Origin of the sequence: Amycolatopsis sp. ATCC 39116, from assembly GCF_000231075.2 — a bacterium.
Taxonomy (GTDB): domain Bacteria; phylum Actinomycetota; class Actinomycetes; order Mycobacteriales; family Pseudonocardiaceae; genus Amycolatopsis_E; species Amycolatopsis_E tucumanensis.
The window spans coordinates 1-55401 of sequence record NZ_AFWY03000053.1 but is presented as its reverse complement, the minus strand read 5'-3'; the positions used below and the strand labels follow the sequence as shown (position 1 = coordinate 55401).

At 72.5% G+C, this 55401-nt stretch carries 58 protein-coding genes; 35 read left to right on the top strand and 23 right to left on the bottom strand.

What is annotated here, in order from left to right; all coding sequences use genetic code 11:
- Positions 1 to 400: 400 nt before the first annotated feature.
- Positions 401 to 889 carry a hypothetical protein gene (locus AMY39116_RS0334560; RefSeq protein WP_020422165.1) on the top strand — a complete coding sequence of 163 codons (489 nt, stop codon included), beginning with the start codon at positions 401 to 403 and terminating at the stop codon, positions 887 to 889.
- A 30-nt stretch (positions 890 to 919) separates the two neighbouring features.
- Here the strand turns inward: AMY39116_RS0334560 and AMY39116_RS0334555 are convergent, their stop codons facing one another.
- From AMY39116_RS0334555 to AMY39116_RS44100, 7 genes are all read right to left on the bottom strand, one after another.
- Complete coding sequence (locus AMY39116_RS0334555) at positions 920 to 2149, bottom strand: styrene monooxygenase/indole monooxygenase family protein (protein WP_020422164.1); 1230 nt, start codon at positions 2147 to 2149, stop codon at positions 920 to 922.
- The gene (locus tag AMY39116_RS0334550; RefSeq protein ID WP_020422163.1) at positions 2142 to 2756 is read right to left on the bottom strand and encodes an ATP/GTP-binding protein; all 615 of its coding nucleotides are present in this window, start codon (positions 2754 to 2756) and stop codon (positions 2142 to 2144) included. The genes AMY39116_RS0334555 and AMY39116_RS0334550 overlap by 8 nt, the downstream gene beginning before the upstream one ends.
- Positions 2731 to 3111, bottom strand: a complete 381-nt coding sequence (locus tag AMY39116_RS0334545; protein WP_020422162.1) for a DUF742 domain-containing protein — start codon at positions 3109 to 3111, stop codon at positions 2731 to 2733. Before AMY39116_RS0334545 ends, AMY39116_RS0334550 begins: the two co-directional genes overlap by 26 nt.
- A gap of 26 nt (positions 3112 to 3137) precedes the next feature.
- Complete coding sequence (locus AMY39116_RS0334540) at positions 3138 to 3569, bottom strand: roadblock/LC7 domain-containing protein (protein WP_020422161.1); 432 nt, start codon at positions 3567 to 3569, stop codon at positions 3138 to 3140.
- Positions 3566 to 4789, bottom strand: a complete 1224-nt coding sequence (locus AMY39116_RS0334535; protein ID WP_020422160.1) for a sensor histidine kinase KdpD — start codon at positions 4787 to 4789, stop codon at positions 3566 to 3568. Before AMY39116_RS0334535 ends, AMY39116_RS0334540 begins: the two co-directional genes overlap by 4 nt.
- Before the next feature lie 203 nt (positions 4790 to 4992).
- On the bottom strand, positions 4993 to 5739 hold the full coding sequence (locus AMY39116_RS0334530; RefSeq protein ID WP_020422159.1) for a collagen binding domain-containing protein: 747 nt from the start codon (positions 5737 to 5739) through the stop codon (positions 4993 to 4995).
- Positions 5736 to 8270, bottom strand: coding sequence for an MFS transporter (locus AMY39116_RS44100; RefSeq protein WP_020422158.1), 2535 nt, complete (start codon positions 8268 to 8270; stop codon positions 5736 to 5738). The genes AMY39116_RS0334530 and AMY39116_RS44100 overlap by 4 nt, the downstream gene beginning before the upstream one ends.
- A gap of 196 nt (positions 8271 to 8466) precedes the next feature.
- Between AMY39116_RS44100 and AMY39116_RS0334520 the strand changes: the two genes are divergently transcribed.
- Complete coding sequence (locus tag AMY39116_RS0334520) at positions 8467 to 9342, top strand: 4-hydroxyphenyl-beta-ketoacyl-CoA hydrolase (protein WP_020422157.1); 876 nt, start codon at positions 8467 to 8469, stop codon at positions 9340 to 9342.
- On the top strand, positions 9339 to 10865 hold the full coding sequence (locus tag AMY39116_RS0334515; protein ID WP_020422156.1) for an AMP-binding protein: 1527 nt from the start codon (positions 9339 to 9341) through the stop codon (positions 10863 to 10865). Before AMY39116_RS0334520 ends, AMY39116_RS0334515 begins: the two co-directional genes overlap by 4 nt.
- 4 nt (positions 10866 to 10869) lie before the next feature.
- Here AMY39116_RS0334515 and AMY39116_RS0334510 read toward each other — a convergent pair whose 3' ends face one another.
- Positions 10870 to 11427: a carboxymuconolactone decarboxylase family protein gene (locus tag AMY39116_RS0334510; RefSeq protein ID WP_020422155.1), complete on the bottom strand. Its 558-nt coding sequence runs from the start codon at positions 11425 to 11427 to the stop codon at positions 10870 to 10872.
- Between the two features lie 76 nt (positions 11428 to 11503).
- Here AMY39116_RS0334510 and AMY39116_RS0334505 point away from each other — a divergent pair, with 76 nt between their 5' ends.
- The 5 genes from AMY39116_RS0334505 to AMY39116_RS0334485 all read left to right on the top strand — a co-directional run bounded on the left by AMY39116_RS0334505 (position 11504) and on the right by AMY39116_RS0334485 (position 14960).
- The gene (locus AMY39116_RS0334505) at positions 11504 to 11842 is read left to right on the top strand and encodes a helix-turn-helix domain-containing protein (protein ID WP_027936481.1); all 339 of its coding nucleotides are present in this window, start codon (positions 11504 to 11506) and stop codon (positions 11840 to 11842) included.
- An 87-nt stretch (positions 11843 to 11929) separates the two neighbouring features.
- Positions 11930 to 12976, top strand: coding sequence for an aromatic ring-hydroxylating dioxygenase subunit alpha (locus tag AMY39116_RS0334500; RefSeq protein ID WP_020422153.1), 1047 nt, complete (start codon positions 11930 to 11932; stop codon positions 12974 to 12976).
- Complete coding sequence (locus AMY39116_RS0334495; RefSeq protein WP_020422152.1) at positions 12973 to 13191, top strand: hypothetical protein; 219 nt, start codon at positions 12973 to 12975, stop codon at positions 13189 to 13191. Before AMY39116_RS0334500 ends, AMY39116_RS0334495 begins: the two co-directional genes overlap by 4 nt.
- Entirely contained in the window at positions 13188 to 14150 is a 963-nt protein-coding gene (locus tag AMY39116_RS0334490) for a PDR/VanB family oxidoreductase (RefSeq protein ID WP_020422151.1), read from the top strand. Before AMY39116_RS0334495 ends, AMY39116_RS0334490 begins: the two co-directional genes overlap by 4 nt.
- A gap of 24 nt (positions 14151 to 14174) precedes the next feature.
- A complete protein-coding gene (locus AMY39116_RS0334485; protein ID WP_020422150.1) occupies positions 14175 to 14960 on the top strand; it encodes an IclR family transcriptional regulator in 786 nt (261 codons plus the stop codon).
- Positions 14961 to 15308: 348 nt separating this feature from the next.
- Here the strand turns inward: AMY39116_RS0334485 and AMY39116_RS0334480 are convergent, their stop codons facing one another.
- Positions 15309 to 15932 carry an alpha/beta hydrolase gene (locus tag AMY39116_RS0334480; protein ID WP_020422149.1) on the bottom strand — a complete coding sequence of 208 codons (624 nt, stop codon included), beginning with the start codon at positions 15930 to 15932 and terminating at the stop codon, positions 15309 to 15311.
- Positions 15933 to 15984: 52 nt separating this feature from the next.
- Here AMY39116_RS0334480 and AMY39116_RS0334475 point away from each other — a divergent pair, with 52 nt between their 5' ends.
- Positions 15985 to 16782, top strand: coding sequence for an isocitrate lyase/phosphoenolpyruvate mutase family protein (locus AMY39116_RS0334475; RefSeq protein WP_020422148.1), 798 nt, complete (start codon positions 15985 to 15987; stop codon positions 16780 to 16782).
- Here AMY39116_RS0334475 and AMY39116_RS0334470 read toward each other — a convergent pair.
- The gene (locus AMY39116_RS0334470) at positions 16721 to 17926 is read right to left on the bottom strand and encodes an MFS transporter (protein WP_020422147.1); all 1206 of its coding nucleotides are present in this window, start codon (positions 17924 to 17926) and stop codon (positions 16721 to 16723) included. The genes AMY39116_RS0334475 and AMY39116_RS0334470 overlap by 62 nt on opposite strands.
- Before the next feature lie 70 nt (positions 17927 to 17996).
- On the opposite strand from AMY39116_RS0334470, the gene AMY39116_RS0334465 reads away from it, so the two are divergent.
- The 3 genes from AMY39116_RS0334465 to AMY39116_RS47950 are packed head-to-tail and all read left to right on the top strand — an operon-like array spanning position 17997 to position 20184.
- Positions 17997 to 18890 carry a LysR family transcriptional regulator gene (locus tag AMY39116_RS0334465; RefSeq protein ID WP_020422146.1) on the top strand — a complete coding sequence of 298 codons (894 nt, stop codon included), beginning with the start codon at positions 17997 to 17999 and terminating at the stop codon, positions 18888 to 18890.
- Between the two features lie 41 nt (positions 18891 to 18931).
- Positions 18932 to 20017: an IS630 family transposase gene (locus AMY39116_RS0334460; protein ID WP_027936040.1), complete on the top strand. Its 1086-nt coding sequence runs from the start codon at positions 18932 to 18934 to the stop codon at positions 20015 to 20017.
- Positions 20018 to 20049: 32 nt separating this feature from the next.
- Positions 20050 to 20184, top strand: a complete 135-nt coding sequence (locus AMY39116_RS47950) for a hypothetical protein (RefSeq protein ID WP_020422145.1) — start codon at positions 20050 to 20052, stop codon at positions 20182 to 20184.
- Here the strand turns inward: AMY39116_RS47950 and AMY39116_RS0334450 are convergent.
- Positions 20181 to 20555, bottom strand: a complete 375-nt coding sequence (locus AMY39116_RS0334450) for a hypothetical protein (protein WP_020422144.1) — start codon at positions 20553 to 20555, stop codon at positions 20181 to 20183. The genes AMY39116_RS47950 and AMY39116_RS0334450 overlap by 4 nt on opposite strands.
- 56 nt (positions 20556 to 20611) lie before the next feature.
- On the opposite strand from AMY39116_RS0334450, the gene AMY39116_RS0334445 reads away from it, so the two are divergent.
- The gene (locus AMY39116_RS0334445; protein ID WP_020422143.1) at positions 20612 to 21064 is read left to right on the top strand and encodes a MarR family winged helix-turn-helix transcriptional regulator; all 453 of its coding nucleotides are present in this window, start codon (positions 20612 to 20614) and stop codon (positions 21062 to 21064) included.
- 9 nt (positions 21065 to 21073) lie between these two features.
- Here AMY39116_RS0334445 and AMY39116_RS0334440 read toward each other — a convergent pair whose 3' ends face one another.
- From AMY39116_RS0334440 to AMY39116_RS0334430, 3 genes are read right to left on the bottom strand one after another with little or no spacing between them, the layout of a single operon-like run.
- A complete protein-coding gene (locus tag AMY39116_RS0334440) occupies positions 21074 to 21349 on the bottom strand; it encodes a hypothetical protein (protein WP_020422142.1) in 276 nt (91 codons plus the stop codon).
- A gap of 57 nt (positions 21350 to 21406) precedes the next feature.
- A complete protein-coding gene (locus AMY39116_RS0334435) occupies positions 21407 to 22675 on the bottom strand; it encodes an amidohydrolase (protein ID WP_020422141.1) in 1269 nt (422 codons plus the stop codon).
- Positions 22676 to 22685: 10 nt separating this feature from the next.
- A complete protein-coding gene (locus tag AMY39116_RS0334430; protein ID WP_020422140.1) occupies positions 22686 to 24230 on the bottom strand; it encodes an AbgT family transporter in 1545 nt (514 codons plus the stop codon).
- Between the two features lie 176 nt (positions 24231 to 24406).
- Here AMY39116_RS0334430 and AMY39116_RS47685 point away from each other — a divergent pair, with 176 nt between their 5' ends.
- Positions 24407 to 25369 carry a putative quinol monooxygenase gene (locus AMY39116_RS47685; protein WP_020422139.1) on the top strand — a complete coding sequence of 321 codons (963 nt, stop codon included), beginning with the start codon at positions 24407 to 24409 and terminating at the stop codon, positions 25367 to 25369.
- Positions 25370 to 25495: 126 nt separating this feature from the next.
- Here AMY39116_RS47685 and AMY39116_RS0334420 read toward each other — a convergent pair whose 3' ends face one another.
- From AMY39116_RS0334420 to AMY39116_RS0334405, 4 genes are read right to left on the bottom strand one after another with little or no spacing between them, the layout of a single operon-like run.
- Entirely contained in the window at positions 25496 to 27430 is a 1935-nt protein-coding gene (locus AMY39116_RS0334420; protein WP_020422138.1) for an aconitate hydratase, read from the bottom strand.
- Positions 27431 to 27432: 2 nt separating this feature from the next.
- Positions 27433 to 28737: an NAD(P)/FAD-dependent oxidoreductase gene (locus tag AMY39116_RS0334415; protein ID WP_020422137.1), complete on the bottom strand. Its 1305-nt coding sequence runs from the start codon at positions 28735 to 28737 to the stop codon at positions 27433 to 27435.
- Positions 28730 to 28960: a hypothetical protein gene (locus AMY39116_RS0334410; RefSeq protein WP_020422136.1), complete on the bottom strand. Its 231-nt coding sequence runs from the start codon at positions 28958 to 28960 to the stop codon at positions 28730 to 28732. The genes AMY39116_RS0334415 and AMY39116_RS0334410 overlap by 8 nt, the downstream gene beginning before the upstream one ends.
- Positions 28961 to 28978: 18 nt before the next feature.
- Positions 28979 to 29539 (bottom strand): hypothetical protein, encoded by a 561-nt coding sequence (locus AMY39116_RS0334405; protein WP_020422135.1) that lies wholly within the window; start codon positions 29537 to 29539, stop codon positions 28979 to 28981.
- A gap of 73 nt (positions 29540 to 29612) precedes the next feature.
- On the opposite strand from AMY39116_RS0334405, the gene AMY39116_RS0334400 reads away from it, so the two are divergent.
- Together AMY39116_RS0334400 and AMY39116_RS0334395 are read left to right on the top strand one after the other, a co-directional pair.
- The gene (locus AMY39116_RS0334400) at positions 29613 to 29828 is read left to right on the top strand and encodes a hypothetical protein (RefSeq protein WP_020422134.1); all 216 of its coding nucleotides are present in this window, start codon (positions 29613 to 29615) and stop codon (positions 29826 to 29828) included.
- 101 nt (positions 29829 to 29929) lie between these two features.
- Entirely contained in the window at positions 29930 to 30421 is a 492-nt protein-coding gene (locus AMY39116_RS0334395) for a glutathione peroxidase (protein ID WP_020422133.1), read from the top strand.
- A gap of 72 nt (positions 30422 to 30493) precedes the next feature.
- Here AMY39116_RS0334395 and AMY39116_RS0334390 read toward each other — a convergent pair whose 3' ends face one another.
- Positions 30494 to 31033 (bottom strand): MarR family winged helix-turn-helix transcriptional regulator, encoded by a 540-nt coding sequence (locus AMY39116_RS0334390; RefSeq protein WP_020422132.1) that lies wholly within the window; start codon positions 31031 to 31033, stop codon positions 30494 to 30496.
- A gap of 135 nt (positions 31034 to 31168) precedes the next feature.
- Here AMY39116_RS0334390 and AMY39116_RS0334385 point away from each other — a divergent pair, with 135 nt between their 5' ends.
- The 5 genes from AMY39116_RS0334385 to AMY39116_RS0334365 all read left to right on the top strand — a co-directional run bounded on the left by AMY39116_RS0334385 (position 31169) and on the right by AMY39116_RS0334365 (position 36838).
- Complete coding sequence (locus tag AMY39116_RS0334385) at positions 31169 to 32131, top strand: MBL fold metallo-hydrolase (RefSeq protein WP_017983127.1); 963 nt, start codon at positions 31169 to 31171, stop codon at positions 32129 to 32131.
- A 3-nt stretch (positions 32132 to 32134) separates the two neighbouring features.
- Positions 32135 to 33742 (top strand): FAD-dependent monooxygenase, encoded by a 1608-nt coding sequence (locus AMY39116_RS0334380; RefSeq protein WP_039791919.1) that lies wholly within the window; start codon positions 32135 to 32137, stop codon positions 33740 to 33742.
- An 11-nt stretch (positions 33743 to 33753) separates the two neighbouring features.
- On the top strand, positions 33754 to 34605 hold the full coding sequence (locus AMY39116_RS0334375; RefSeq protein ID WP_020422130.1) for an SDR family oxidoreductase: 852 nt from the start codon (positions 33754 to 33756) through the stop codon (positions 34603 to 34605).
- A 110-nt stretch (positions 34606 to 34715) separates the two neighbouring features.
- On the top strand, positions 34716 to 34991 hold the full coding sequence (locus tag AMY39116_RS0334370) for a helix-turn-helix domain-containing protein (protein WP_020422129.1): 276 nt from the start codon (positions 34716 to 34718) through the stop codon (positions 34989 to 34991).
- Positions 34988 to 36838: a Na+/H+ antiporter gene (locus tag AMY39116_RS0334365; RefSeq protein WP_020422128.1), complete on the top strand. Its 1851-nt coding sequence runs from the start codon at positions 34988 to 34990 to the stop codon at positions 36836 to 36838. Before AMY39116_RS0334370 ends, AMY39116_RS0334365 begins: the two co-directional genes overlap by 4 nt.
- 31 nt (positions 36839 to 36869) lie before the next feature.
- On the opposite strand, the gene AMY39116_RS0334360 is transcribed toward AMY39116_RS0334365, so the two are convergent.
- The gene (locus tag AMY39116_RS0334360) at positions 36870 to 38330 is read right to left on the bottom strand and encodes a benzaldehyde dehydrogenase (RefSeq protein ID WP_020422127.1); all 1461 of its coding nucleotides are present in this window, start codon (positions 38328 to 38330) and stop codon (positions 36870 to 36872) included.
- Between the two features lie 108 nt (positions 38331 to 38438).
- Between AMY39116_RS0334360 and AMY39116_RS0334355 the strand changes: the two genes are divergently transcribed.
- Positions 38439 to 39509, top strand: a complete 1071-nt coding sequence (locus AMY39116_RS0334355; protein WP_020422126.1) for a low specificity L-threonine aldolase — start codon at positions 38439 to 38441, stop codon at positions 39507 to 39509.
- Positions 39510 to 39547: 38 nt separating this feature from the next.
- On the opposite strand, the gene AMY39116_RS0334350 is transcribed toward AMY39116_RS0334355, so the two are convergent.
- The 3 genes from AMY39116_RS0334350 to AMY39116_RS0334340 all read right to left on the bottom strand — a co-directional run bounded on the left by AMY39116_RS0334350 (position 39548) and on the right by AMY39116_RS0334340 (position 40683).
- Positions 39548 to 39805, bottom strand: coding sequence for a hypothetical protein (locus tag AMY39116_RS0334350; protein WP_020422125.1), 258 nt, complete (start codon positions 39803 to 39805; stop codon positions 39548 to 39550).
- 114 nt (positions 39806 to 39919) lie between these two features.
- Entirely contained in the window at positions 39920 to 40114 is a 195-nt protein-coding gene (locus tag AMY39116_RS0334345; protein WP_020422124.1) for a hypothetical protein, read from the bottom strand.
- Positions 40090 to 40683 (bottom strand): winged helix-turn-helix transcriptional regulator, encoded by a 594-nt coding sequence (locus AMY39116_RS0334340; RefSeq protein WP_020422123.1) that lies wholly within the window; start codon positions 40681 to 40683, stop codon positions 40090 to 40092. Before AMY39116_RS0334340 ends, AMY39116_RS0334345 begins: the two co-directional genes overlap by 25 nt.
- Before the next feature lie 84 nt (positions 40684 to 40767).
- Here AMY39116_RS0334340 and AMY39116_RS0334335 point away from each other — a divergent pair, with 84 nt between their 5' ends.
- The 13 genes from AMY39116_RS0334335 (at position 40768) to ruvX (ending at position 55377) form a co-directional block, all read left to right on the top strand.
- Entirely contained in the window at positions 40768 to 41268 is a 501-nt protein-coding gene (locus AMY39116_RS0334335; protein ID WP_020422122.1) for a pyridoxamine 5'-phosphate oxidase family protein, read from the top strand.
- A 1-nt stretch (position 41269) separates the two neighbouring features.
- Positions 41270 to 41917, top strand: a complete 648-nt coding sequence (locus AMY39116_RS0334330) for an alpha/beta fold hydrolase (protein WP_020422121.1) — start codon at positions 41270 to 41272, stop codon at positions 41915 to 41917.
- 31 nt (positions 41918 to 41948) lie between these two features.
- Positions 41949 to 43394, top strand: coding sequence for an Rv2578c family radical SAM protein (locus tag AMY39116_RS0334325; RefSeq protein ID WP_020422120.1), 1446 nt, complete (start codon positions 41949 to 41951; stop codon positions 43392 to 43394).
- Between the two features lie 105 nt (positions 43395 to 43499).
- The gene (aspS, locus tag AMY39116_RS0334320; RefSeq protein WP_020422119.1) at positions 43500 to 45269 is read left to right on the top strand and encodes an aspartate--tRNA ligase; all 1770 of its coding nucleotides are present in this window, start codon (positions 43500 to 43502) and stop codon (positions 45267 to 45269) included.
- Between the two features lie 5 nt (positions 45270 to 45274).
- Positions 45275 to 46228, top strand: a complete 954-nt coding sequence (locus AMY39116_RS0334315) for a DUF389 domain-containing protein (protein ID WP_020422118.1) — start codon at positions 45275 to 45277, stop codon at positions 46226 to 46228.
- 32 nt (positions 46229 to 46260) lie between these two features.
- Positions 46261 to 47457: a hypothetical protein gene (locus AMY39116_RS0334310; protein WP_027936478.1), complete on the top strand. Its 1197-nt coding sequence runs from the start codon at positions 46261 to 46263 to the stop codon at positions 47455 to 47457.
- Between the two features lie 843 nt (positions 47458 to 48300).
- Positions 48301 to 49098: a GDSL-type esterase/lipase family protein gene (locus tag AMY39116_RS0334305; protein WP_020422116.1), complete on the top strand. Its 798-nt coding sequence runs from the start codon at positions 48301 to 48303 to the stop codon at positions 49096 to 49098.
- A 34-nt stretch (positions 49099 to 49132) separates the two neighbouring features.
- On the top strand, positions 49133 to 50497 hold the full coding sequence (locus AMY39116_RS0334300) for a replication-associated recombination protein A (RefSeq protein WP_020422115.1): 1365 nt from the start codon (positions 49133 to 49135) through the stop codon (positions 50495 to 50497).
- A gap of 26 nt (positions 50498 to 50523) precedes the next feature.
- Positions 50524 to 51396: an NAD(P)-dependent oxidoreductase gene (locus tag AMY39116_RS0334295; protein ID WP_020422114.1), complete on the top strand. Its 873-nt coding sequence runs from the start codon at positions 50524 to 50526 to the stop codon at positions 51394 to 51396.
- 56 nt (positions 51397 to 51452) lie between these two features.
- A complete protein-coding gene (locus AMY39116_RS0334290; RefSeq protein ID WP_020422113.1) occupies positions 51453 to 51851 on the top strand; it encodes a DUF948 domain-containing protein in 399 nt (132 codons plus the stop codon).
- Entirely contained in the window at positions 51848 to 52147 is a 300-nt protein-coding gene (locus AMY39116_RS0334285) for a hypothetical protein (RefSeq protein ID WP_020422112.1), read from the top strand. The genes AMY39116_RS0334290 and AMY39116_RS0334285 overlap by 4 nt, the downstream gene beginning before the upstream one ends.
- A gap of 81 nt (positions 52148 to 52228) precedes the next feature.
- The gene (gene alaS, locus AMY39116_RS0334280) at positions 52229 to 54889 is read left to right on the top strand and encodes an alanine--tRNA ligase (RefSeq protein ID WP_020422111.1); all 2661 of its coding nucleotides are present in this window, start codon (positions 52229 to 52231) and stop codon (positions 54887 to 54889) included.
- On the top strand, positions 54886 to 55377 hold the full coding sequence (ruvX, locus tag AMY39116_RS0334275) for a Holliday junction resolvase RuvX (RefSeq protein WP_017983106.1): 492 nt from the start codon (positions 54886 to 54888) through the stop codon (positions 55375 to 55377). Before alaS ends, ruvX begins: the two co-directional genes overlap by 4 nt.
- Positions 55378 to 55401: the final 24 nt, after the last annotated feature.

Below are 55401 nucleotides of genomic sequence, written 5' to 3'. Positions count from 1 at the left end.
GGCTGGTGGGGCCGCGCGATGGTGGCTGCGGGCGCAAGGTGCCCGGGGCCGGTGGCCCGGCCGGGTGCGAACCGGGCGCCGCCGCCCATGGACCTCCGGCGCGCGGGGCCAGGCGGGCCGTGCGAACCGCAGCGGTGCCGCCGCCCATGGGCTCCGGCCCCGTCCAGCGGGGCCGTCCGGACCGCAGCCGTGCGCCGCCCGTGGATCCCCGGCGCGCGGGGCCAGGTGGGCCGTCCGAACCGCAGCGGTGCCGTCGCTCACGGGCCTCCGGCCCGGCCGGCGGGCGCGCCGGGCGCGGTGTCCGTTCCGAGACCGAACCCGGACAACCTCCACCCCACCGGGCACGTCTCTTGAGGCACCAGCGCTGGGAACCCCATCCCCTCCCGGCAGGAGGTCACCGATGACCCTCACCCCACGGCGGCTGTTCGCGGTCTGCGCCGCCGCCTTGCTCGCGCTCTCGGGCGCCGTCGTCGCGGCGGCGCCGGCCGGTGCGCAACCGGGTGTCGCCACCATGACGAACATCCGCACCGGCCTCAACACCGGCTTCGACCGGGTCGTGCTGGACATGACGGGCCCCGCGCCCCAGGCGTCCTACGAGTGGGTCGACGAGCTGATCGCCGACGGCTCCGGCGACATCGTGTGGCTCACCGGCGAGCACTTCGTCGCCGTCAGCACCACGCCCGCCCGCGCCCACGACGACAACGGCAACCGCACCTACCCGGGTCCCGACAAGTTCCGCACCCACAACCTCCGCAACGTCATGGCCGTCGCGGTGACCGGGGACTACGAAGGCTACGTGTCGATCGGCCTCGGCACACGCTACAAGTCCTGGGTGCGGGTGTTCACGCTCACCGCACCGACCCGCGTCGTCATCGACGTGGGCCACTGACACGAGCGCCGGGCGGCCCCGGCCGCCCGGTCACACCGAAGCCAGGTACTCCTCCGTCTTGGCCGGGTCCAGCAGCCAGTGCTGGAAGTCCGTGGGGTTGTTGAAGCCGTTCACGAACCGCTTCGCCACGGCCGGGTTCGTCTGGGCCGCCCCGAGGATCTGCTGCACGTGCGGCGGTGGCGGCTGCAGCATCGCGTTGGTGAACATCGTGACCCACTGGGCGTGCTCCCAGTACCGGTCGAACGCCCGCTGCATCCACTCCCGGTCGAAGGGCCGGTCCCCGTTCTCCAGGATGCTGCCCAGGTACGACTCGGCGCATTTGGCCGCGTTGTTCGCGCCCTGACCGGTGATCGGGTCGTTCGCCACCACCACGTCCGCCATGCCGAGCACGAACCCGCCGGACGGCAGCTCGCCCACCGGGCGCCGCACGACCGGCGGGTACCCGCCGACCAGCACCGCCTTGCCGTCGGTCAGCTCGGCGTTCTTCGCCCGCTCGTACTCCCACGGGATGTACTGCCGGAACAGCTCCAGGTGCCGCCGCAGCTGCTCCTCCGCCGGAGGCCGGTCGGCGAACGCGTCGAACGGCCCGCCCGGAATGCCGGACACGTAGAAGATGTCGCACGGCCCGGACAGCGTGTAGCCCGGGATGTTGATCAGCTCGCCGACACCCGGGATGATGTTCATCCACACGTCGGTGGTGCCCGGCCGCTCCGGACGCGACTCCTGACCGTGCACATAGGACACCGAAAGCCGGCGCTGCGGCTTCGTGTAAGGGGATCGCGATGGGTCGCGGTCGAACAGCTGCACCAGCTCGCCCTTGCCCGCCGCGACGATCACCAGCTCGTAGAGCCGCGCCAGCCCGTTCAGGTCGGCCGTGGTGACGCCGTGGATCACGACGTTGCCGCCGCGCTCCTCGAACAACTCGAGCCACGCCGCCATCTTCACCCGCTGGTCGATGGACTGCGCCGGTCCGCCGTCCCACGAGGCGATCCAGTTCAGCGCGCGCTGCCCGTCCGGCCCGGCCATCGAAAACCCCTGCCCCGCGACACGGGGAGCGACGTCGTCCCACAGGTTCAGCCCGTGCTTGCGCTCGATGGCGAGCGCGTCGGCGAACATGCACTGGGTCGAGGTGACCCACCCGGCGCGGATCTCGTCCGGCGTGCGCGCGGACATCACGGTCACGTCGTAGCCGTGCTCCTGCAGGCTCAGCGCGAGCTGCAGGCCCGACTGACCCGAACCGACGATCAGGATCTTACGCATGGGCGCGGATCCGGCCCCCCTCCGAGACTTCGGCCAGTGACAGCGTGTAGGACACCAGTTCCTGCAGGGTCTCCAGCACCGACGCCTTGTCGCGGGCGTCGCAGGTGACCAGCGGGACGTCCGGGCTCAGCGCCAGCGCCTCCCGCACCTCGTCGACGTCGTGCGCGAGCTCCCCGTCGAACCGGTTGATCGCGACGATGAACGGCAGGTCCGAGTCGTTCTCGAAGTAGTTGATCGCGGCGAACGACTGGTCCAGCCGCCGGGTGTCGACCAGCACGATCGCGCCGAGCGCGCCACGCGAGAGGTCGTCCCACAGGAACCAGAACCGCGCCTGTCCCGGCGTGCCGAACAGGTACAGCATCAGGTCGTCGTACAGCGAGATCCGGCCGAAGTCCATCGCGACGGTCGTGGTGGTCTTGGCGCCGTCCGGCGGCAGGTCGTCGACACCCTCGCCGGCCTCGGTCATCCACGCCTCGGTGTTCAGCGGCGGCACCTCGGACACGGACCCGACCAGCGTCGTCTTGCCCACCCCGAACCCGCCCGCGATCACGATCTTCGCCGAGATCGTCAGCAGGCCCGGATCAGACGGGGAGCTGCTTGAGTCCATTGAGGATCCTCTCGAGCATGTTCCGGTCGTGGGAGTAGGCGTGGGCGGTCGGGTGGATGAACACCGCCCCCTGCGCGGCCAGGTCGCTGACCAGCACGCGGACCACCCCGAGCGGGATGGTCAGCAGCGAGGACAGCTCGGCGATCGAGACCTGGGAGCGGGCCCGTTCGTAGAGGGCCCGCGACTCCGGCATGAGCTTCTCCGCCAGGGCCGGGTCGTACTGGGGCACCGAGATGAGCGTTTCGACCAGCAGCTGGTGCCGTGCCCTGGTGCGGCCGCCGGTCAGGGTGTACGGCCGGATCCGCTTGCTGCGCGGCTTGACCGCCCGCTCGTCCGGCCCGGTGTCCTGGGACATCGCGAATCACATCCTGTCGGGAGTGCTCAGGCCTGGGGCCGGCGGCCGGTGAGCACGCGGCGCAGGTCCGCGCGCATCTCGGGGGTCAGCGCGTGGCCGGCGCTGGAGACGAACTGCGTCATCTCGTAGGCGACGACCTTCATGTCGCAGTCGGAGGTGGTCAGCACCGCCAGCCCGGCGTGCGCGTCGATGCCCATGAACAGGAAGTACCCGTGGGTGAGCCGGATGATGATCTGCTCGCAGGTGCCCTTGTGGAACAGCGCCGCGCTGTTGCGCGCCAGGCTGAGCAGCCCGCTGGCGATAGCGGCGAGCTGCTCGCGCTCCTCGGTCGACATGTCGTCGGAGGCGGTGAGCGGGAACCCGTCCGAGGACATGATCAGCGCGTGCGACACGCCGTGGACCTTGCGGACGAAGTCGTTGATCAGCCAGGTGAAGTCCTGGCCGGTGTCGGCGGTCACTGCTGCTGCTCCCCGGATTCGTCGGTGCCCTGCTTCTCGCGCGCCGCACGTTCGCCGTCGGTGAAGGCGCCGAGATCGGCGAGCAGTTTCTCGTGCCCGGCGGCGCGGTCCTCGGCGGGGGTCGGCTCCACCGCGGACTGCGCCGCGGGTGCCTGCCCCTGGGGGTTCTTCAGGCTGTGCGAGACGCGGCGCGGCAGACCGCTGGCGGTGGTGCCGCCGACCATCGACCCCGGCTGGGGGCGGCGGGCGGGCGCCGGCCTCGGCGGCGCCGGCTCCCGCTTGGGCAGCCCGGAGCGGTGGCGGGGCTGGGCGGGCGCCTCGGCCACCGCGGTGCCGCGCGGCGCCTGCGGGAACACCACCGTCTGCGTGCCGGACCAGTTGGCCTCCGGCAGATCGGCGACGAGACCCGCGGGCAGCAGCACCGACGCGGTGGTGCCGTGCGGGACGCGGCGGTCGAGCCGGGTGCGCATGCCGTGGCGGGCGGACAGCCGCCGCACGACCGCCAGGCCCATGTGCCGCACCGAGGAGTCGTCGAGCACCGGCTCGCCGGAGAGCCGGTCATTGAGTTCCTGCAGCCGGTCCGGCGGCAGGCCGATGCCCTCGTCCTCGATCCGCACCAGCACGCTGCCCGCTTCGGTCAGGTGGGCGCTGACCCGCACCGGGGTGTTCGGCGGCGAGGACTTCGTCGCGTTGTCCAGCAGTTCGGCGATCAGCCGGCTGAGGTCCTCGCTCGCGAAGCCGACCACGCCCAGCGACACGATCCGCCCGATGTTGACGCGGGCGTACTGGTCGATCGACGACATCGCGCCGCGCACCACGTCGACCAGCGAGGTCGTCTCGGTCGCGGTGTCGGTGGCGTCGCGGCCGGCCAGCACGCGGAGGTTCTCCGCGTTGCGGCGCAGCCGGGTCGCCAGGTGGTCCAGCCGGTACAGCTCGCCGAGCCGCTCGGTGTCCTCCTCCCTGGCCTCCATCTCCTCCAGCTGGGAGAGCAGGGAGTCGACCAGGTTGAGGTCGCGCAGCGCCACGTTCGCGCAGAGCGCGGCGAGCGCCTCTTCGTTGGCCCGCTCGCGCTCCGCCTGGGACGGGGACTGCACGATCACCGGCGGCCGCGGCGGTGGCGGCTGCGCGGGTGGGGGGCCGAAGAGCTGCGAGGCCGCTTCCCTCGAGCGGTCCAGCAGCGCGCGTGAGCGGTTGAGCAGTTCTCGAGCCCGCGTCGCCATGTCGTCCTAACTGCCTGGGTTCGTCACGTGCGGCGGCTCAACCGTCGCGGGGACCCCTTCCCCCGCGTGTGGCCGAACCCGCGCCGGTGAACGCTATGCAACCACTCCGACCCCGCCCGTGTCCACCACTCTCCGCGATCTTGACGCACCGTGCCCGGGTGGTCGACGGAAGGTGGTTCGCCTTGTCCCGCCGGGGGAAACGCTCAGGTGAGCCGCACGTCCAGCCGGGTCTCGCCGCCGCCGACGCGCGCCGCTTTCCTTACTGGTGCGTAACTCGTAGCGACGACGGTGTAGGTGCCGGGTTCGAGGTCGTGGAAGGCGTAGTGCCCGTCCTCGCCTGCGAACGTGCGCCGGGCGAGGACGCCCGATTCGTCCAGCAGGCTCACCGTGATCCGCGGCCACGGCCGCGGCAGGTCGCGCACGTTGACCGTGCCGTGGATGACCGCGGCCTCCGCCAGCTCCAGGTCCTGCCGCACGCTCGCGTCGGTCATGTGCACCGCCACCGCGGACGGCCGGTACCCCGGCGCGTTCACGGCGAGCGTGTAGGTCCCGGCGGGCAGGGCGCCGAAGGAGTATTCGCCGCCCTGGCCGGAGATGTAGGACCCGACGACCTCGCCGCGGGCGTCGGCCAGCGTCACGGTCGCGTCCGCGATCGGCGCCCCGGTCGCCGCGGAGCGGACCACGCCGCCCAGCCCGGTCGCGCTGTCCAGCACGAGGTCCAGGACGGCCGCGGCGTCGCCGACGGTCAGGGTGACCGCCTCCGGCCGGTACGCCGGCGCCGAGGCGATCAGGACGTGGACGCCGCGGCCGGGCGCGGGCAGCCGGTAGCCGCCGTCCGGGCCGGTGGCGCCGCGCGCGATCTGCTGCCCGCCGGAGTCGACGAGCGTGACCGCCGCGCCGGGCACGGGTGCGTCCCGGGTGTCGCGCACCCGTCCGGTCACCTCGCTCATGAGCGGGCCTGCTCGGGACGGCCGGCGTGCAGGTCGACGTCGACGGTCGCCGATTCGCCGCCGCTCAGGTCCACCTGCCGCACCACGGGCTCGAACAGGCTGGTCACCACGGTGTAGTCGCCGGGCGCGAGGTCGTCCACCGTGTAGCCGCCGTGCTCGTCCGTCACCGCGGCCGCGGCGAGTTCGCCCGCGGCGGTGCTGACGGTGACGCGTGCGCCGGGCACCGGGCGGCCGTCCGGCCCGGTGACGGTGCCGCGCAGCGCCCCGGCGGCCTGGACCAGCAGGTCGGCCACGGCCGGTTCGGTGCCGGTCACCACGACGGTCGCCGCTGCCGGGCGGTGGCCGTCCAGGTGCGCGGTCACCGTGATCTCCCCGGCGGGCAGGCCGGCGAGCTGGAACGTGCCGTCGTCGAGGGTGCGTGTCTGCCCGACCACCTGGCCGCCGCCGTCGGTGGCGACCACCGCGGTGTCGCCGGCTCCGGCGCCGCCGGGGGCGCGGCGCACGATCCCGGTCACGGTCCCGCCGCCGGACACGACGAAGTCGCGCACGGCGCCGGAGCCGTTGAGGGCGACCGCGGCCGCCTCCGGCTGGAACCCCGGCGCGGTGACGATCAGCGTGTAGGTGCCGGGGCGCAGGCCGGACACCGCGTAGCCGCCGTCCGCGCCGGCCCTGGTGCGGCCTGCCTGCCTGCCGTCCGCGCCGGTCACGGTCACCACGCCGCCGGCGAGCGCGTTGCCGCCCGCGGTGCGCAGACGGCCGGCGATGCGGCCGGGGCCGGTGGCGACGGTGTCCTGCTCGCTCACGTCGACCAGGTCGCCCACCGCGGCGGCGAGCTCGGAGCCGACGGTCTCGTGCGGCTGCCCCGGCGCGGGCTTGCGGGCCGGGCCGGTGAACCAGGACGCGAGCGCGGCGACCACGGAGGCGATGATCGCGAACCAGAACGCCGCGGTCAATCCGTCGGCGAACGGCCCGGAGATCAGCTGCGGGAAGAAGCTGCGGCCGGTCAGGTAGGCGGCCTGGTCCGGCGGCAGGGTGTGCAGGACGCCGCCGAGGAGCTGCTCGATCGGGTTGTAGCCGAGGAACGCGGCGAACAGCACGCCGACCGGCGGCAGCGACGCGATCTGGTTCGCGTCGGCGGCGGGCACGCCGTTGGCGGTCAGGCCCTGCGCCATCGCCGACGGCAGGTGGTCGGCGAGCCCGGCGATCATCAGGCTGAAGAAGAAGCCGATGGACAGCACCATCGCCGAGTTCTGGAAGGTCGCGGTCATCCCGGCGCCCGCGCCGCGCGCGTTGTTCGGCAGGCTGTTCATCACCTCGGCCCGGTTGGGCGAGGTGAACAGGCCCATGCCGAGCCCGTTGAGGAGCAGGATCGCGGCGAAGGCCCAGTAGCCGAAGTCGACCGGCAGGACTTCCAGCAGGACGAAGCTGAGAGCGGTGATCAGCATGCCGCCGGTGGACAGCAGCCGCCCGCCGATGCGGTCGGAGATGATGCCGGACACCGGCGCGGAGACGAGGAAGCCGATCGTCAGCGGCAGCATGTAGATGCCGGCCCACAGCGGGGTCTTCTCGAAGCTGTAGCCGTGCTGCGGCAGCCAGATGCCCTGCAGCCAGATGATCAGCACGAACTGCAGGCCGCCGCGGCCCAGCGAGGCGAGCAGGTTCGCCAGGTTGCCGAAGGTGAACGCGCGGATCTTGAACAGTCCGAGGTTGAACAGCGGGTTCGCGACCCTGGTCTCGATGACGCAGAAGACGACCAGGACCACGACGCCGCCGATGAGGCAGGACAGCACGAACGGGCTGGTCCACCCCATGGTGTGCCCGCCGTAGGGCTGGATGCCGTAGGTGATGCCGACGAGCACGGCGATGAGGCCGACCGCGAAGGTCAGGTTGCCCCACCAGTCCATCTTCGCGCGGTGGCGCTCGCTGGTGTCCTTGAGCTTGAGGTAGGCCCAGATCGTGCCGAAGACGCCGAACGGGACGGAGACGAGGAAGACCAGCCGCCACTCGACCGGGCCGAGCAGGCCGCCGATCACCAGCCCGAGGAAGGACCCGGCGATCGCGGCGACGCCGTTGATGCCCAGCGCCATGCCGCGCTGCCGCCTGGGGAAGGCGTCGGTGAGGATCGCGCTGGAGTTGGCCATCAGGAACGCGCCGCCGATGCCCTGGACGATGCGCCAGGCGATCATCCAGATCGCCGCCGCGCCGCCGTTCATCCACGTGATCGCCAGGAAGATGGACGACACCGCGAAGACGGCGAACCCCAGGTTGTACATGCGGACGCGGCCGTACATGTCGCCCAGCCGCCCGAAACCGACCACCAGCACCGCGGTGACGACGAGGAAGCCCATCATCATCCACAGCAGGTAGCTGGTGTTCGACGGCTCCAGCGGGTTGATGTCGATGCCGCGGAAGATGTCCGGCAGCGCGATGAGCACGATCGAGGAGTTGATCGTGGCCATGAGCATGCCCAGTGTCGTGTTGGACAGCGCGATCCACTTGTAGCGGGGACCGAGCGCAGGCTGCACTTCCATCACTCCAACCAGCGAAAATTAGTTGACCTATGCTAACTGATTTCGCCGGATCGGATGACCAAGCTCTCACGGTGTGAGCGGTGATCCGGATCGCATTCCGCTGCGAAATTCCGGAGGATGTGCAACGAAGCGGACACTTCCGGCGAGCAGAAGCGGCGTTGACAGCGCCGGATGCATATCAGTAGACCTGACAACCATGGATCCCAGTCAGCTCGAGGCGATCGACGTGCACGTCCACGTCGAGACCGACGACCACGGGCACCTGTCCCTGCCCGACGACTTCGTCGAGGCGTCCTCGGCCTACTTCGGCGCCGACGCCCGGCGCCCCACCATCGACGAGATCGCGGCCTACTACCGCGAGCGCCGCATCGGGGCGGTGCTGTTCACCGTCGACATCGAGGCGTTCACCGGGCACCCCGCGCTGTCCAACGAGGAGATCGCCGAGGCGGCGGCCAAGCACCCGGACGTGCTCATCCCGTTCGCCAGCATCGACCCGGCCAAGGGCAGGGCGGGCGCCCGGCAGCTGGAGCGGCTGATCGCCGACCACGGCGTGCGCGGCCTGAAGTTCCACCCGAGCCTGCAGGACTTCGCGCCCAACGACCGCAGCGCGTACCCGCTGCTGGAGATCGCGCAGGAGCACGGCCTGCCCGCGCTGTTCCACACCGGCCAGACCGGCATCGGCGCGAACATGCGCGGCGGCGGGGGAGTGCGGCTCGGCCTGTCCAACCCGATGCTGCTCGACGACGTGGCCATCGACTTCCCGGACCTGACGATCATCATGGCCCACCCGTCGTTCCCGTGGCAGGACGAGGCGCTCGCGGTGGCCACGCACAAGCCGAACGTCTACATCGACCTCTCCGGCTGGTCGCCCAAGTACTTCCCGCCGCAGCTGGTCCGCTACGCCAACACCCTGCTGCAGGACAAGGTGCTGTTCGGCTCGGACTACCCGCTCATCACGCCGGACCGCTGGATGGCCGACTTCGCGCGGCTCGACATGAAGGACCACGTGCGCCCGAAGATCCTCAAGGACAACGCCGTCCGCGTGCTCGGCCTGGCGCAGGAGCGGGGATGATCCACCGCAGCCCGCTGCCGGACGTCGAGATCCCGGACGTCACGCTCACCGAGTTCGTGATCGGCGGCGCGGCCCGGTTCGGCGACGCGACCGCGCTCGTCGACGGCCGCACCGGCGAAAGCCTGACCTACGCCGAACTGCGGTCGGCGGTCACGGCCGGGGCGGCGGGCCTCGCGGCGCACGGCGTCGGCCCCGGGGACGTCGTCGCGCTGATGAGCCACAACCAGCCGTCGTTCGTGGTCGCCCTGCACGCGGCGATCGCGGCCGGGGCCGCGGTCACCCCGATCAACCCGGCGCTGACGTCGGGCGAGATCGCCAAGCAGCTGCGGCTGGCCGGCGCGCGCCTGCTGATCGCCGCGGAACCCGTGGTGGACAAGGCGCTGGAGGTCGCGGGCGAGGTGTTCGTGCTGGGTGAGCACCCGCGTGCCCGCTCGTTCACGTCGCTGTTCACGGACGGGCCCGCGCCGGAGCTGGACCTGGACCCGGCCACGAGCGTCGCGGTCCTGCCGTTCTCCAGCGGCACCACCGGGATCCCGAAGGGCGTGCGGCTGACGCACCGCAACCTCGTGGCGAACCTGGCGCAGACGCGGGCCGGGTGGCGGATCGGCCCGGACGACGTGCAGGCCGCCGTGCTGCCGTTCTTCCACATCTACGGCTTCACGATCATCCTCAACTCCGGGCTGCTCGGCGGCGCGAAAGTGGTGACGCTGCCGCGGTTCGAGCTGGACGAGTACCTGCGGACGCTGGCCGCGCACCGGGTGACGCGCGCCTACTTCGCGCCGCCGATGGTGCTGGCGCTGGCCACCGCCCCGCACGTGGAGGACCACGACCTGTCCAGCCTGCGGTTCGCGCTGTGCGGGGCCGCGCCGCTGGATGTGGAGGTGACCGAGCGCGCGGAACGGCGGCTGGGCTGCCTGATCCGGCAGGGCTACGGCATGACCGAGGCCAGCCCCGGCACGCACCAGGTGTTCGACGACGACTTCGCGGAGACCCCGCCGGGCAGCGTGGGACGGCTGTCGCCGAACACCGAGGCGCGGATCGTGGCGCCCGGCACGGACTCGGACGTCGCCCCCGGCGAGACCGGCGAGCTGCTGATCCGGGGCCCGCAGGTGATGGACGGCTACCTGGACGACCCGGCCGCCACCGCCGCGACCATCACCGGCGGCTGGCTGCACACCGGCGACCTGGTGCGCGTCGACGACGACGGCGTGTTCTGGGTCGTCGACCGGCTCAAGGAGCTGATCAAGTACAAGGGCTACCAGGTGGCGCCCGCCGAGCTGGAGGCCGTGCTGCTGACCCACCCGGCCGTGCTGGACGCCGCGGTGGTCGGCGTGCCGCACACCGAGGGCGGCGAGGCGCCGAAGGCGTTCGTGGTCACCGGGGACACCGTCGGCGCGGACGAGCTGATGGCGTTCGTGGCCGAGCGCGTCGCGCCGTACAAGAAGGTGCGCGAGGTCGAGTTCGTCGAGCGGATCCCGAAGTCCCCGACGGGCAAGATCCTCCGGCGGCTGCTCCGGACTTGACGGCTCAGGGCTTGATCTGATCCGGGAAGCGCGCCGCCCAGGGTTCGGGTGACAGGGCGAGGGCGTTGGCGAGCCCGCTGATCGTCCGGTACCAGCCGGCCAGCACCAGGAACTCCAGCAGCTGGGTGTCGGGCAGGTGCGCGGCCAGCTCGGCCCACCTGACCGGCGAAACCGTCGCGGTGTCGTGCAGGTCGTCCACCGCCCCCACGAGCGCCCGCTGCCGCGGTGACCAGACCGGGGCATCGGCGCCGTCGTGCACCGTCGCGGCCAGCTCGTCCGCCGTGAGCTCGGGGAACACCACCGCGTGCACGCCCCACTCGTACTCGCACCCGGAGCGCGCGCAGGCCCGGGCGATGACCAGTTCCCGGTCGGCGGCGGGGAGTTCCCCGTGGGCGAGCAGGCCGGCGCCGAGCACCCGCATCCGCGACGCGAGCTCGGGGTGCCGGTGCAGCACGCGGAAGAGCACCAGCGGATCGTGCGCGACGTGCGGCGCCATCCAGCGCCGCAGCGCGTCCTCGATGTCCGGCGGATAGGGCGGGGTCAGTGGCGCGATCCGGGTCACGGGACCTCCTGCGAGTACTGCTTCGATTTTCGAACCACTATGCTGCTTCGAGAATCGAAGCGCAAGGAGTGAGCCAATGGCGGACCAGTCCGTTCCCCGGCCGGGAAACCCAGTCCGCGGCTCGTCCACCGGACGACCCGTGATGGCGGCGCTCGACCTGCTCGGGCGGCGCTGGACGCTGCGCGTGATCTGGGAGCTCCACCGGGCGCCCGCCGGCTTCCGCGAGCTCCAGCGGCGCTGCGACCGGATGTCCTCCAGCGTCCTGACCACCCGGCTGGCCGAGCTGACCGACGTCGCCCTCGTCGAGGAGGGCGCCGACGGCTACCGGCTGACCCGGCTCGGCCGCGAACTCGTCGAATCGCTCCTGCCGCTGGACACCTGGGCCCGCCGGTGGGAGAAATCGCTCCGCCGGTGAGCTTTCACCTGCTGAAAACACGGCTGGTCCCGGCCCGGTCCCGGCAGCGAAAGTGTGGTCGTCGCATCTACACCGAAGGAGCTGCAGATGACTGCGTTCGTGCGCGACCAGTGGTACGTCGCCGCCTACGGGAGCGAGGTCGGGCGGGAGCTGCTGGCGAGGACGATCCTGGGCGAGCCCATCGTCTTCTACCGCACCGAAGCCGGGGAAGTCGTCGCGCTGGCCGACCGCTGCGTGCACCGCCGCTACCCGCTGTCGGAGAGCCGCCTGGACGGGGACCGCATCGTCTGCGGCTACCACGGCTTCACCTACGAACCCTCCGGCAGCTGCGTGTTCGTGCCCGGCCAGTCCCGGATCCCGCGCACCGCGCGCGTGCCGTCCTACCCGGTCGTCGAGCAGGATTCGTTCGTGTGGGTGTGGATCGGCGACCCCGCCCGCGCCGACGCCACGCTCATCCCGCGCGCGCCGTGGCTCGCCGACCCCGCCTACACCACCGTGTGCGGCATGGAACCGCTCGCCGCGCGCTACGACCTGCTCGTGGACAACCTGATGGACCTGTCCCACGAGACCTACCTGCATGGCGGCTACATCGGCACGCCGGAGGTGGCGAACACCCCGATCACCACCGAGGTCGACGAGGACCGGCGCATCATCTACGTCAGCCGCCACATGGACGACGCGGCCTGCCCGCCGTTCTACGCGAAGTCGACCGGCATTCAGGGCCGCATCACGCGCTGGCAGGACATCGAGTACCACCCGCCGTGCCTGTACCTGCTGCACAGCCGCATCGCGCCGGTCGGCGTGCTGCCCAACGCCGACGGTACCGACCCGGAGGGGTTCCACGTCGAGGTCGTCTACGCGATCACCCCGGAGACCGAGCACTCGACCCACGACTTCTGGGCAGTGGCACGGGACTTCGCGCTCGACGACCAGGAGGTGTCCGACTTCCTCGCGCAGAGCAACCGGACGGTGGTGTTGCAGGACGTGGAGGCGCTCGACATCCTGGAGCGGGTGATCCAGGCCGAGCCGCAGGGCTACCAGGAACTGTCGGTCAACATCGACACCGGCGGCCTCGCCGCGCGGCGCATCCTGAAGAAGATGGCGGGCGAACCGGAGAAGGCCGCCACGCGATGACCGAGCGGACCGCGATGCTGCACGGCGACACCGTGTACCGCATCCACTGGAAACTGGGCACCGACGTCCTCGTCGGCGTCTGCCACTGCGGCGCCGAGCACGAATCGGAGGACCCGGTCGAGCTGTGGGAGTGGCTGCTGGCCCATCCCGACGGCCACGACGACCCGGCGCCCGCCGGCGACCCGGTGCTCGCCGGAGCGGGGAGTGCGCGATGACGGCGGTGCTGACCGAAGTGGAACTCGACGTTCTCCTGGAGCGCAAGGAAGAACTCGCCGCGGGCGTGGTGCGGCTGACCCTGCGGCACCCCGCAGGCGAGCCCCTGCCAGAGTGGGAGCCGGGGGCGCACCTGGACCTCCTGCTCGGCGAGGGGCTGGTGCGGCAGTACTCGCTGTGCGGCGATCCGGCCGACCGGAGCGTGCTGCAGGTCGCGGTGCTGCGCGAGCCGGACGGGCGTGGCGGATCGGCCTGGGTGCACGACCGGCTGTCCACAGGGGACACCGTGCGGATCCGCGGGCCGCGCAACCACTTCCGGCTCGTGGACTCGCCGCGGTACCTGTTCGTCGCGGGCGGGATCGGGATCACGCCGATCGTGCCGATGATCGCGCGGGCCGAGGCGTCCGGCGCGGACTGGCGGCTGGTGTACGGCGGGCGGACGCGGGCGTCGATGGCGTTCCGCGAGGAGCTGGTGGCGCGCTACGGCGACCGGGTGGAGATCCGGCCGCAGGACGAGACCGGGCTGCTGGACCTGGACGCGCTGCTGGGCTCGCCGCGCGACGACGTGGCGGTGTACTGCTGCGGGCCGGAGCCGTTGCTGGCGGCGGTCGAGCAGCGCTGCGCCGCGTGGCCGCCGGGCTCGCTGCACGTGGAGCGGTTCTCCCCGAAGGCGGGCGCGGACGCGGGGGAGCGGACCACGTTCGAGGTGGAGCTCGCCGCGTCCGGCCGGACGGTGACCGTGCCCCCGGACAAGTCGATCCTGGCGGCGGTCGAGGAGGCCGGGGTGAGCGTGCTGTCGTCGTGTCAGGAGGGCACGTGCGGGACGTGCGAGACGCCGGTGCTCGACGGCGTGCCGGACCACCGGGACTCGCTGCTCACGGAGTCCGAGCGCGCCGCGAACGACACGATGATGATTTGCGTGTCGCGCTCGTGCGGGCCGCGGCTCGTGCTGGATCTGTAGGCCGGCGCGGGGCAGGATGATCGGATGGACGGCGAAGTCCGGACGGTGACCGGCAAGGTGCTCGCGCTGCTCGGCGCGTTCACCCCGGAATGTCCCGAGCTGACGCTGTCGGAGCTGGCGCGCCGGGCCGGGCTGTCGCTGGCGACCGCGCACCGGCGGGTCGCGGAGCTGGTCGCCTGGGGCGCGCTGGAGCGCGGCGCGGACGGCCGGTACCGCGTCGGGCTGCGGCTGTGGGAGGTCGCTTCGCTGGCGCCGCGCGGGCTGGCCCTGCGCGAGGCGGCGATGCCGTTCCTCGAGGACCTGTACGAGGTGACGCACGAGAACGTGCAGCTCGCCGTGCGGGAGGGCCTGGAACTCGTGTTCGTGGAGCGGATTTCCGGCCGCAAGGCGGTTCCGGTGTGGACGCGGGTGGGCGGCCGGTTCGCCCTGCACGCGACGGGCGTCGGGCTGGCGCTGCTCGCGCACGCGCCGGTGGAGGTGCAGGAGGAGGTGCTGGCCGCGCCGCTGCAGGCGTACACGCCGAAGACGGTGACGAGCCCGGCCCGGCTGCGCGAGATGCTCGCCGCGGTGCGCCAGACCGGCTACGCCGTCAGCGACGGCCAGGTGACCACGGACGCGGTCTCGGTGGCGGCGCCCGTGCGGGACGCTTCGGGTGCGGTGATGGCGGCCGTGTCGTTGGTGGTGCACGCCGATGGTGCCCAGCCGGCGGCGCTGGCGCCACTGGTCCAGGCGGCGGCGCGGGGGATCGGCCGGGCGTGTGGTTCTCCGGGTGGGGCGCGGGTGTTTCCACGGGAACCGATTGCCCGGTGAGGCCTCGCCACCGGGTATCGCCACCGAGCCGCTGTATCGGGCCTTTCTTGGCCTGGAACCGCGATCGCCGCGATGTGTCCCGGCCATCTGGCTGAAATCGTTCGTTGGGTGCCGCGGTCTGTCCCGCCCGTCCGGCTGGGATCGTTCCTTGGGTGCCGCGGTGTGTCCCGCCCGTCTGGCTGCGGTCGTCCCCTGGGTGCCGCGGTCTGTCCCGCCCGTCTGGCTGGGATCGTCCCCGGGCACCGTGGTCTGTCCCGCCCCCCTGGCTGCGGTCGTCCCCCAAGCGTCGCGGCCTGTCCCGGCCGCCTGGGCGCGAGTGACCCGATAGATCACCGCGGCGGGCGGACCTCAGCTCGTCAGCAGGTTCCGCACCTCCGCGATCTCGTCGTCGTTCACCAGGTGCTCGCGGTCCTCGTACACGCGCAGCGTCACCGCGGCTCCCATCCGCTCCAGCAGCCTCGCCGTGGACTCCGCCCGCTCCAGCGGCACCCACTCGTCGTAGCGGCTCGTGCCCGCGAACACCGGCGTGCCCGCCAGCGACCCCGCCGGCGCGCGCTCCTCCGGCCCCAGGTACCCGCCGGTCAGCAGCGCCGCCCCGGCGTACCGCCGCGGCGAGCGCACCAGCAGTTCCGACAACAGGCACGCCCCCTGCGAGAACCCGACCAGGAACACGTCCTCCGCCCCGATCCCGGCCTCCGCGATGCGCGCCAGGAACGCCGCCATCGCGTCCAGCGCGTGGTCCGCCCACGGCTGGTTCACCGCGAGCGGCTGCATGAACCCCGCCGGGTACCACGTCTGCCCCGCCGCCCGTGGCAGCACGTATGCGATGTCCGGCACCGCGACCCGGTCGAGGATCGCGAACATGTAGTCCGGCGTCTGACCCCGCCCGTGCACGACGAGCGCGGCGCGCCGGGCCCTGTCCAGGGGCGCGCCCGCGAAGACCGGGTCCGGTTCCAGGTGCGGGTTGCTCACAGCACGGATCGTATCGGCCACCACCGACAATTCCCGGCGTTAGCGTTCCGGCATGACCTTCGCCGAGCTGCACCGGACCGGGAAACCCCTGCTGCTGCCCAACGCCTGGGACTACGCGTCCGCGGCCGTCCTCGTCGCCGAAGGCTTCGCGGCCATCGGCACCACCAGCCTGGGCGTCGCCGCCGCGGCGGGCCTGCCCGACGGGAGCGGGGCGACCAAGGACGTCACCGTCGCCCTCGCCCGCAGGCTGACCCGGCTGCCCTGCTACGTCACCGTCGACATCGAAGGCGGTTTCTCGGACGACCCCGGCGAGGTCGCCGCCCTCGGCGCGGAACTCGCCTCGCTCGGCGTGGCCGGGGTGAACATCGAGGACGGCCGCGACGGCGGGCGCCTCGCCGAGCCGGCGCACCAGCAGCGGCTGATCGCCGCACTCAAGGACGCCGCGCCCGGCCTGTTCGTCAACGCCCGCACCGACACGCACTGGCTCGGCACCGGCGAGGACCCGGTCGCCCGTGTCCGCGCCTACCGGGACGCCGGGGCCGACGGGGTGTTCGTGCCCGGACTGACGGACGAGACGACGATCGCCGCGGTGGTCGCGGCGGTCGACGTCCCGGTGAACGTCCTGGCGGGCCCGCCCCTGCGGCGGCTCGCCGAGCTCGGTGTCCGGCGGGTCAGCTGCGGCTCACTGCTGTTCCGGGCCGCGCTGGAGGCCGTCGTCCGCACGGTCGACGCGGTCGCGGCGGACGGTGTCATCCCGCCGGTCCCGTCCTATGCGGACGTGCAGGCGCTCAGCTCGCCCGGAACAGCCGCCGCACCACGGTGGCCAGGATCGCCAGCAGCGCCACGGTGAACCCGGCCAGCGCGATCCGCGCGTCCACCACCTGCGTGGCCACCCCGAGCGCGAGCACTGGCACCGCGAGCCCGGCGTAGGCGGCCAGGAACAGCCCGGACAGCGCCTCGCCGCGGTTCTCCGCCGGGGCCAGGCCGAGCACGATCCCGACGCTGGCCTTGAAGCCGGCGCCCGCTCCGGCGCCCGCGAGCGCCGCGCCGAGCAGGAACAGCGCGAGGCTGGGCAGCCACACCGCGACCGTCACCAGCACCAGGCCCGCCGTGAGCAGGCCGAGCCCGGTGGCGAGCAACCGCCGCAGCGCCGTCCGCGCCAGCACGATCTGCGCGACCGCCGCGGCCCCGAACACCGCGAACACGCTCGCCCCGGCCAGCGCGTGCGAGTGCTGGTGCAGCGTGTTCGCCAGGAACCCCGGTGCGAGCGAGGTGAACATGCCGAACACGGCGAACTCCGCGAGCGCGGCCGCCCCGGCCGCCAGGTAGCGGGCGCGGGCGTGCGGCGGCACCGACACCCGCTGCGGGTGGTAGCGCACGCGCGTGGAGGTCACCGTCTCCGGCGCCAGCGTCACCGCGAGCGCGCCGATCAGCATCAGCACCTGGAACACCAGGTACGGCACGTGCAGCGGATCGCCGGCGTACTCGGCCAGCAGCCCGGCGACGAGCGGGCCGAGGCCGATGCCGCCGAGGTTCGCCGCGGTCGCCACGACGTCCGCCCGGGTCCGCGAAGCGCCCGGCCGCGCCGCCAGGTGCAGTTCGGTCAGGTGCGCGGTGGCGGTCGCGGTGAGCAGGCCGATGCTGATGCCGGACAGGAACCGCGCCGCGAGCAGCGCGGGCACCGCCGACCAGGCCAGGAACACGACCCCGGCGAGCACGTTGACCAGCACCGCGGGCACCAGCACGCGCCGACGGCCCACCCAGTCGGACACGTGCCCGGCGACGAACAGGCTGGCGATCACGCCCAGCGCGTACGCGGCGAAGACGAGGGTGACGGTGAACGGGCCGAACCCGTCCTTGGCCTGGTAGAGCACGTAGAGCGGGGCCGGGGCGGCGGAGAACCCCATGGTCACCGCGAAGGTGTAGGCGACGAGCCAGAAGCCCGCGCCGTGACGGCGGGACGTGGTGCGCGGGGGAAGGGTCTCGATGATCACGACCCCAGAGTGCGCCCGTTTGCTCATCTCGTCCAACGAATGTTTTCGCTGGCAGCTATCTCGGTGTTAGATGGATGTCGTGGAACTGCGTCAGCTGTCGTACTTCGTGGCGGTCGCCGAGGAGCTGAGCTTCACGCGCGCGTCGCAGCGGTTGCGGGTCGTGCAGTCGGCGGTGTCGACGGCGATCCGGGCCCTGGAGCGGGAGGTCGGGGCCGAGCTGTTCGACCGGGACAGCCGCCGGGTCGCGCTGACCGCCGCCGGCGCCGCGATGCTGCCCGAGGCGCGGACCGCCCTGGCAGCGGCGCGCGCGGCGGCGCAGGCCGCGGCGGGAGCCAGCGGCGAGGTCCGGGGTGCGGTGACGATGGGCACCCTCCTGTCGACCGGGCGGGTCAACGTGCCGCGGCTGCTGGGCCGGTTCTCGCGACGGCACCCGCACGCGGCCGTGCGGTTGCAGTACTCGCCGTCGGGCTCGGCGGGACACGTGCGGGCGGTGCTCGACGGGCGGATGGACCTGGCGCTGGCGTCCCTGGCGGGCAAGGTGCCGGCGGGGCTGGCGCACGAGATCGTGACGGAGGAGGACCTGAGCCTGCTGGCCGGGCCGGACCACCCGCTGGCGAGCCGGAGCGGGGTGACGCTCGCCGAGCTGGCGGAGGAGTCCTTCGTGGACTTCCCGGTGGGGTGGGGGAACCGGACGCTGGTGGACCGCGCCTTCGCCGGGGCTGGGCTGAGCAGGCAGGTGCCGCTGGAGGTGTCGGACTACGGCACCGCGCGGGCCCTGATCTGCCAGGGACTCGGGATCGGTTTCCTGCCCTCAGGTGCCGCGGGGGACATGGCGGGCGTGGTGCAGGTGCCGCTGGCCGAGCCGCTGCGCTGGTCGGTATCGCTGATCCACGCGACGGCGCGACCGCTGTCCCCCGCGGCGGCGGCTTTGCTGCGGGAGGTGCACGCGGAGCTGGAGACCTAGTGTCCTGAGTCGTTAATTCGGTGCCAGGCTAGGTTGTGGTGATGCCGAGTCCGAAGCTGGTGCCACTGACTCTGTCCGACGACGAACGTCGAACGTTGGAGGGGTGGATCCGGCGCAGGACGACCGCGCAGGCGCTGGCGTTGCGGGCCCGGATCGTGCTGGCCTGCGCCGAGGGCGGATCGAACACCGAAGTGGCCAGGCGATTGAGCCTGGACCGTCACACGGTGACCAAATGGCGGGCGCGGTTTGTCGCCGACCGGCTGGACGGCCTGAGCGACGAACCGCGCCCGGGCCGACCACGCACGATCTCCGATGAGCAGGTCGAGCAGGTCGTCGTGACCACCCTGGAAACCAAGCCGGCGAACGCGACGCACTGGTCGACCCGGTCGCTGGCGGCGCAGACCGGGATGACACAGTCGGCGGTCTCACGGATCTGGCGGGCGTTCGGCCTCAAACCGCACCAGGTGGACACGTTCAAGATCAGCAAGGATCCGTTGTTCGTGGACAAGGTCCGCGACGTGGTCGGGCTGTATCTGGATCCGCCCGCGAAGGCGGTGGTGCTGTGCGTTGACGAGAAGTCCCAGATTCAGGCACTGGACCGCTCGGCCCCGGTGTTGCCGATGCTGCCCGGCGTGCCCGAACGGCAAAGTTTCGACTACGTCCGCCACGGAACCACCAGCCTCTTCGCCGCCCTCGAGGTGGCCACCGGGCAGGTCATCAGCGCGGTCAAACGCCGGCATCGACACCAGGAATTCCTCGGGTTCCTGCGCACCATCGACAAAAATGTGCCCGCCGAGCTGGACGTGCACGTCGTGCTGGACAACCTGGCCACCCACAAAACACCGGCGGTGAAAACCTGGCTGCTCAAGCACCCGCGGTTCCACCTGCACTTCACCCCGACCGGCTCTAGCTGGCTCAACCTCGTCGAACGATTCTTCGCCGAGATCACCGTCAAACTGCTCCGCCGCGGCGTCCACCGCTCAGTCACCGCCCTCGAACGCGACATCCGCGGCTGGATCCAGCAATGGAACACCAACCCCAGGCCCTACGTCTGGACCCGCACCGCCGACCAGATCCTCGACTCCCTCGCCGCCTACTGCCGACGAATTAACGACTCAGGACACTAGCGCGCAGCGTCCAGGTTCCCCGCCATCGTCGCGTGGTTCGGCCGTGCCGGGCGCCGCTGGTCGAGCCGCTGCGGTGGTCGGTGTCGCTGATCCACGCGACGGCGCGACCGCTGTCCCCCGCGGCGGCGGCCTTGTTGCGGGAGGTGCACGCGGAGCTGGAGACCTAACGCGCACCCTCGAGATTGGCCGCCATAGTCGCCAGAACCCGCACAGCATCCGCGTACTGGTCCTCCGTCAGCCCGGCGACGGACAGCTCGCGGAAGCGCCGCACCCGCTCGGCGATCTCGGTCCGCGCCGCGCGGCCCTCGTCGGTGAGCGTGCCGTCCGCGGTGATCCAGCCGCGGGCCACCAGATCGGCCCGTGCCTCCGCGGCGCCGTCGAACACCTCGAGCGCCTCCTCGCCGTGGCGTGAGGTGTTCAGCGCCTGCCAGTGCCGCCGCGTCAGGGCGTGGTCGGCGAGCACCCGGGTGAGGCCGTCCTCCAGCAGGTTGTGCAGGTGCTTGAGCCAGAAACCGATCGGCTTGTCGAGCGGGTCCACGACAACTCCTATGTAAAATGACATGTAGTTGTCTTCGAGTATGGATGAGGACGGGGATGGACCGCAACGCCGATTCGATCGCCCGCGCGCTGGCCACCCTCCGCCGGGCGCAGTCACGCCGCGCGCTGGGCCGCTTGTCGCGTGAGCGGGGGAGGACCAGCCCGGTTCCGGACGCCGTGTACGAGCTGCTGGACGTCGTCGCGGCGGCCGATCGACCGCCGACGGTCACCGAGGCCGCCGCCGCGCTCGGGATCGATCAGCCCCGCGCGAGCCGCTTGACCGCGCAAGCTCTGGAAGCGGGACTGGTGCGCCGATGCGCCGATCAGGCCGACGGCCGCCGGTCACTGCTGGAACCCACGGCCGACGGCCGGCGGGCGATCGAGGAGATCCAGGCGTTCCGCGCCCGGGTCGTGGCCGAGGTGACGGAAGGGTGGGATCCGGACGACCGGGCCACGCTCGCGAAGCTGCTGGCCCGGTTCACGGAGGACTTCAGCGCGCTGGTGCGCTGACCGCGATCTTCAGGCGGCGTGTGCCCGCTGCGCCCGCAGCGCGGCGAGCCCGGCCTCGGTGGGCACGACGGGCACGTCCTCGACTCCCGAGCCGGACGGCGCGGAGATCAGCTTGCGCCAGCGGAGCCGGTCGAGCGCTTCGCACTCCCACGGTGGGACGCGCCCTGCCGCGGCGCCGTCGGGGCCGGCCCACATGTAGCACGTGGGCGCTCCCCACAAGCCGTTGTGGAACAGGATGAGCCCGGCGGCCGTGTCGGCCAGGGCCTGCATGTCTTGCGCGGTCATACCACAAAGGGTGCCCCTCGGCGAGACGAGCACACATCAGCCGAACCACCGAGTCGGCTACGTATTGTCATCCGTACGTGTGACCTGGCGCACCAGAGCTTCCAGCACGTCGACCGCGACGGGCAACGCCGCCTCGTCCACGTCGAAGTACGGGTTGTGGTGCGGCGCGGGGTTGCCGCCACCGACCACCGTGTAGGTCGCGAGACCGCCCGCGCGCTGCACGGCCTCGGCGAACAGGCTGGCGTCGTCGCTGCCGCCCATCTCGTGCGTCCGCAGCGCCCGCTCGCCGTGCCCGCTCGCGGCGGCCGCCGCGAGCACCGCGTCCAGCAGCTCGTCGTCGCAGTTCAGCGACGTCGAGCCGCCGGTCTCCTCGATCTCCACCGCCACGCCCTGCGCCTGCGCGGCTCCACACAGGACCTGCTTGATCCGCTCGGTGAGGTCCGCGTTCACCGCGCCGTCCTTCGACCGCGCCTCGCAGGTCAGCTCCGCCACCGCGGGCACGATGTTGACGTTGCCCCCGGCGTGCAGGGTGCCGACGTTGACCCGCGTGTCGGCGGCGGAAAACCGTGGCAGGCCGTGGATGCCGAGCACGGCGGTCGCGGCGGCGAGCAGTGCGTTGCGGCCGTCCTCGGGCGCCGCCGCCGCGTGCGAGGCGACCCCGGTGAACCGCGCGCGCATCTTCGTCGTCGCGAAGATGCCGGTGATCCCGGCCGCCACGGTCGTCGTGGGCAGGTCGAGGCCGAGGTGCACGGCCAGGAAGCGGTCGACCCCGGCGACGGCGTCCGCGGCGAGCATCGCGCGGGCGCCCCGGCCGCCCTCCTCGGCGGGCTGGAACAGGAACCGCACCGTGCCGGGGAAGTCGCGGTCGGCCAGCCGCCGCGCCAGCGCCAGCCCGATCGCCACGTGCCCGTCGTGCCCGCAGGCGTGCATGAACCCCTCGTACCGCGAGCGGAACCCGTTTACAGCGGGCGCGTGCGCGGGGTCGTCGGCCTCGGTGACCGGCAGCGCGTCCATGTCGAACCGCAGCGCCCAGACCGGGCCGGGGCGGCGGCCGGTGAGGTCGGCGACGATCGCCGTGCCCTCGGTGGCGAACCGCCGCACGTCCGCGGCGTCCGCGCCCGACGCGACCGCCCGGTCGGCGAAGTCCTGGAGCGTGGCCTCGTCCGGGTACGCGGGCACGCCCTCGCGCCGCATCGCCGCGACGCCGGTCCGCACCTCCACCGGGAGGTCCCGCAGGTGCGCGAGGACCGTCGCCGCCGTCCGCACCTCGCAGAAGGCGGGTTCGGGGTGCGCGTGCACGTCCCGGCGCAGGGCGACCAGATCCATCAGGCTCCTCTCAACGCGGCAGGTGCACGTGCACCCCCGGCCCGAACGGGATGTCCCCGAAGTAGAACACGGCCAGCAACGCCACCCACACCACCCAGAACGGGATCACGAAGATCGACGTCCTGGCGATCAGCGTGCCGAGGCGGAGGTCCGGCTCGTAGCGGCGCAGCACGGTCAGCAACACGAACAGGTACGGGCTGAGCGGGGTGATGATCTGCGTGGCGGAGTCGCCGATGCGGTAGGCGGCCTGCACGAACCCCGGGTCGTAACCCAGCAGCATGAACGCGGGCACGAACACCGGCGCGACGAGCGACCACAGCGCCGAGCCGGACGTGATGAACAGGTTCAGCACCGACACCAGCACCACGAACGCGAGGATCCCGGCGAACCCGGTCAGGTGCACCGACTGCAGGAACTCCGCGCTGCGCACGGCCAGCAGGGTGCCCAGGTTGCTCCACGTGAACACGGCGATGAACTGCGAGATCGCGAGGATCAGCACGATGTAGCCCGCCATGTCCTTGACGGCCTCGGCCATCATCGACGGAACGTCGCCGGGCTTGGTGATGGTGCCGGTCGTGATCCCGTAGGTGATGCCGGTGATCGCGAACGCCAGGAACAGCACCAGGACCAGCCCGGTGAGCAGCGGCGAGTTGATCAGCGAGCCGTTCTCGCCGCGCAGCGGGCTGCCCGGCAGCAACCACGCCACGGCGACCACCGCCACGTAGACCGCGAGCACGATCGCGGCGCGCCGCAAACCCTTGCGCTGCACCGTCGTCAGCGCCGCGCTCGTCTCCTCCTCCGCGCCATCGGGCGGCGTGTAGGGGCTGAGCCGGGGCTCCAGCACGCGGGCGATGAGCCATGCGCCGAGGAACGGCAGGATCAGCCCGGCCGCGGCGGTGAAGAACCAGTTCATCGCCATCGTGACCTGCGGCTGCACCGCGACCGGGACGACGGTCACCGCCTTCTGGGTGAGCCCGGACAGCAGCGCGTCGTAGCTGCCGAGCAGCGTCCCGGCGCCGTAACCGCCGGTGACGCAGGCGAAACCGCCGATCGCGCCGGCCACCGGATGCCGCCCGGCCGCGCGGAACACGAGCGCGGCCAGCGGCGGGATGACGATGATGCCCGCGTCCGCCATGACGTGCGCCTGGAACGACACCAGCGACACCGCGAACGGCAGCAGCCAGCGCGGGGCGCGCGAGAAGACGGCGCGCACGGCGGCTTCGAGCAGGCCGGCACGTTCGGCCAGCCCCACGGCCAGCAGCATCACCAGCACGTTGCCCAGCGGCGGGAAGGTGACGAAGTTGTCGACGAGCTTGCTCAGCAGGAACCGCACGCCCTCGCCGGTGAACAGGCCCTTGACCGCCACCGGTTGCGCCGTGCCCGGAACGGTGACGGTGACATGGCAGGCCGCGACGACGGTGGTGATCACCGCGAGTGCGGCGAACAGGTAGACGAACAGGAAGAACGGGTCCGGCAGCCGGTTGCCGACCCGTTCGACGAAGGCGAGAACCCGTTCGGCGGGGGATCGCCGTGCCTGCGCTGGGGTGGTGCTCAACCGCTGCCTCCTCGATCGTTTCCGGGCTCAGGATGGCAGCCGACGGTGTCGGCGGGATGTCGGAGTTTTTCGGACAGGTGAAGTGAACCGGACGATGGCAACCCGTCGCGACCCGGAATTGTCGGTGGTGGTCGCTAGCCTCGGCGTGCCGGTTGGATCACGACGAGGGGGACCCGATGACCGAGCTGTTCGAGCTCCGGCAGTACACGCTGCATCCGGGACGGCGCGACGAGTTGGTGGCGTTGTTCGACCGCGAGTTCGTGGAGTCGCAGGCCGAGGTGGGCATGCGGGTGTACGGCCAGTTCCGCGACCTGGACGACCCGGACCGCTTCGTGTGGATCCGGGGCTTCCCGGACGCCTCCCGGAGAGCCGAATCGCTGGCCGCGTTCTACGAACGACATCCCGCGTGGCTGAAACACCGCGAAGCCGCCAACGCGACGATGGCGGATTCCGACGACGTGCTGCTGCTGACGCTGGTGAGCGGGGATCTTGGCGCGGCTGGGGGTTCGCCGCCGGTCTCGGTGAGTGGTGGCCTTGGCGTGGTTGGTGTTTCGCGGCCGGTCCCGGTGGGCGGTGACCTCGGTGCGGCTGGTAATTCGCCGCCGGGCCCGGTGACTGGTGGCCCTGCCGTGGCTGGTGGTTCGCCGCCGGGTCCGGTGAGTGGTGGATCCGGCGTGGCTGGTGGGTCGCCGCCGGGTCCGGTGAGTGGTGGATCCGGCGTGGCTGGTGGGTCGCCGCCGGGTCCGGTGAGTGGTGGATCCGGCGTGGCTGGTGGGTCGCCGCCAGGCCCGGTGAGTGGTGGATCCGGCGTGGCTCGTGGATCGTCGGCCGCTGGTGCGGGTGGGGGCGGTGCGGCACCGTTCGAGATCGTGATCTGCCACCCGGAGGATCCGGATGCGTTCCCGGAGTTCTTCCGGCGCGAGCTGCTGCCCGCCCTGAGTGAAGCAGGCGCGTCGCCGCTGGCCACCTTCCGGACTTCCGTGCAGCGCAACGACTATCCGCGCCTGCCGGTCCGCGAGGGCGAGCAGGTGTTCGTCTGGCTGAGCAGATCCCCGGTCCCGGCCGAGCTGCTCCCGGCCGGGCGGCGGCCACCCCAGCGGCTCCGCCTGGCGCCGACGCCACGTTCCTGGCTGCGATGAGCCGACTGTCCACAAAGGAGGCAGAACCTGGATCCTGACAACTGAAACCAAGCTCCAACCCAGGAGGCCTCGTCGCGAGAGGGGCTCACGCGGCTGCCGTGGTTGGGCGGCCCGCGCAGGCCAGGTTCAGCCTCGGGCGAGGAGGGGGATTCGGCCGCCCTCCAGGACGGCCTCCACCTGCCTCGGGGAGAGCCGGTGCCGCAGCGGGATGTCCACCCCCGCGGTCGTGTCGGTCGCCTTGATCTCCTCGCCTTCGGGCAACTGCGCGCGCAACCCGCGCAGCGCCAGCACGTGTCCCTGCTCGATGCGGTCGTAGTCCGCCGGATCGGTGAACTCCAGCGCGAGGATCCCGAAGTTGGCGAGGTTCTGCCAGTGGATCCGCGCGAACGACTTGGCGATCACCGCGTGCAGGCCGAGGTGCCGCGGCGTGATGGCGGCGTGCTCCCGCGACGAGCCCTGCCCGTAGTTGTCCCCGCCGACGACGAAGTGCCCGCCCTCGGTCTCGCGCGCCCGCGACGGGTACGTCTCGTCGACGCGCGTGAACGTGAAGTCGGCCAGCTTCGGGATGTTCGAGCGGAACGGCAGGGCCGCCGCCCCGGCGGGGGAGATCTCGTCCGTCGAGATGTTGTCGCCCACCTTGAGCAACACGACGGCCTCGATGTCGTCCGGCAGGGGCGGGAAGTCCGGCAGCGACGAGATGTTCGGCCCCTTGACCAGTTCCTCGCGCGCGGCCCGCTCCGGCGGCAGCGGCGGCACCATCATCGCCGTGTTGACCGTCGCCCGCTCGGGCAGCACCACCGACGGGTATCCCATGCTCAGCTCACGCGGGTCGGTGATCACCCCGGTCAGCGCTGCCGCCGTCGCGGTCTCCGGCGAGCACAGCCACACCCGGTCCTCCCGCGTCCCGGACCGGCCCGGGAAGTTCCGCGGGAACGTGCGCAACGAATTGTGCCCGGCCGCCGGCGCCTGCCCCATCCCGATGCACCCCAGGCACCCCGCCTGGTGCAGCCGCGCGCCCGCGGACACCAGGTCGAGCGTCGCGCCCATCTTGGTCAGGTCGGCGAGGATCTCCCGCGACGTGGGGTTCACGTCGAAGCTCACCGCGTCGTGCGTCTGCCGCCCGCGCACCATCGCCGCCGCCACCGCGAAGTCCCGCAGCCCCGGGTTGGCCGACGAGCCGATCACCACCTGCCGCACCTCGGTGCCCGCCACCTCCCGCACCGGCACCACGTTGTCCGGCGACGACGGGCACGCGATCAGCGGCTCCAGCGCCGACAGGTCGATTTCCTCCGCGACGTCGTACACCGCGTCCGGATCGGCGACGAGCTCCTCGAAATCCGCAGCCCGGTCCTGCGCCCGCAGGAACTCGAACACCGCCTCGTCCGCCGGGAAGACCGTCGTCGTGGCGCCGAGTTCCGCGCCCATGTTCGCGATGACGTGCCGGTCCATCGCCGACAACGACGCCAGCCCCGGACCGTGGTACTCCACGATCCGGTTCAGCCCGCCCTTGACGCCGTGCCGGCGCAGCATCTCCAGGATCACGTCCTTGGCCGACACCCACTCCGGCAGCTCGCCGGTCAGCCGCACCCCCCAGATCTCCGGCATCCGCAGATACAGCGGCTCCCCGGCGATCGCCATCGCGACCTCCAGCCCGCCGACCCCGATCGCGAGCATGCCGAGCGACCCGGCGGCGCACGTGTGCGAGTCGGACCCGACCATCGTCCGGCCCGGCACCCCGAACCGCGCCATGTGCGTTGGGTGCGAAACCCCGTTGCCCGGCTTGGAAAACCACAACCCGAACCGGCGGCACGCGGACCGCAGGAACGCGTGGTCCTCGGCGTTCTTCTCGTCCGCCTGCAGCAGGTTGTGGTCCACGTACTGGACGCTCACCTCGGTGCGCGCCCGGTCCAGCCCCAGCGCCTCCAGCTCCTGCATCACCAGTGTGCCGGTGGCGTCCTGGGTGAGGGTCTGGTCGACCCGCAGGCCGATCTCGCGCCCCGGCACCGGCTCACCCGACACCAGGTGGCTGTCGATCAGCTTGCGGGCGACCGGGAAACCCACAGCTACCTCTGGCTGGCTCGCACGAACTGCTCCCGCGGGTGGTGCTGCTCGCCGGTCGCGACGACCTGGCGCCGGAACGGCAGCGAGATCAGCCAGTCCGCGGCGATCCGCGTCTTGCGGTGCGCGGTCGGCATCGTCATCAGGTGGTACGCGCGGTGCAGCGCCCACGCCGGCCAGCCACGCAGCTTCACGCCGTAGATCTGCGCGACACCCTGGTACAGGCCCAGGCTCGCGACCGACCCCGCGTAAGAGTGCCGGTACCCCTCCAGCGGCCCGCCGCGCAGCGTCGCGACGATGTTCTTCGCCAGCACGACCGCCTGCCGCGACGCGTGCTGCGCCGACGGCGCGCACACCGCGCCCGGCTCCTTGCTGGTCACGTCCGGCACCGCGGCGGCGTCACCGGCTGAGAACACGCCCGGCGCCCCGTCCACCTCCAGCGTCGTCGCGCAGCACACCCGGCCGCGCGGGTTCAGCGGCAGGTCGGTGTCGGCGAGCATCGGGCTCGGCTTGACGCCCGCGGTCCAGACGATCGTGTCGGCGTCGAACTCGGTGTCGTCACCCAGCACGACGTGGCAGTCCTCGCACGACTTGAGCGTCGTGCCCAGGTGCACCTCGAAACCGCGCTTGGTCAGCACGTCGAGGGTGTAGCTCGCCAGCGACGAGCTGACCTCCGGCATGATCCGGTCGGCCGCCTCGACCAGCACCCACCGCAGCTCGGAGCGGTCGATGCCGTAGTCCTTCAGCGCGTGGCGGGTCATGTCCTCCAGCTCCGCCATCGCCTCGATGCCCGCGTAGCCGCCACCGACGAACACGAACGTCAGCAGCTTGCGCCGCAACTCCCGGTCCATCGTGCTGGCCGCCAGGTCGAGCCGGGACAGCACGTGGTTGCGCAGGTAGACGGCCTCCTCCAGGGTTTTGAAGCCGATGCCGTGCTCGGCCAGGCCGGGAATCGGCAGCGTCTTGGACACCGAGCCGGGCGCCACCACGAGGATGTCGTAGCCGAGCTGCTCGACGTGCCCGTCGGCGACGCGCAGCGTGACCGACTTGGACGTGGTGTCCACGCCGGTCGCCTCCGCGGCCATCACCTTGCAGCCGGGCAGCACCTCGCGCAGCGGCACGACCACGTGCCGCGGCTCGACGGAACCGGCCGCGGCCTCGGCGAGGAACGGCTGGTACGTCATGTAGGACCGCGGGTCGATCACGGTCAGCTGGGCTTCCTCGGCGGTGAGCCGCTTGCGCAGCTGCCGGGCCGTGGTGGCGCCGACGTAGCCCCCGCCGATGATCACGATCCGGGCGGGGTCAGCCACGCAGCGCCTCCTCGTCCGTCTCGAACTCCACTTCCCGCTGCTGCTCGGCGACGTCGCCGGGGTCCGCCTCGGGCGGGAGCCCGGGCTCCAGGCCGGTCTGCCGCGGAGCGTGCACGTTCTGCCGTTGCGCCAGCGCGTCGGCCTCCGGCGCCTCGGGATCGGGCGGCAGCGGCGATTCCCGCTCCAGCGCCTCGCGCACGGACTCCTCGTCGGGCTCGGTCACGCGGATTCCCTCCTCGTGTCAGTGGGTGTTCTCGAGTTCGGCGATCGCGCGTTCGACACCCGCGACCACGTCCGGGTGGCCCAGCGGCAGCGGCGCGGGGATCCGGTCCTCGGCGCCGCCGGTGCTGTGCGCGACGACCCGCACCGGCACACCGGACTTCGCGAGCGCGTCGATCCGCTCCCGGTGGTCGTCCTCCCAGTGCCGGTCGGCGATCTCGCCGTCGCCCGGCGGCACGAACTGGTCCGCGGCGGGGTCGACCAGCAGGAGCGAGCGCAGCGCGCCGCTGTGCTTTTCCGCCAGCCGCAACGCCCCGTCGGCGAACGGCCCGCTCGCCACCACGTGCACCGCCTCGGCGGGCGGGTCGGACAGGAGGTCGTCGGCCTGGGTCAGCCCGCCGTCGGAGGGCAGGCGGCACCACACGACCTGCCACTGGCTCGTCTTGTCCCGCCAGGTCGCCGGAAGTCCCTCGTGCTTGGCCAGGCCGGTCGGATCGAGCACCAGCACGGTCGGCCCGTCCGGGGTACCTTCGGTAACGGCGGCCGGGCCCTCGGCACGCACCGGGTCCGGGGAGTAGTTCATCAACCGCTCCTTTCTCCGGTCTCTTGGCTACCCGGGGTGCCGCCGCCCTACACGGATCACGTGCGGACAGGGGATGGACATGCGAGAGCACCTGCAGGAGGTCGCCGACTTCAACGTCCCGGTCACGTCGGCCGAGGACACCGAGATGATCGCGGCGCAGCGACGGCGCGCGGTGCGCGCGGTCGCATCCGCGGCGGCGAACGCCGAGGACTGCGCGTTGCTGCTGGACGCGCTCGGGTTGAAGCCGGCGGAGGGGATCGCGCCGGTTCCGGCGCAACGGCTCGGCTGATCGGGTGTAACGCTGGTCACGGTCGCCGCCGGGAGGGGAACGGCGCGGCCGGGCCGGCGTTGCCACAGGTGGTAGCTGCCGACCACCGCGGAGGATCTGTCATGGCCCTGGCTGACATCGAGCTGCGCACGCTCGCCGGTGAGACCGCGACGCTGGGCGGGCTGGGCCGCAAGGCCCTGCTCGTCGTGAACGTCGCCTCGAAGTGCGGCCTGACGCCGCAGTACGCCGCGCTGGAGCGGCTGCAGGAACGCTACGGGGACAAGGGTTTCTCCGTCGTCGGGTTCCCGTGCAACCAGTTCGCCGGCCAGGAGCCGGGCAGCGCCGAGGAGATCGCCACGTTCTGCTCGGCGACCTACGGCGTCACGTTCCCCATGTTCGAAAAGATCGAGGTCAACGGTCCCGGCAGGCACCCGGTGTACGCCGAGCTGGTGGAGACGCCGGACGCCGACGGCGTGAGCGGGGACGTGCAGTGGAACTTCGAGAAGTTCCTCGTCGCCCCGGACGGCAAGGTCGTGGCGCGCTTCCGGCCGCGGACCGACCCGGAGGCCCCGGAGGTCGTCGAGGCCATCGAAGCGGTGCTCCCGGCCGCCTGAATCGGTCAAAGCTTTGACAAACGCGGCGAGTCATCGTAGTGACCTGCGCCACGGGCGCCAAGGGGCCAGTTCCTAGAACCGGCGCTTGGCGTCCATCGCCGCGGGGCTCGTCGTGAGCTTCTCCAGCAGGCCGATCAGGATGGTCTGCTCCGGCTTGGTCAGCGCGTTGGCCCACGCCTGCTCGCGGGCGTTGTGGGCCTCGTAGGCGCTGGTGATCGCCTCGTGGCCGGCCTCGGTGAGGTTCAGCAGCACCGCGCGCCGGTCGTGCTCGGCCTGCTTGCGTGACACGAGCCCGTCCCGCTCCAGTGTGTTGACCAGGGCGGACACCGCAGCGCGGCTCATCCCGGACAGCTGCGCGACGCGCTTCGCCTCCATCGGGCCGGCCAGCCACAGCGCGAACAGGACGCGGAACCCGCCCCAGCTCCACCCGCGCGGCCGGTGCACGGTCGACTCCCAGTCGTACACGAGTGCGCTGGTCAGGCGGTGCAGTGTCAGACCGAGGCGCATCGCGGTGGCGTCGACCGCCGGCAGTTCGGCGGTCGTCCGCGCGATCGCGTAGTCCACGAACGTCAGGTAGTCCAGCTCGTCGGGGGCAGCCGGTTCTGCGGTCATGCGCCCCAGGCTAGGCGCTGCCCGCCCGCTCATCCGAACAGCGTCCTGATTCGGAAGTAGTCTTCCCTTGCGGAGTGGTCCGCGTTACCCTGACGTCCGTCAAATAGTCAAAGCTTTGATCAAAGGAGGTGCGGGGTGGCTCAGAAGTCGTTCGCCTCGTCCGGCGACCTGACGGAGAAGGAGCAGACCCTGGAGGTGCTCGAGGACGGGGTCTACGCGCTCACCGCGGAGGGCGACCCGAACGTCGGCGCCATCGAGGGGGAGGACTTCCTCGTCTGCTTCGAGGCGCTGGCCACCCCCGTCGCCGCCCAGGACTGGCTCGCGAAGCTGCGCGAGCACACCGACAAGCCCGTCCGGTACCTCGTGCTGTCGCACTATCACGCGGTGCGCGTGCTCGGCGCGTCCGCGTTCGACGCCGAGGTGATCGTCGCGCACGAGAACACCCGCGCCCTGGTCGCCGAGCGCGGCAAGGAGGACTGGGAGAGCGAGTTCGGCCGCATGCCGCGGCTGGCCAAGGGCGCCGAGTCGGTGCCCGGCCTGACCTGGCCCACCCTGACCTTCTCCGACCGGCTCACCATCGACCTCGGCGGCGACCGCGGCGACCTCGTGTTGCAGTACTGCGGCCGCGGGCACACCGAGGGCGACATCGTGGCGTGGCTGCCGCGCCAGAAGATCCTGTTCGCGGGCGACCTGGTGGAGGCCGAGGCGGCGCTCTACACCGGCGACGCGTTCCACCGCGACTGGGCCTCGGGCACGCTGGACCGGGTCAAGGCGTTCGGCGCGGAGGCGCTGGTCGGCGGCCGAGGCGCGGTCAGCCGCGGCCGGGACGCCGTGGACGCCGCGATCGAGCAGACCCGCGGCTTCCTGGACGTGATGATCCGCGAGGTCGGCGCCGTCCAGCGCGCCGGCGGCACGCTCAAGGAGGCCTTCGAGCGCACCCACGCCGCGCTCGCGCCGCAGTACGGCCACTGGCCGATCTTCGAGCACTGCCTGCCCTTCGACGTCTCCCGCCTGTGGGACGAGCTGTCCGGGATCGAACGCCCGGTCATCTGGACCGCGCAGCGGGACCGCGAGGTCTGGGACCAGCTGCAGGGCTGAGCGATGACGACGACAGACCCCAAAGTGGCGGTGATCGGCAACGGCCCGGTCGGCCAGACGACCGCGCTGCTGCTGGCCAGGTGGGGCGTTCCGGTGGTGCTGCTGGACGGGCGGCCGGAACGCGATCTGGTCGGCTCCAAGGCGATCTGCCAGCAGCGTGACGTGCTCGACGTGTGGGAGGCCGTGGGCGCCGGGCGGCGGATCGCCGCCGAGGGCGTCACCTGGACCACCGCGCGCACCTTCCACCGGGACCGCGAGTTGTTCGCCTACTCCATGGCCGACCCCGGCCGCTCGGCGTTCCCGCCGTTCGTCAACATCTCCCAGGCGCGCACCGAGGAGATCCTGGACGAGCGGATCGCCGCGGAGCCGCTGATCGACGTGCGGTGGGGCCACCGGGTCACCGGCATCGCCCAGGACGACGACGGCGTCACGCTCACCGTCGAGGGCCGGGAGGACGTGCGCGCCGACTACGCCGTGGCCTGCGCCGGGGCGCGGGGCGACGACATCCGCCGGATGCTCGGCGTCGGCTTCGGCGGGCACTCCTTCGACGACCGGTTCCTCATCTGCGACATCCGCGCGGACATGCCCGGCTGGGCGCAGGAGCGGCGGTTCTACTTCGACCCGGAGTGGAACCCCGGCCGCCAGGTGCTGATCCACCCGTGCCCCGGCTCGACGTTCCGCATCGACTGGCAGGTCCCCGGCGACTACGACCTCGCCGCCGAGGAGGCCAGTGGCGCGCTGGACGCCCGCATCCGCGCGATCATCGGCGACCAGCCCTACGAGATCGTGTGGAAGTCGGTGTACCGCTTCCACTCGCGGGCGGCCGACCGGATGCGCGTCGGCCGGGTCCTGCTCGCCGGGGACTGCGCGCACCTGGTGTCGCCGTTCGGCGCGCGCGGCCTCAACTCGGGGGTCGGCGACGCCGAGAACGCGGCCTGGAAGCTCGCGTTCGTCCTGCACGGCTGGGCGGGCGAGGAGCTGCTGGAGTCCTACCACGACGAGCGGCACGCGGCGGCGCTGGAGAACATCGCCGTCACCACCGCCACGATGGACTTCCTGGTGCCGCAGACCGACGAGCAGCACCACCGGCGCCGCTCCGTGCTGGAGGCGGCGGCCACCGATCCGGCGGCGCGGGCGGACGTGGACTCCGGGCGGCTGGCCGAACCGTTCTGGTACGTGGACTCCCCGCTGACCACACCGGCTTCGACGCGGCCGTTCGCCGGGCGCCCGCCGCGCGGCGAGGTGCCGCCGGCCGGCCCGGGGATCCTCGCGCCGGACGTGCCGGTGTCGGTGACCGGCTCCTCGTGCGGCCGGTTCCGCGAATTGGCCCGCGACGGCGTCCTGCTGCTCACCACCGACGGGGCGGACCTCGACCCGCCCGGGGACACTCTGGACACCGGGGCGCCGGTGCGGATCCTGCGCCTGGCCGAGATCGACGTGACCGGCGTGCTCGCCGAAGCGCTGAACGCGCGGCCCGGCGAGGTGTGGGTGATCCGCCCGGACGCCTACGTGGCGGCCGTCCTCACCGACGCGGCGGAGGTGCCCGCGGCGGTGAACCGGGCCCTGGGGCAGCGTGCCGCCGAACGTATCCTGCCCGGTGCCGGCACGTGAGAGGGAGGACCATGGGCAGGATCGCCGTCACCGGGGCCACCGGGCAGCTGGGTTCGCGGGTCGCCGCGCTCCTCGCGGAACGCGGTGTGGCGCAGCGGTTGTGCGTGCGCGACCCGGCGCGGGCGCCCAGGACCGAGGGCGCCGAGGTCGTGGCCGCGGACTACGCCGACACCGCCGGGTTCCGCGACGCGCTGGCCGGGATCTCGACGCTGTTCCTGGTGTCCGGCCACGAAGGCCCGGAGCGGATGGACCTGCACCGCAGCGCGGTCCGGGCCGCCGCCGAGGCCGGGGTCGACCGCGTCGTCTACACCTCGTTCCTCGGCGCGGCCCCGCTGGCGACGTTCACCTTCGCCCGCGAGCACGCCGAAACCGAGCGGCTGATCCGCGAGTCCGGGCTGCGGCTGACGGCACTGCGCAACACCCTCTACGCGGACGTCGCGCCGCACTTCGTCGGGTCCGACGGGGTGCTGCGCGGCCCGTCCGCCGACGGGCGGCTGGCGTGGGTGGCGCGGCAGGACGTGGCGCGGCTGGCCGTCGAGTGCCTGCTCGACGACGGGCACGCCGACCAGGTCTACGACGTGACCGGCCCGGAAGCCATCGACCTGCACGAGACCGCGGCGCTGCTGAGCGAGGTCAGCGGGCGGAAGATCACCTACCACGCCGAAACGCTGGACGAGGCGCGCGCGTCACGGGCGGGCGCGCAGGACTGGGAGATCGACGGCTGGGTCGGCTCCTACGCGGCCATCGCGACCGGCGAGGTGGCGGTCACCAGCCACACCGTCGAACACGTCACGGGACGGCGCCCGTGGACGTTCGCCGAGTTCCTCGCCGCCGAACCGGAGGCGTGGGCGCACCTCAAGTGACGCGGGAGGCCACCGGCGGGACGTTCAGCGTGCTGACGGTGGCCTTCACGCTCCCGGACCCCGGTGACTATCATCGAGATCCGAGAAGATCACCCCGAGAGGCACCCCGCATGGCGTCGGACAGACCGGCATCCCCCTCGGTCGACCGCACGCTGACCGTGCTGGAGACCCTCGTCGAGGCCGGTGAGGGCCTCACCCTCACCGCGCTCGCGCGGTCGACGGCCATCCCGCTGGCCACGTGCGCCTCGATCGTCTACACGCTGGAAAGCCGCGGCTACGCCCGCCGCCGGATCGTCGGCCGCAGCCACTTCTGGCGCGCCACCCCCCGTCTCTACGAGGTCGCCGCGCCGCTGGCAGGCGAGGCGACGGCGGCGCGATCCCGATGATTGTCGCCGTCGAGCTCGCCGTGCTGGTGGCCGTCGTCCTCGTCGTCACCGGCATCGCGCAGCGCCTCAACTGGTCGCCGCCGCTGTGCCTGGTGCTGATCGGCGTCGCGGCGTCGTTCGTCCCCGGCGTGCCGGACTACCACCTCGATCCCGAGGTCGTCCTGATCGGCCTGCTGCCGCCGCTGCTGTACGCCACCGCGATCCGCACGCCGCTGTACGACTTCCGGGCCAACCGCGTGCCGATCGCGGCCCTGTCCGTCGGCCTGGTCGTGTTCACCACGCTCGTCGTCGGCTGGGTCGTGTGGCTCATCGTGCCCGGCATTCCGCTGGCCGCCGGGTTCGCGCTCGGCGCGGTCGTCGCGCCGCCGGACGCGGTCGCCGCCACCGCGGTCGCCCGCCGGGTCGGCATGCCGCGCCGCATCGTGCGGATCCTGGAGGGCGAAAGCCTGCTCAACGACGCGGCCGCGCTCGTGTCGCTGCGCACGGCCATCGCCGCGATCGCCGGCGCGGTCAGCATCTGGGAGGTCGGCGGCGACTTCCTGCTCGCCGCTGGCGGGGGCGTCGCGGTCGGCGCGCTGATCGGGTGGGCCGCGAGCCTGCTGCGCCGCCGCCTGACCGACCCGGTGATGGACACCGCGTGGTCACTGGTCATCCCGTTCCTGGCCTACCTGCCCGCCGAGGCCATCCACGGCTCCGGGGTGGTCGCGGTCGTCGTGGCCGGGCTGATCATGGGGCACCAGACGCCGAAGCTGCTGTCCGGGCCGTCCCGGCTGGCCAGCAGGCTGAACTGGCGCACCGTCCAGTTCCTGCTGGAGAACGTGGTCTTCCTGCTGATCGGGCTGCAGGTGCGGCGCATCGTCGAGGAGGTCGGCGACTCCCGGCTCTCCGCGTGGGAGCTCACGCTGATCTGCGCCGGGGTGCTGGCCGCGACCATCCTGGCCCGGATCGTGTGGGTGTTCGGGTACGGGTTCGTGGCGCGGATGCGGCCGGGCGAACGCACGCCGTGGTCGTACTTCGCGGTGATCTCGTGGGCCGGGATGCGCGGCGTGGTCACGCTCGCCGCCGCGTTCGTGCTCCCGGACGACACGCCGCAGCGCGCGGTGCTGGTGCTGGCGGCGTTCGTCGTCGTGGCCGGAACGCTGCTGCTGCACGGCATGACCCTGCCCGGCCTGGTGCGCCGCCTGCGCCTGCCGCCGCCCAACCCGGCGGAGGACGCGCTGCAGGAAGCCGCGCTGCTGCACGACATGACGTCCGCGGGCCTGGCCCGGCTCGAGGAGATCCGCCGCCCGGCCGACCCGCCCGAGGTCATCGACCGGTTGCGGGACAAGCAGTCCTACCGGTCGGACTCGGCGTGGGAGAACCTCGGCAGGCTCAGCGCGCTGGAGGAGACCCCCAGCGACGCGTACCGTCGGCTGCGCGCCGAGATGCTCGCGGCCGAGCGGGACGTCCTGCTCACCGCGCGGGACCGGGGCACCGCCGACGACGAGGTGCTCCGGCGGGTGATGGACGGACTGGACATCGAGGAGTCGCTGCTGGAGCGACCCGAGGAGGAGCCGGGCATGGAACGTGAGCTGGAGACCCCCGAGGCCACGGCGGGCACCTGCGAGCACCTGGAGAAGGCACGCGTGCCGGAGACCGACGCCGAGGGCTGCGTCGACTGCCTGCGCGAGGGCTCGTCGTGGGTGCACCTGCGGCTGTGCCTGGAGTGCGGGCACGTCGGCTGCTGCGACTCGTCGCCGCGCAAGCACGCCACGCAGCACTTCCACGACACGCGTCACCCGGTGATCCGCAGCTACGAGCCCGGCGAGAACTGGCGCTGGTGCTTCGTGGACGGGATCGTCGGCTGAGCGGGGGCGCCGTCGGCGCCCCCGCCGCGCGTCAGAACGGGTAGCCGGCGACGTCGCCGCGCATCGTGACCCAGCGGGTCTCGGTGAACGCCTCGATGTTCGCGGCCGGCCCGCCGAAGCGGGAGCCGGTGCCGGAGTCGAACACGCCGCCGAACGGGGCCAGCGCCTCGTCGTTGACCGTCTGGTCGTTGATGTGCGCGATGCCGGTCGGGATGCGGTCGGCCAGCGCCAGTCCCTTCGCCACGTCCGCGGTGATGATGCCCAGCGACAGCCCGTACTCGCTCTCCGACGCGAGCTTCGCGGCCTCGTCCAGGCTGGTGAACTTCGCGACCGGGGCGACCGGGCCGAACACCTCCTGGTCGTAGGCGGGCACCGAGGGGCCCGCGCCGGCGAGCACGGTGGCGCGGTAGAAGAGGTCCTCGTAGGTGCCGCCCGCGGCGACCTTCGCGCCGGCGTCCACACTGGACGTCACCAGGCCGTGGATCTTGTCGCGCTGCTTGGCGTCGATGATCGGGCCGAGCGCGACCTGCTCGGTGAACGGGTTGCCCACCGGCAGGTGGCTGGCCTTGTCCGCCAGGCGGTCCACGTATTCGTCGTAGAGTGAGGCGTGCACCAGGTGCCGCCCGGTGGTCATGCAGATCTGGCCCTGGTGGAAGAACGAGCCCCACGCGGCGGCGCTCATCGCCTGCTCCAGGTCGGCGTCGTCGAGCACGATCAGCGCCGAGTTGCCGCCCAGTTCCAGGTGGGCGCGCTTGAGGTGGCGGCCCGCGGACTCGCCGACCGCGCGGCCCGCGGCGGTCGATCCGGTGAACGAGATGACGCGGACGTGCTTGTCCTCGACCAGCGCGGCGCCGACGTCCGGGCCGCCCGGCAGCACGTGCAGGACCCCGGCGGGCAGCCCGGCCTCCTCGAAGACCCTGGCCAGCGCCACGCCACCGCAGACCGCGGTGCGGGGGTCCGGCTTGAGCACGACGCTGTTGCCCAGCGCCAGCGCCGGCGCGACCGAGCGGATCGACAGGATCAGCGGCGCGTTGAACGGCGCGATCACGCCGACCACGCCGGCGGGCACGCGGCGGGCCATGCTCAGCCGCGGCGCCTCGCTCGGCAGGACCTCACCCGTCGGGTGGGAGGGCAGCGCGGCGGCCTCGTAGCACTCCTGCGCGGCGACGTGCAGTTCGAAGTCGGCCTTGCCGGGGATGCTGCCCGACTCGCGGATCAGCCAGTCCTTCAGCTCGGCGGCGTGCTGCTGCCACAGGTCGCCGGCGCGGCGCAGGACCGCGGCGCGTTCTTGGAAGGAGGTCGCCGCCCAGGCGCGCTGCGCCTCGGCCGCCTTGGCCGCGGAGGCCGCCAGGTCCTGGGGCGAGGCGATGCCGACGCGCCCCAGTTCGTCGCCGGTCGCGGGCTCGATGACGGCCGCGTCGCCGCCCGCCGCGCGCTCCCAGCTGCCGGTGAAGACGCGTCCGGTCCACTTCTCGTCGTCGAGAAAGCTCACTGTCACTCCTGATGCGCGAGGTTTTCCGCCATCCTCCTGGGCTGTTCGGGCCGCGCCAGTGGGTCTTTCACTGAGTGGAAGGCCGGAAAACTGTCGGTGGTGGCTGCGATGATCGCGCTCGTGGACGACTCGAAGATCCGGCGGACGCTCGCCTCGCACGGCCCGGTGCGGCGGCGGCCACGGGCGGTGCTCGAACGGATGCTGGCGCTGGCGGGGGAGGACCTGTCGCCCGCGGAGCCGGTGGCGGCACTGGAGGCGCGGATCGCGTCGCTGCTGGGCAAGCCGGCGGCGTTGTTCTTCCCGAGCGGGACGATGGCGCAGCAGGCGGCGCTGCGGGTGCACGCGGACCGGTCCGGGCGGCGGACGTTCGCCGCGCACCCGTACACGCATCTGGACAACTGGGAGGACAAGGGGTACGCGGCGGTGCACGGGCTGCGGTTCCGGCCGGTGGGGGACCGCAACGAGCTGATGACGCCGGCGGACCTGGAGGCGGTGGGGGAGCCGCTCGCGGCCGTGGTGTGGGAGCTGCCGCAGCGGGACCTCGGCGGGTTGCTACCGTCGTGGGACGAGCTGGTCGCGCAGACCGGGCTCGCGCGCTCCCGCGGCGCGGCGGCGCACCTGGACGGCGCTCGGCTGTGGGAGTCGCAACCGTTCTACGGCAAGGATTTCGCCGAGATCGCCGGCCTGTTCGACAGCGTGTACGTGTCGCTCTACAAAGGACTGCAAGGCGTGCGGGGAGCGGTGCTCGCCGGCGACGAGGCACTGGTGTCGGAGGTGGCGGTCTGGCGCCGCCGGCTCGGTGGCGCGATCGCCGACGCGTGGCCGCTGGCGCTCGCGGCGCTGGACGGGCTGGACTCGGTGCTGCCGCGGATGCCGGAGTTCCACGCCCACGCGCGGTCCCTGGCGGCGGCGATCAACCAGGACGGCGTGGCGTACGCGCACCCGGACCCGCCGCAGGCCGGGATGTTCCACGTCCACCTCCCGGCGCCGAAGGCCGCGGTCGAGCGCGCGGCGGAGGAGCTGATCGCCGAGAAGGGCGTGCAGTTGTTCCTGCGGGTGCGCTCGGCGCCGGACCCCCGGCGGTGCTCCTTCGAGGTCAGCGTCGGGGAGACCACGATGGACTTCACGCCGTCGGAGGTGGTCGGCCTGCTGCACGAGCTGCTCGACCGCGCGCGCTGAGCCGCGCCGACGGCGCTGAGCCGGGCCACGCGCGATCGTCAGCCGCTCGGGCGCGGGAAGCCGCTCGGCCACCGCCGCGTCGTCCAGGCGGGCGCCGAGGAACACCAGCGACCGCAACGGGCCAGCGTCGGCCAGCGGCTGCTCGGCCGCGCGCGCTGAGTCGCGCCACCGGCGGTCGTCGCCCGGTCGCCGGTCGCTGCGGCGTCGTTCACGAGGAACACCAGCGACCGCAACGCGCCCGCCTCGGCCGGCGGCTGCTCGACCGCGCGCTGAGCCGCGCCGCCGGCGGTGGTCAAGCCCCGTCGGCGGTCACCGCGGTGTCGTCCAGGCGGGCGCCGGGGGACACCAGCGACCGCAACGTCTCCAGCGTCGCATCGGCCGTGCGCGCGGAACCGAGCCGCGAGCGGTCGTCAGGTGCTCGGGCGCGGGAAGCACCGGAGGAACCGCTCGACCACCGCTCGATCGCCGGTCACTGCGGCCTCATCCAGGCGGGCGCCGAGGAACACCAGCGACTGCAGCGTGCTCGCGTCGGTCTCCAGCTTCGCATCGACCGCGTATTGACCCGCTCCACCGGCGGTCGTCAGGTGCTCGGGCGCGGGAAGCACCGGAGGAACCGCTCGACCACCGCTCGATCGCCGGTCACCGCGGCCTCATCCAGACAAGCGCCGAGGAACACCAGCGACCGCAACGTGCTCGCGTCGGTCTTCAGCGTCGCATCCACCTCGCCCGAGCCCCGCTCGATCGAGAACTCGCCGGAATCGACCCTGGCCAGGAACGCGTCGTCGCCCAGGCGCAGCGCCACCCGGACGGACAGGTCGCCCGCCCGGTCCGCCGAGAAGGTCGTCCGCAGCGCCAGGATCAGCGCGTCCACGCTCAGCTCCCCGGCCGACGGCACCGGGCGGCGGCTGCCCCACCGCGCCAGCGCCAGCACGACCGCCTCCAGCTCGGCGCCGTGCTCGGTGAGCTCGTACACGCTGGTGCTGGCGGGCGGCCCGAGCCGACGCCGCCACACCACCCCGGCCGCCTCCAGTTCCCGCAGCCGCTGCGACAGCACGTTCTGGCTCATCCCCGGCAACGACCGGCTCAGGTCGCGGAACCGCTTCGGCCCCAGCAGCAGCTCGCGCACCACGAGCAGCGCCCACCGCTCGCCCACCGCGTCCAGCGCCCTGGCCACCCCGCAGGGGTCGTCGTAACTCCGCACGAGAAAAAGAGTAGCTCCTACTTGTGTAGTGAGACCAGTCACTCCTAGATTAGGAGCATGACGACGACCACTCTCCCGCAGGGAGACCTCAGACTTCTCGACACCGACCTCGCCCAGCGGATGCTCGCCTCGACCGAGCTCGCCCGCCTCGGCTACGTCGCGCCGGACGGCACGCCCCGCGTGCTGCCGATGCTGTTCCACTGGACCGGCGACGAGCTGGTGATGGCGACGTTCGCCGGCACCGCCAAGCTCCCCGCGCTGCGAGCAAATCCCGCTGTCGCGGTCACGATCGACCGGGCAGGCCCGCCGCCGGAGGTGCTGCTCCTGCGCGGCAACGCCGTGGTCACCGAGGTTGACGGCGTGCTCCCGGAATACGCCGCCGCCCAGCGCCGGTACTACGGGCCAGAGCAAGCCGCCGCCTCCGTCGCCGAGGTCGACCGGCCCGGCCTGCGGATGGCGCGCATCGCCGTCCGGCCGTCGTGGGCGGGCACCTTCGACTTCCAGGAGCGGTTCCCCGGCGGCCGGACCGCCGAGGACTTCGCGCGGCGGGGGCGGTGACATGGCGACCTTCGTGCTCGTCCCCGGCGCGGGCGGGGAAGCGTGGTACTGGCACCGGCTCGTGCCGGAGCTGACCCGGCGCGGCCACGAGGCGATCGCCGTCGACCTCCCGGCCGAGGACGACTCCGCCGGACTGGCCGAGTACACCGACCTGGTCGTCCAGGCCATCGGCGACCGCGAGGACGTCGTGCTGGTCGCCCAGTCGATGGGCGGCTTCACCGCCCCGCTCGTCTGCGCGCGCGTGCCGGTGTCGCTCCTGGTGCTGGTCAACGCGATGGTCCCGGCGCCGGGCGAGACCGGCGGCGAGTGGTGGTCCAACACCGGCTACCACGAGGCCCATCCGGAGGGGATGGACACCGAGCGGGACTTCCTGCACGACCTCCCGCCCGAAGTGAAGGCCGAAGCCCTCCGGCGGGGCGAGCCGCAGCAGTCGGACAAGCCGTTCACCACGCCGTGGCCGCTGGAGAAGTGGCCGGACGTGCCGACCCGGTTCGTCCAGGGGCGCGACGACCGGTTCTTCCCACTGGAGTTCCAGCGCCGGGTGGTGCGCGAGCGGCTGGGCCTGGAGCTGGACGAGGTCCCCGGCGGGCACCTGAACGCGCTCAGCCGCCCACGTGAGCTGGCCGACCTCCTCGCCTCGTGGTGTTGACAGCGCTTCGAACGCGTGTTCGACTTGCGGAGTGAGGTGGGAGAACCAACGCGCCGGCCGTGACCCGCAGCCGGCTCTGCTCGGCCTGGACGGCCTGGTCCGGACGGTCGCGCCGCCCGAGTTCCAGGGCGTCACGTTCCACGAGGTCCGCGCCCGCTCGGTGCTCAACAAGGTGCCGGGCGAGTCGATGGTCCCGTTCGGCTGGACCGTCAACCCCTACCGCGGCTGCAGCCACGCCTGCACCTACTGCCTCGCCGGGGACACGCCGATCCGGATGGCCGACGGGAGCGCGAAGCCAATCGCCGACCTCCGCGTCGGCGACCGGATCCTCGGCACGGCGCTCCACGGCACGGCCCGGCGCCTCGTGCCCACGACCGTGCTCGCGCACTGGACCACCGTGAAGCCGGCCCACCGGCTGACGCTGCGGAACGGGACGACCCTCGTCGCCAGCGGCGACCACCGCTTCCTCACCGAGAAGGGCTGGCAGCACGTCACCGGCGACGACCGGCCGCACCTGTCGCCGGGCGACACCCTGCTCGGCCCCGCCGGTGACCTCGTCGAACCGGACGCGGCGCTGGACGTCGTCGCGATCGAACCGCTCGGCCGCGACGAGACCCTGTTCGACATCACCACCGGCACCGGCGACTTCATCGCGGCCGGGGTCGTCAGCCACAACTGCTTCGCCCGCAACACGCACACCTACCTCGACTTCGACGCCGGCCGCGACTTCGACACCCAGGTCGTGGTGAAGGTGAACGCCCCCGAGGTCCTCGCCGCCCAGCTGCGCCGCCCCAGCTGGCAGCGCGAGCACGTCGCCATGGGCACCAACACCGACCCCTACCAGCGGGCCGAGGGCCGCTACCGGCTGATGCCCGGCATCATCCGCGCGCTCACCGGCTCCGGCACGCCGTTTTCGATCCTCACCAAGGGCACCGTCCTCACCCGGGACCTGCCCCTGCTCACCGCCGCCTCGCGGGAGGTGGACGTGGGCATGGCGGTGTCGATCGCGCTGCTCGACCGCGACCTGCAACGCAGCCTCGAACCCGGCACCCCCAGCCCGCGCGCCCGGCTGGACCTGGTCCGCCGCATCACCGACGCCGGCCTGCCCTGCCAGGTGCTGGTCGCCCCGGTGCTGCCCGGCCTCACCGACAGCGAGGAGGCGCTGGACCCGCTGTTCGCCGAGATCGCCGCCGCCGGTGCCACCCGCGCCACCGTGCTCGCCCTGCACCTGCGACCCGGCGCGCGGGAGTGGTTCGCCCGCTGGCTCGGCGCCCACCGGCCGGACCTGGTCGAGCGCTACCGCGAGATCTACGGCCGCGGCAGCTACGCGATGCCCGCGTACCGCCGGGCGCTGTCCGCGCGGGTCGCGCCGTTGCTGCGCCGCCACGGCCTGAACCGCCGCGACGAGTCCCACCGCCTGCCCGCGCAGCGCGAGCCGGAGCGCCCGGAGCGGGGCGAGCAGCTGAGCCTGCTGTAAGGAAAGCCTGGTGGACTCCTCCGCCGGGGCGTTCGTTAGCCTCATACGGGCAGCAAAACCCCTGCTGACGCACGAGCCGAACGCCTCGCAAGGAGAACAACCGCAGTGCTTCGCACCCACGACGCCGGCACCCTGCGTGCCGAGCACGCCGGCCAGATCGTCACGCTCACCGGGTGGGTCGCCCGGCGGCGCGATCACGGCGGGGTGATCTTCATCGATCTGCGGGACGCCAGTGGGGTCGCCCAGGTGGTGTTCCGCGAGGGCGAGATGGCCGAGCGCGCCCACCAGCTGCGCTCCGAGTTCTGCGTCAAGGTCACCGGCGAGGTCTCGCGGCGGCCGGCGGGCAACGAGAACGCGGAGATCCCGACCGGCGCCATCGAGGTGCTGGCCACGGAGCTGGAAGTGCTGTCCGAGGCCGCCGTGCTGCCGTTCCCGATCGACGACCGCGTCGACGTCGGCGAGGAGGTGCGGCTCAAGTACCGCTACCTCGACCTGCGCCGCAACGGCCCGGCCCGCGCCATCCGCCTGCGCAGCGAGGTCAGCCGCGCCGCGCGCGAGGTGCTGCACGGCCAGGGCTTCGTCGAGGTCGAGACCCCGACGATGACGCGCTCCACCCCGGAGGGCGCCCGCGACTTCCTGGTGCCGGCCCGCCTGCGCCCGGGCTCCTGGTACGCGCTGCCGCAGTCGCCGCAGCTGTTCAAGCAGCTGCTCATGGTCGGCGGCCTGGAGCGGTACTACCAGATCGCCCGCTGCTACCGGGACGAGGACTTCCGCGCCGACCGGCAGCCGGAATTCACCCAGCTCGACATCGAGATGAGCTTCGTCGACCAGGACGACGTGATCGCCGTCGGCGAGGCCGTCGTGTCGGCGCTGTGGAAGCTGATCGGCCACGAGATCCCGCGCCCGATCGCGCGGATGACCTACGCCGACGCGATGGCCAAGTACGGCACCGACAAGCCGGACCTGCGCTTCGGGCTCGAGCTGACCGACCTGACCGAGTACTTCGCCGACACCCCGTTCCGCGTCTTCCAGGCGCCCTACGTCGGCGCGGTCGTCATGCCCGGCGGTGGCGACCAGCCGCGCCGCCAACTCGACGCGTGGCAGGAGTGGGCCAAGCAGCGCGGCGCGAAGGGCCTGGCCTACGTGCTCATCGGCGAGGACGGCACGCTGTCCGGCCCGGTCGCCAAGAACATCTCCGAAAAGGAGCGCGAAGGCCTGGCCGAGGCGGTCGGCGCCAAGCCCGGCGACTGCGTCTTCTTCGCCGCCAACAAGCCGCGCGAGGCCCGTGCCCTGCTCGGCGCGGCCCGCGTGGAGATCGGGCACCGGCTCGGCCTGATCGACGAGGACGAGTGGTCCTTCGTGTGGGTGGTCGACGCCCCGCTGTTCGAGGCGGCCGACGAGACCGACGACGTCGCCGTCGGCTCGGGCAAGTGGACCGCGGTGCACCACGCCTTCACCTCGCCGACCCCGGAGTGGATCGACAAGTTCGAGTCCGACCCGGGCAACGCGCTGGCCTACGCCTACGACCTGGTCTGCAACGGCAACGAGATCGGCGGCGGCTCGATCCGTATCCACCGCGCCGACGTGCAGAAGCGCGTCTTCGAGGTGATGGGCCTGTCCGAGGCCGAGGCGCAGGAGAAGTTCGGCTTCCTGCTCGACGCGTTCTCCTTCGGCGCACCGCCGCACGGCGGCATCGCGTTCGGCTGGGACCGCATCGTGATGCTGCTGGCCAAGGCCGAGTCGCTGCGGGACGTCATCGCGTTCCCGAAGACCGGCGGCGGCTACGACCCGCTGACCGGCGCCCCGGCCCCGATCACGGCCCAGCAGCGTCGCGAGGCGGGCGTGGACGCGAAGCCCCCGGCGCCCAAGGGCTGACCGCGGTGCTGCACCTGCGGGTCGTCAGCCCGCCGGAGGACACCGAACGCGCGCTGGCGGTGCTGCGGGACCGGCCGGGCACGGCGCACCTGATCGTGCACACGGGGGCCGCCGTGTCCCCGGCCGGCGACCTCATCGAGGCCGACGTGGCCCGCGAGGCCGCCGACGAGGTGCTCGAAGCCCTGTGCGAGCTGGGGCTGGACCACAGCGGCGCGATCACGCTGGAAGCACTCGACACGGCGCTGTCCGATTCGGCCGACCGGGCCGAGGAAAGCGCGCCGGGCGAGGGCGCGGACGCGGTCGTCTGGCAGGAGCTGCTGAACCGCACCGGTGAGGAGTCGCGGCTCAACGCCACGTTCCTGACGTTCCTGACGATCGCGTGCCTGCTGGCGTCGGTCGGCATCGTGACCGATTCACCCGTCACCATCGTCGGCGCGATGGTGGTGGGTCCGGAGTTCGGCCCGCTCGCCGCGATCGCGGTCGGGCTGGTGCTGCGGCGCTGGGACCTGGTCCGCCGCGCGACGATGGCGCTGGCGCTCGGGTTCCCGCTCGCGATGCTGGTAACCGCCGGGGTCACGGTGCTGACCTGGTTCGTGGGGCTGCTCGACGTCAGCGCGTTCCGCGAGTCGCACGAGGTGGACTTCGTGTACGAGGTCGGGTGGTACTCGCTGATCGTCGCGCTGCTCGCCGGCGCGGCCGGGATGCTGTCGATGACGTCAGCGAAATCGGCCGCGCTGGTCGGCGTGTTCATCTCGGTCACGACCGTTCCCGCGGCCGGATACGCGGTGGTCGCGGCGGTCGTGGGGGAGTGGTCGAAGGCGGCGTTGTCGTTCGGCCAGCTGGCCGTGAACCTCGTCGGGATCGTGGCGGCCGCGGCCGTGGTTTTGTTGCTGCGGCGGCGCAGAGGCGCTTCCGTCACCGTGCGGCCGTTGCCGGAAGTGGAAAAATCGTTGTGGTGAGCGACGTTCGCCCGCTAGTAGGGTCGAAGGCGATGACGGTGGACACTTCCCCAGGCACGGAGGACGACCAGGACCCGGCAGTCGCGGCCGTTCCGGCAAGCGGAACGCAGGCCGTGGACGCCGCCGTCCAGGCGGCCGAAACCGTGCTGACGCGGCGCTTCGGCAGCGCCATCGGGCTCGTGGAGCCGGAAGCCCTGCCCGGCAGCGGACCGGCGACGGTGGTCCGCGCCCGCATCGCCGCGTCCCCGTTCGGGCTGCCCCGCACGCTCGTGATCAAGCACTACCCGGACGCGCCCCCACGCGGCGCCGCCGACCCGTTCGCGCAGGAGGCGGTCAGCTACCAGCTGTTCACCGCGCTGCCGGCGGAGGACCGGATGTGCCCGGAGCTGCTCGCCCACGACGGCCCGCTGCGCGTCATCGTGATCGACGACCTGGGCCGCGCGCCCACCCTGTGGGATAAGCTGCGCGGGCAGGACGCGCGGCTGGCCGAGCGCGCGCTGCTGTCCTGGGCGCGTTCGCTGGGCCGCCTGCACGCGACGACCGCCGGCCGGGAGGCCGACTTCGAGGCGCTGCTGCGCCGGCTGGGCGGGTTCGTGCCGGACGAGGACACCACGCCCGCGGTGGCCTGCGCGCGCCTGCCGACGCTGCTGGCGGAAGCGGTCGGCGTCACGACGCCGGACGACGTGCGGGCGTATGCCGAGAACGTGTGCGAGGCGTCGGCGTCGTCGCCGTACCGCGCGTTCAGCCCGGTGGACCTGAGCCCGGACAACAACCTGGTGACCAGCGGCGGCGTGCACTTCCTGGACTTCGAGCGCGGCCTGGTCCGCAACGCGCTGGTGGACGCCGCGCACCTGCGTGTCCCGTTCGCCACGTGCGAGGACGCGCGGGCCCTGCCGAGCGGCATGAGCGAGGCGATGATCGCCGCGTGGAAGGCCGAGGTCTCGGGGGTGTGGCCGGCCCTCGGCGACAACGAGGTGCTGTCGGCGCACCTGCTGGACCACCAGATGCTGCTGGTGTGGGTCACGACGTGGGCCGACCTGGGCGGCGCGGGCGCCGAAGTGCGCCCCAACCGCGTCGCGGCGCTGGTGAGCTGGTGGAGGGACCTGGGAACGTACGCCGAGCGCGGCGGCAGGGACGAGGTCGCCGCGCATGCGCGGGAGGTCGCGAAGGCCCTCGACGCGCGGTTCGGGCCTGGGCTGGAGCTGCCGCTTTATCCGGCGTTCCGCTGAGTTTTTCGGGGCGCCGGGCCGCTGCTGGGTGTTCGAGGTTCGGTCGGTCGCGGGCGCTCGGGGGCCTGGGCGGTTGCGGGGCGTTCGGCGGCCTGGGCGGTTGCCGGGCGTTTGGGGCCTGGGCGGTTGCCGGGCGTTCGGAATGGCTGCTGGGTGTCCGGAGTGGCTGCTGGGTGTTCGGGGGTCCGGGCGGCCGGTGAGCGTTCGTGGTCCCGGGCGGCTGCGGGGCGCGGAGCGGCTTTGTGGTTCGCCGCGGTGCGCCTCGCGCGCGAGTGGTGGTTTTGTGTGCGGCCCCGGCTGGCCCTCTCGTGCACGCGACTGGCCTTCGCGCGGCCGTGACTGGTCCTCTCGTGTGGCCCCAGACTGGCTCTCTCGTGCGCGCGACTGGCGCTTTCGTGCGCTCGCGATTGGTCCACTCGTGCGGCCGCGACTGGCCGTTTCGTGTGCGCGCGAGTGGACCTCTCGTGCCGGCGCGACTGGTCCTTTCGTGCCAGCACGACTGGGCCCGTAGCACCGGAGTGACCGGCGCACTCGCATCCGTGCGACCGGCCCACCGGCCCTCGCGCATCCAAGCGACCGGCCCACCGGCCCTCGCGCACCCAAGCGACCCGCCCACCGGCCCACTCGCACCCAAGCGACCGGCCCACCCACGCCCGCACAAACCCACCCCGGCACCCACCCAACCCCGCGAAACCCAGACGTTCGCTGATCCGTCCGGACCGTGTTACCCGGCGCTCACGTGGTGGGCGGGTCCGTGCCTGATGGTCTTCAGACGTGACTGCGGTGCGTGAAGAATTCACCCAGACCCCCGATCCGCTTCCCCGCCGTGCCGTTCGCCTGGCCGTGCTCGGCGACTCGACCGCCGTGGGGCTCGGCGACCCCGTGCCCGGCGGCTCCTGGCGCGGCGTCGGCCCGTTCGTCGCCGAGGCGCTGGGCATCCCGCCCACCGGGTACCTGAACACCGCGTTCACCGGCGCCCGGATGCGTTGCGTGCGCACCGACCAGTTGCCGGCCGCGCTACGTCACCAGCCGGACGTCGCGGTCGTGATCGTCGGCATGAACGACACCCTCCGCTCGGACTTCGACTCCCTCGGCATGGCCCGCGACCTCGAACACGTCGTCACCGCCCTCCAAGCCGTCGGCGCCACGGTCGTCACCATGCTCTTCCACGACCACAGCCGCGTCTTCCGGCTGCCCGGCCCGCTCCGCCGCGCCCTCACCGCCCGCATCGCCGAGCTCAACGACGTCATCGAAATCATCGCCCGCCGGCACGGGGTCGCCTGCCTCGACCTCGGCTCGCTGCCCGGCGCCTACGACCTGGCCGCCTGGAGCGTCGACCGCCTGCACCCCTCCGAGCTGGGGCACCGCCTCCTCGCCCGCGGCGTGACCGAACTGGTCGCCGACGCCGGGATCGCCGTCCCCGCACCGGTGAGCCTCGTCTGCTCCGGCGGCGTCACACCACGCACCGTCGACCACGTCGGCTGGCTCGTCGTGAAGGGCATCCCGTGGCTGTGGCGCCGCGGCCGGGACCTGCTGCCCTACGCCGCCGCCATCGTCGCCCGGTCGGCGCTGGAATCGTGGCGCGCCCGCCGCACCGAGCCACTTGAACCGGAGCTCGCGCCGCGGCCCGTGGAGCGCTGACGGTTCTGTCGGAGCCCCGCATTACGGTGGAGGCGTGCAGGACGAACTCTTCACGGTGAACCCGGACCTGGAGCCGCCGCCGGAGCGCGTGACGCAGCCCCAGACGGCCCCGGTCCCGCCGGGTTCGCCCCTCGCGGTCCGGATGCGGCCGCGCTCGCTCGACGAGGTGGTCGGCCAGCAGCACCTGCTCGGCGAGGGCGCCCCGCTGCGCCGCCTCGTCGAGGGCGCCGCCCCGGCCTCGGTGCTCCTCTACGGTCCGCCCGGCACCGGCAAGACCACCCTCGCCAACCTCGTCTCCACCGCCACCGGCCGCCGCTTCGTCGCCCTGTCCGCGCTCTCCGCCGGGGTCAAGGAAGTCCGTGGCGTCATCGAGGAAGCCCGTCGCCGCCGCCAGTACAACGCGGAGAACACGGTCCTGTTCATCGACGAGGTCCACCGCTTCTCCAAGACCCAGCAGGACGCGCTGCTCGGCGCGGTGGAGGACCGCACCGTCCTCCTCGTCGCCGCCACCACCGAGAACCCGTCGTTCTCCGTCGTCTCGCCGCTGCTGTCCCGCTCGCTCGTGCTGCAGCTCAAGCCCCTCACCGACGACGACGTGCGGCTGCTGATCCGCCGTGCGATGACCGACGAGCGCGGCCTGGACGGCGAACTGGAACTCACGCCTGAAGCCGAGGACCACCTCGTCCGCCTGGCCTCCGGCGACGCCCGCCGCGCACTCACCGCGCTCGAAGCCGCCGCGGACGCCGCGTCGGCCACCGAGCACAAGACCATCGACCTGCCGATCGTCGAGTCCACCGTGGACAAGGCGGCGGTGCGCTACGACCGCGACGGCGACCAGCACTACGACGTCATCAGCGCGTTCATCAAGTCCATCCGCGGCTCCGACGTGGACGCCGCGCTGCACTACCTGGCCCGCATGATCGAGGCGGGGGAGGACCCGCGGTTCCTCGCCCGCCGCCTGGTCGTGCACGCCAGCGAGGACATCGGCATGGCCGACCCGACGGCGTTGCAGACCGCCGTCGCCGCCGCGCACGCCGTCCAGTTCATCGGCATGCCCGAGGGCAGGCTGGCACTGGCGCAGGCCACCATCCACCTCGCCACCGCGCCCAAGTCCAACGCGGTCGTCACGGGCATCGACGCCGCGCTGGCCGACGTGCGCGCCGGCCGCCTGGGCACCGTGCCGCCGCACCTGCGCGACGGGCACTACGCGGGCGCGGCCAAGCTCGGCAACGCCCAGGGCTACCGCTACCCGCACGACGTGCCCGAAGGCGTGGTCGCCCAGCAGTACCCGCCGGACGAGGTGGTGGGCGTCGACTACTACCACCCGACCCAGCGCGGCGCCGAGCGCACGCTGTCCGAGCGCGTCCCCCGGCTGCGGCGGTCGGTGCGCGGCGGCTGACCGCTCGCGGTGCCATGATCGGTGCCATGCCCGAAACGACTGTCGCCGTGCTTGGCACCGGGATCATGGGCCTGCCGATGGCCGCCAACCTCGCCGCCGCGGGCTTCGGCGTCCGCGCCTGGAACCGCACCCGCGCCAAGGCCGCGCCGCTGGCCGACCGCGGCTGCACCGTCACGGACACGCCGCGGGAGGCCGTCGACGGCGCGGACTTCGTCCTCACCATGCTCAGCGACGGCGCCACCGTGCACGAGGTCGTCGAGAGCATCGAGCCGGCCGGGGCGGTCTGGCTGCAGATGAGCACCGTCGGCCTCGACTGGACCGAGCGGCTCGCCGCGCTCGCCCGCGAGAAGGCCGTCCCGTTCGTCGACGCCCCCGTGCTCGGCACCCGCAAACCGGCCGAGGACGGCAAGCTCGTCGTGCTCGCCTCCGGCCCCGGCGAACTCCGCGACCGGTGCGCGCCGGTGTTCGACGCCGTCGGCGGCCGCACGCTGTGGGTCGGCGAGACCGGCGCGGCCAGCAGGCTCAAGCTCGCCGCGAACGCGTGGGTGCTGGCGCTGACCAACGGCACCGCCGAGAGCATCCGGCTCGCCCAGGCCCTCGGGGTCGACCCGCGGCTGTTCCTGGAGGCCATCACCGGCGGCGCGCTGGACGTCCCCTACGCCCACCTCAAGGGCGGCGCGATGATCGACGGCGAGTACCCGCTGGCGTTCGCCGCCCGGCACGCGGCCAAGGACGCGCGCCTGGTCCTGGAGGCCGCGGGCGGGGAAGTCGATCTCGCCGGAACCCGCGCCGCGCTGGCGCATCTGGACGCCGCGATCGAGGCCGGGCACGGCGACGAGGACATGGCGACGCTCTACTTCGGCGTGGCGAAGGGCCCGGAGGGGCCGTCCGGCCACTGACGGCGACGCACGGTAACCTGACCGGCATTCACGCCGCTAGAACCCGAGGAGGGCCCGTGTCGGCAGGGCAGATCGCCGCGTTGATCGCCGCAGGAGCGTTCGTCCTGCTGGTGCTGCTGCTGGCGATCCCGTTGATCAAGCTCGGTCGCACGCTCGACGAGGCGACGATCGCCATCCGCAAGGCGCACGAGAACTCGGACCCGATCCTGCTCGGCGCCAACGAGACGATCACGCACGTCAACACCCAGCTCGAGCGCGTCGACGGGATCACCGCGAACGCCCAGGCCGTGAGCGGCAACGTGTCCGCGCTGTCGTCGGTGTTCACCGCGACCCTCGGCGGCCCGCTGGTGAAGACCGCCGCGCTGTCCTACGGCCTGAGCAAGGCGATCCGGTCCCGGCGCAAGGCCAAGGAGCTCCCCGAGGGCAAGCACAGCCGGAAGCGGGGCCGCAAGTGAAGCGCCTGTTCTGGCTCGGCGTCGGTGTGGTGACCGGCGTCGCACTGACCCGCAAGGCAGGTCAAACCGCTCGTCAAGCGTCGCCGGCGGGGTTAGCCTCGAACCTGGGTGACGCCGTGTCCGAGCTGGCTGGCGCCATCGGATCGTTCGGCGCGGACGTGCGCGCCGGGATGAGCGAGCGGGAACAGGAGCTGCGCGACATGGTGGAGGACCGGTCCGGGGTGAGCGCCCCGCGTCCCCCCGCGGGCCGTCACGCGGCCCGGCGCCCGGCGCGAGCTCGCCGGGCGGAGGGCTGACGCGGCCCTGCCGCCGTGCTCTCCGCCGACGCCGCCCCCGACACCACGCGGCGCCCGCCGCTTTCCCACGAGGACTGACCAGTGGAAACACACGAGATCAACAAGCGGTTCCTGGCGCACTTCCAGGCCAAGGACCACACCCCGGTGCCCAGCGCGTCGCTGATCCTGGACGACCCGACGCTGCTGTTCGTCAACGCCGGCATGGTCCAGTTCAAGCCGTACTTCCTGGGCGAGGTGCCGCCGCCGTACCCCCGCGCGACCAGCATCCAGAAGTGCGTGCGCACCGGCGACATCGACGAGGTCGGCAAGACCACGCGGCACAACACGTTTTTCCAGATGGCCGGGAACTTCTCCTTCGGCGACTACTTCAAGGAAGGCGCCATCGCCAACGCCTGGGAGCTGATCACCAAGTCCCAGGACGACGGCGGCTTCGGCTTCGACCCGGACCGCATCTGGGTGACCGTCTACGAGAACGACTCGGAGGCGGCCGGCCTGTGGCAGAAGGTCGCCGGCATCCCGTCCGACCGCATCCAGGCGCGCGACGGCCGCGACAACTACTGGGACATGGGCGTGCCCGGCCCCGGCGGACCGTGCTCGGAGATCTACTACGACCGCGGCCCGGAGTTCGGCCGCGACGGCGGCCCTGTCGTCGACGAGGACCGGTACCTGGAGATCTGGAACCTCGTGTTCATGCAGGACATCCGGGGTGAGCAGAGCCCGAAGTACGGCCACCCGCCGATCGGCGAGCTGCCGAAGAAGAACATCGACACCGGCATGGGCGTCGAGCGCGTCGCCTACCTGCTGCAGGGCGTGGAGAACGTCTACGAGACCGACCTCGTGCGCCCGGTGATCGCGCGCGCCGAGGAGTTCTCCGGCCGCCGCTACGGCGCCGACCACGCCGACGACGTCCGCTTCCGCGTCATCGCCGACCACGCCCGCTCCGGCGTCATGCTGATCGGCGACGGCGTCACCCCGGGCAACGAGGCGCGCGGCTACGTGCTGCGCCGCCTGCTGCGCCGCATCGTGCGCTCGGTGCGCCTGCTCGGCGTGCACGAGCCGGTGCTGCCCGAGTTCGCCGCGGTGGTGCGCGACGCGATGGCGCCGTCCTACCCGGAGATCGCGCGCGACTTCGACCGCATCAGCGAGGTCATGCGGGTCGAGGAGGAGGCGTTCCTGCAGACCCTGACCAGCGGGTCGCGGATCTTCGACCTCGCCGCGGAGGAGACGAAGAAGGCCGGCGGCAACGTGCTGGCCGGCGACCGCGCCTTCCAGCTGCACGACACCTACGGCTTCCCGATCGACCTCACCCTCGAAATGGCCTCCGAGCAGGGGCTGTCGGTGGACGAGGACGGCTTCCGGACGCTGATGGAGGAGCAGCGCCAGCGCGCGAAGGCCGACGCGGCGGCCCGCAAGAAGGGCCACGGCGACCTGTCGGTCTACCGCGAGCTGCTGGAGCGGCACGGCGAGACCGACTTCCTCGGCTACACCGACCTGCAGGCCACGGCAAAGGTCATCGGCCTGCTCAAGGACGGCCAGGGCGTGCCGGTCGTGCGCGAGGGCGACAAGGCCGAGCTGATCCTCGACCGCACCCCGTTCTACGCCGAAAGCGGTGGCCAGGTCGCCGACACCGGCGTCCTGCTGGGCTCCGGCGGCGAGGCCAAGGTCGTCGACGTGCAGAAGATCGTGCCCGGCCTGTGGGTGCACCGCGTCGAGGTGATCGCGGGCGAGATCGGCCTGGACACCGAGGTGACCGGCTCGGTCGACCAGACCCGCCGCGGTTCGATCGCGCGCTCGCACTCGGCCACCCACCTGGTGCACGCGGCGGTCCGCGGCGCCTACGGCCGCCGCGCCGCGCAGGCCGGTTCGCTGAACTCGCCCGGCCGCATGCGCTTCGACTTCACCACCCCCGGCCCGGTCTCCACCGACGTGCTGACCGAGGTCGAGGAGGAGGTCAACGACTACCTCCAGAACGACGTCGAGGTGCAGGCCTACACCACGACCAAGGACAAGGCGCTGGAGCTGGGCGCGGTCGCGTTGTTCGGCGAGAAGTACGGCGACAACGTCCGCGTCGTGGACATGGGCGAGTACTCGCGTGAGCTGTGCGGTGGCACCCACGTGGGCCGCATCGGCGAGCTGGGCCTGGTCAAGCTGGTCTCGGATTCCTCGATCGGGTCCGGCGTGCACCGCGTGGAGGCGCTGGTCGGCACCGACGCGCTCAAGCACGTGCGCAAGGAGCAGCTGCTGGTCTCGCAGCTGGCGAACACCTTCAAGGTGCCCAGCGACCAGCTGCCCTCCCGCATCGAGGACGTGCTGACCCGCCTGCGCAACGCGGAGAAGGAGATCGCCCAGCTGCGCACCCAGCAGGTGCTCGGCTCGGCAGGCTCGCTCGCGGACAAGGCCACCGACGTCCAGGGCGTGTCCGTGGTCGCGGAGAAGGTCGACGGCGACATCGACGCGGGCGCGCTGCGCTCGCTGGCCCAGGAGGTCCGCAACCGGCTCGGCTCGCGGCCCGGCGTGGTCGCGTTGTTCGCGCCGCAGGGCGAGAAGCTCAGCTTCGTGGTCGCGACCACGGCCGCGGCCCGCGACAAGGGCTTCGCGGCGGGCAAGCTGGTGCCCTCGTTCGCCGAGGCCGTCGGCGGCCGCGGCGGCGGCAAGCCGGACCTCGCGCAGGGCGGCGGCAGCAACCCGGCGGGCATCGAGCAGGCCATCACGGCGCTGCGTGGCGCGGTCGCGGCAGGGTGACGGCGCGGAAACCGGACCGCCCCGGGGAGCACGATCCCGGGGCAGGCCGGCGCCTGGCGGTCGATGTCGGATCGGTCCGGGTCGGTGTGGCGCTGAGCGATCCGGCCCCCATCCTCGCCAGCCCTCTGGTTACCCTGTCGCGTGATGCGAACAGCGACAGCGATCTCGAACAGCTTGCCGCACTGGTGGCCGAACACGAGGTGGTGGAGGTGATCGTGGGTCTGCCGCGCACGCTCGCCGACCGGCACGGACCGGCCGCGGAGATCGCCGCCGGCTACGCCGACGCCCTCGCCGGCCGCATCGCGCCGGTGCCGGTGCGGCTCGCCGACGAGCGCCTCACCACGGTCACCGCGTCCCGCATGCTGTCCCAGCGCGGCGTGAAGGGCCGCAAGCAGCGGGCGGTGGTCGACCAGGCCGCCGCCGTGGAGATCCTGCAGGCCTGGCTCGACGCCAGGGCCGCTCACCGCGCGCGGGCGGGTGAGGCATGACCAGCGAGCAGCCGCCGCGTCCCG

Excerpts from the sequence above, each read along its gene's own strand:
- AMY39116_RS0334515 (WP_020422156.1), top strand. The coding sequence starts at position 9,339 with ATGATCCACCGCAGCCCGCTGCCGGACGTCGAGATCCCGGACGTCACG.
- AMY39116_RS0334295 (WP_020422114.1), top strand. The coding sequence starts at position 50,524 with ATGCCCGAAACGACTGTCGCCGTGCTTGGCACCGGGATCATGGGCCTG.
- AMY39116_RS0334505 (WP_027936481.1), top strand. The coding sequence starts at position 11,504 with ATGGCGGACCAGTCCGTTCCCCGGCCGGGAAACCCAGTCCGCGGCTCG.
- AMY39116_RS0334460 (WP_027936040.1), top strand. The coding sequence starts at position 18,932 with ATGCCGAGTCCGAAGCTGGTGCCACTGACTCTGTCCGACGACGAACGT.
- AMY39116_RS0334550 (WP_020422163.1), bottom strand. The coding sequence starts at position 2,756 with ATGGACTCAAGCAGCTCCCCGTCTGATCCGGGCCTGCTGACGATCTCG.
- AMY39116_RS0334395 (WP_020422133.1), top strand. The coding sequence starts at position 29,930 with ATGGCCCTGGCTGACATCGAGCTGCGCACGCTCGCCGGTGAGACCGCG.
- AMY39116_RS0334355 (WP_020422126.1), top strand. The coding sequence starts at position 38,439 with ATGATCGCGCTCGTGGACGACTCGAAGATCCGGCGGACGCTCGCCTCG.
- AMY39116_RS0334500 (WP_020422153.1), top strand. The coding sequence starts at position 11,930 with ATGACTGCGTTCGTGCGCGACCAGTGGTACGTCGCCGCCTACGGGAGC.
- AMY39116_RS0334555 (WP_020422164.1), bottom strand. The coding sequence starts at position 2,149 with ATGCGTAAGATCCTGATCGTCGGTTCGGGTCAGTCGGGCCTGCAGCTC.
- AMY39116_RS0334475 (WP_020422148.1), top strand. The coding sequence starts at position 15,985 with ATGACCTTCGCCGAGCTGCACCGGACCGGGAAACCCCTGCTGCTGCCC.
- AMY39116_RS0334375 (WP_020422130.1), top strand. The coding sequence starts at position 33,754 with ATGGGCAGGATCGCCGTCACCGGGGCCACCGGGCAGCTGGGTTCGCGG.
- AMY39116_RS0334530 (WP_020422159.1), bottom strand. The coding sequence starts at position 5,739 with ATGAGCGAGGTGACCGGACGGGTGCGCGACACCCGGGACGCACCCGTG.
- AMY39116_RS0334390 (WP_020422132.1), bottom strand. The coding sequence starts at position 31,033 with ATGACCGCAGAACCGGCTGCCCCCGACGAGCTGGACTACCTGACGTTC.
- AMY39116_RS0334400 (WP_020422134.1), top strand. The coding sequence starts at position 29,613 with ATGGACATGCGAGAGCACCTGCAGGAGGTCGCCGACTTCAACGTCCCG.
- AMY39116_RS0334520 (WP_020422157.1), top strand. The coding sequence starts at position 8,467 with ATGGATCCCAGTCAGCTCGAGGCGATCGACGTGCACGTCCACGTCGAG.
- AMY39116_RS0334405 (WP_020422135.1), bottom strand. The coding sequence starts at position 29,539 with ATGAACTACTCCCCGGACCCGGTGCGTGCCGAGGGCCCGGCCGCCGTT.
- AMY39116_RS0334365 (WP_020422128.1), top strand. The coding sequence starts at position 34,988 with ATGATTGTCGCCGTCGAGCTCGCCGTGCTGGTGGCCGTCGTCCTCGTC.
- AMY39116_RS47685 (WP_020422139.1), top strand. The coding sequence starts at position 24,407 with ATGACCGAGCTGTTCGAGCTCCGGCAGTACACGCTGCATCCGGGACGG.
- AMY39116_RS0334560 (WP_020422165.1), top strand. The coding sequence starts at position 401 with ATGACCCTCACCCCACGGCGGCTGTTCGCGGTCTGCGCCGCCGCCTTG.
- AMY39116_RS0334370 (WP_020422129.1), top strand. The coding sequence starts at position 34,716 with ATGGCGTCGGACAGACCGGCATCCCCCTCGGTCGACCGCACGCTGACC.
- AMY39116_RS0334465 (WP_020422146.1), top strand. The coding sequence starts at position 17,997 with ATGGATGTCGTGGAACTGCGTCAGCTGTCGTACTTCGTGGCGGTCGCC.
- AMY39116_RS0334380 (WP_039791919.1), top strand. The coding sequence starts at position 32,135 with ATGACGACGACAGACCCCAAAGTGGCGGTGATCGGCAACGGCCCGGTC.
- AMY39116_RS0334445 (WP_020422143.1), top strand. The coding sequence starts at position 20,612 with ATGGACCGCAACGCCGATTCGATCGCCCGCGCGCTGGCCACCCTCCGC.
- AMY39116_RS0334545 (WP_020422162.1), bottom strand. The coding sequence starts at position 3,111 with ATGTCCCAGGACACCGGGCCGGACGAGCGGGCGGTCAAGCCGCGCAGC.
- AMY39116_RS0334310 (WP_027936478.1), top strand. The coding sequence starts at position 46,261 with ATGACGGTGGACACTTCCCCAGGCACGGAGGACGACCAGGACCCGGCA.
- AMY39116_RS0334440 (WP_020422142.1), bottom strand. The coding sequence starts at position 21,349 with ATGACCGCGCAAGACATGCAGGCCCTGGCCGACACGGCCGCCGGGCTC.
- AMY39116_RS0334330 (WP_020422121.1), top strand. The coding sequence starts at position 41,270 with ATGGCGACCTTCGTGCTCGTCCCCGGCGCGGGCGGGGAAGCGTGGTAC.
- AMY39116_RS0334495 (WP_020422152.1), top strand. The coding sequence starts at position 12,973 with ATGACCGAGCGGACCGCGATGCTGCACGGCGACACCGTGTACCGCATC.
- AMY39116_RS0334535 (WP_020422160.1), bottom strand. The coding sequence starts at position 4,789 with ATGGCGACGCGGGCTCGAGAACTGCTCAACCGCTCACGCGCGCTGCTG.
- AMY39116_RS0334485 (WP_020422150.1), top strand. The coding sequence starts at position 14,175 with ATGGACGGCGAAGTCCGGACGGTGACCGGCAAGGTGCTCGCGCTGCTC.
- AMY39116_RS0334490 (WP_020422151.1), top strand. The coding sequence starts at position 13,188 with ATGACGGCGGTGCTGACCGAAGTGGAACTCGACGTTCTCCTGGAGCGC.
- AMY39116_RS0334435 (WP_020422141.1), bottom strand. The coding sequence starts at position 22,675 with ATGGATCTGGTCGCCCTGCGCCGGGACGTGCACGCGCACCCCGAACCC.
- AMY39116_RS44100 (WP_020422158.1), bottom strand. The coding sequence starts at position 8,270 with ATGGAAGTGCAGCCTGCGCTCGGTCCCCGCTACAAGTGGATCGCGCTG.
- AMY39116_RS0334335 (WP_020422122.1), top strand. The coding sequence starts at position 40,768 with ATGACGACGACCACTCTCCCGCAGGGAGACCTCAGACTTCTCGACACC.